Genomic DNA, 57671 nt, shown 5'->3' with positions numbered 1-57671 from the left:
CCGTCTCCCTGCCCATCGCGTCGCTACGCGATCCTGAGCTCATCGGATGTCCGCCAGGACGCGAGCGGGCACAGGTAGCGGATTGCCCGCGGCAGCAGCACGTTTCGCGCCATTGGCCATTTCCCGCTGCATGTTTCGCACGTAGGGTTCGAACTCGATCTGGATGGTGTGCCGCGGCGAATCGTAGTAGCGGTCGGATCTGGCGGCCTCGGCCGCGCGGATGGCCGCATTCATCTCCGTCACCGGCGGTGGCAGGTACTTGCCGGTCAGGTAGGCGGCGACGAACTTGCTCTGCTGCTCGGCGAAGTTCACCAGGGTCGGCAGCGGTTGCGCGAGGCCGAGGAAGAACAGGCTCGGCACTCCAGGTTTCATCATGTGCTGGAACAGTGGGAACCGATTCCTGTTGTCCGGCAACAACTCCGGCTCCCGCAGGAACGGGAAGCTGATGTGATACCCGGTGGCGCAGACGATCACGTCCACCTCCTCGGTGCTGCCGTCGGCAAAGCGCACCCGCGGCCCCTCCAGCGCGGTGATGGCCGGTTTGAACGCGATATCGCCACAGCCCGCGCGATGCAGGAATTCCTCGCTCGCGGAGGGATGGGCCTCGAACGGCCGATGATCCGGCTTGGGGAGACCGTAGAACTCCATGTCCCCGCGGAACTTCCGCACGAATCGCTGCTTGAGCTTGAGCGCAACCTTGCGCGGAATCCACGGCGGCACCGATTGTTTGTCACCGACCTTGCCGTGCACGTACTTCGGCAGCACCCAGACGCCGCGCCGCGCCGAGACGGTCAGTTTCGCGGCGAGGAAGCGCTGCGACAGCTCCGAGGCGATATCGAGACCCGAGTTGCCCATGCCGACGACCACGACTCGCTTGCCGCGCATGTCCACCGGATCGAACGGATCGTTGTAGGCATGGCTGTGCAGCAGCACGCCGTCGAATTCGCCTGGGTAATCCGGCAGATTCGGGTCCCAGTGGTGACCATTGCACACGATGAGCGCGTCGTAGGCGCGGGTCATGCCGTCGCTGCTGGTGACGAGCCAGCTGCCGTCGTGCTGCCGCTCGGCCGCGGTGACCTTGGTGTTGAACAGGATCTTGTCGCGCAACCCGAAGTGGTCGACGTAGTCCTTGAAGTACTGGAACAGCTGCGAGTGGTGCGGGAAGTCCGGCCAGTCGGCGGGGACCGGATAGTCCTCGAAGGCCAAGCGCCACTTGGACGTATCGATGTGCAGCGATTGGTAGCAGGCCGACATGCCGTTGGGATTGCGGAAATACCAGTTGCCGCCGACCTCGTCGGAGGCCTCGAAGCAGTCGAACGGAATGCCGTGGTCCTGTAGGCGTTTGGCGGCGGTGATCCCGGACGGGCCCGCGCCGATCACGCCGACGCGGGGGAGTTCGGTTGGAGTCATGCACGTGTCCTCGTACTCGGCGGGCCGTCACCTGCCTGCGGTGGCGCCGCGGCGCCGACACCGTCCGTAGCCGCGCGGGGCCCGGAGTGACGTAGGCAACAAACTAACACTCGGTAGACATAGTGTCTAGTGAATGACATTCTGTCTAGTGAGCGCGGAAGAGCCCGCGCACCCGACTAGACTTGCTCGGCGAAACTCGCACGTCAGCAGAACTTTCGACCGACACGAGGTGGCCGTTGCCGATCAACCCGAACCCGTCGGGCAGCAGCCTGCGCGACGAACAGAAGCTGCAGACCAGGGCCAGGCTCCTGGCCGGAGCCAAGGAGCTGTTCAGCACCCGCGGCTACGCGGCGGTGCGGGTCGACGACATCGCCGCGGCGGTCGGCTGCAGCCGCGCCACCTTTTATCTGCACTTCACCGGCAAGCTCGAGGTGCTGCGTGCGGTCGCGGAACAAAGCACAGCGCCGAGCGCACTGCGCTTCTACGAGGACTTGGATCGGGTGCTCGACACCAGATCGCGCGCCGAGTTCGTGGCCTGGGTGACCCGCGCCATCGCGTGGTTCCACGAATATCGAGATCTGCTGCCCGCCTGGGACGAGGCCACCGCGCTCGAGCCGGAGTTCCGCGAGATCGCCCGCAACGGCATCCTCGCGCTGCCCAACGCCATGCCTTCCTACCTCGCCCGCTGGCCCGCCGAGCGCACCGACGAGGCGCGGCTGCGAGTGGAACTGCTTGTCGCTCAGCTCGAGCGCTTCTTCACCCGTTGGGCGGTGCAGGGCACCATCCACGTCTCGGCCGAGCGGGCCGCCGAGGTGCTCACCGATATCTGGTTCCCCGCGTTGCAGGCGCCGGTCGACGAGGGCTGAGCGGCCGTGGTTGTGCCGAGGCACAGCTGTAGCTCGTGGTTCGCTGACGCGGCGAGCACGGTGTTCTGCGACTCGATTTCGTAGCAGCCTGCAAATCTGTCGGTGCGGTGCGGCATCATCTGTGCACGCAGCCATCCACGAATATTGCTCGGAGTCACCATGCCGTCGCCCAAAACCAAGCCCAAGCCTTTGTCGGACAGTGAGATTGAGCGGATCGCCACCGATATCGCCGGCGGCCGCCCGCCCATGGTGTGGTTCACCGCCGCCGCGGTGGGCGTGCCGGAAGGACGGTCGGGAAAGGTGATCTCGCTCGGCGACCCGGCCGACGGAGATTTCCTGCAGGTCCGGCCTACCGGATCGAAGGATGTACTGTCCTTTTCTCCGACAGAAGTGACGTTGACCAAGCCGCCACGAGGGGCGGCCGTTTCCACTGCCCAGCCGAAGTCGACAACCAGGAAGGAAACACCCGTGACCCAGCCGTCGACCTTGACGAGCACTGCGACACCAACCCCCAGTTCCGTCACGCCGCCACCGGTCGTCCCGAAACCCGTTGCGAGCACACCGGAATCCGACGAACAGGACAGCGGAGCCACCAAGACGCCCGCCGCGAAGCCTGCGCAGACCGGTGCCGCGGCCAAGCCCGCGAAGGCGGCAGCGCGGCCGAAGGCGAAGACCCCCGAGGTCACGGTGACCCTGACCGGCACTGCCGACGGCGAATGGTCCGTCGACGTGGTCAGCGGCAAGAAGCGTGCCGTGCGCGGCCTGGCCGTGCCGAGTTCCGCTGTGGCGCAGGCGGCGAAGATCCTGCATCCCGAGGTGGCCGATGTGGTGGCAGGCATCCTCGACGCGGCACGGGAAGCGCAGGAGGCCAAGGTGCAGCAGCTGCAGGCCGAGCTCGAGGCGGCCAGGAAGCTGCTCGAAGAGCTGGTCGACTAGGTCAGACCGCGGTGCTGGTGGATCTGGTGCCCGCGCGCCAGGTCCGCCGCCGTGCCTCGCTCGAGGTACGGCGACTGGCTTCGTTCGGGAGGTGCCGGGCGGTCTCGAGTGCGGCGGGCCTGGCACTCTCGCCCTGCACGGTGGGCGCGTCGTCGATCGGCATGGGTCGGGCGCTCGCGCCCTGCGCGGTGCGCGGGCCTTCGACCGGCGCAGGGCGATTCATCCCCTGTGGGTATCGGACGCTGTCGGCCTGCGCATGTCCGGTGCCCGCACCCTGCGCGACCCGGAGACCGTCGCGCTGTGCGTATCCGGCGGTGTTCCCGCGCAGGTATTCGACAGGATCGCCTTGTGCGTATTCGACGCTGTCGACCGGGTATTCGGCAGGGTGGTAGTGCTTGAATTCGGCATTGCCACCCGGTCTGTTTCCGGCATTGTCGCCCGGCATGTTTCGCGTGGAATCGCCCTCGGAGTTGTGCGCGTCGTCGTGGAACGCGTAGCCGAGGGTGTATTCCTTCGCGTAATACATCGCCGAATCCGCCTCGCGGATCAGGTCATAGACGGTGAACTCGGTGCCGCCCGGGCAACCGCAGGCAATCCCGATGCTCGCCGTGATCGGAATTTCGCCCGCGCTCAACTCGAATGGCCGCACGAATGCGCCGAGCAGCCGCTCGGCCAATGCCGCGGCCGTGTTCCGGTCGAGCGGGGAGAGCACGACGAATTCGTCACCGCCGTACCGGGCAACCACATCGTCGCGACGCACCACCCGCCGAATTCGCGAGGCGGCGTTGGCGATCAGCTCGTCGCCGACCGCGTGCCCGTAACTGTCGTTCACCATCTTGAAGCCGTCGAGATCGATGAACAGCAGGCCGAGCGGTTGTTCGCCCCAGCGCTCGGTGTTCTGGTTCAGCGCACGCAGCAGCGCCGAGCGGTTCAACAGCCCGGTGAGCATGTCGTGGTCGGCCTGGTACTGCGCGCGCCGCTCGCTGCGCGAACTGCGCACGATGGCGCGCTCGCTGCGCACCAGGACGCCGATGAGCAGCAGCGCGAACAGTGACGACACCACAACACGATCGAGCATGCCGAGCGAGGAACCGACCACAGGAACCAGCGACGCCACGATCAACGCGACCGCGATCAGGCTGGCGCGCTGGCGCGAGCGATGCGGGTGGATCCGCCGCGGTGTGCCGAGACCGGCCATGGTCGGGTGCAGCGCCGCGACGCCGACGGTCGCGTAGGCGGCGAGCATCGGAGCGATCAGTATCTGACGGCCGATCATCGCGGTGCCCGTCGCCGCCTCCATGCTGTAGGCGAGATCGACGACCAGCACCAACGCCAGCCCGAAATGCAGCAGCCGCAGCGAGGTCTCCGCGCGGGTCGAGGTGGCCATCGAATGCGCGACCAGCGTCAACAGCAGCGTGTCGAGCACCGGATAGGCGGCCGCGACCAGCGTGTCCAGCGTGCTGCCTGGCAGTCGCAGGATCGGCGAGATCAGGAACGTCCAACAGGCCAGTAGTGCACTCAGCCCGATCAGTCCGGAGTCGAGCAGCAGGTCGTAGTTGCCGCGAACCTGGCGCGGCCGCAACCAGTTCAGCGCGGCCAGGCCGACGCCGAAGTAGCCGAGCAGGATGAGCGCGTCGTCGATCCGCACCGTGGGATCGACGATGCTGTGCAGCCCGGTCCCGGTCGCGCAGAGCACGGCCGACACCGAAAGCAGATACCAGGGCACCGGATGCGGCGGCCGATGGACGCGCAGGCCGATGCCGATCATGACGAGCGTGCCCGCGAGCACCGCCGCCATCATCGACAGCGACAGCACCGGGGAATCGGCGGTGGTGTGCACCGCGATCGCGACCGCGCTTCCCCCCAGAAGCAGTGCGTACCAGCGTGTCTTGAAGCTATGTCGCTGGAATGCCGACGGTACTTCGCTGACTGTCATCAGCCCCCCTTGGTCGCTCCATCCCCTGTGAACCTGAACCGGGCCGCGCAGTAGGTTTATGTCTTTCCGTCACTGCGCCGTTAACGATCGGACTTCTACGATCGTCGTGCCTCGGACACCGGCTCGAATGCTGTCGGTGACCGAGAACCGAGTGGTGCATGAGCCGACGTCCCGACTGACCGCAGCGCGCTCGACAACCAAACCTGGACAACTGATTTGATCATGGCACGTCGTACGGTCCCTTGTCGTGCACTTGGCACAACGAGGGGGAAATAATGCCCGCCCAGAAAAGCCCGGCCCATTCGCGGACCGGCACTGCATCATCGAAATCCATGGTGCCTCGCAAACCCGAATCGCGCACCCTCGGCACCGGAAAGCAGTGCTCCTGCGGCGTGTCTCGTAACGTGTGGCGAGCCAGGAAGAGACAACCGACAGCGAGGTGCCAGTGCAGACGTGGGTAGCGCCGGGGCGGGCCAACATCATCGGCGAGCACACCGACTACAACGACGGTTTCGTGTTGCCGATCGCGTTGCCGCTGGTGGTCGCGTGCGCGGCGACCCGACGCACAGACGGCATGGTGCGCGTGGTCTCGCGGCAGCGCAAGGACGAGACCGTGCTCGTCCCGGTGGCCGAGCTTGCCGCCGAGCGCGACCGGGTGCCCGGCTGGTCGCGGTACCCGCTCGGCGTTGTCGCCGAGTTCGTGCGGCGGGGCCATCCGATCGCGGGCGTCGATATCGCGCTCGACGGCGCCGTGCCGATCGGCGCCGGGCTGTCGTCCTCGGCGGCCCTGTCCTGTTCGGTGGCGATCGCACTGCGGGATCTGTTCGCGCCGGACGTCACCGATCGCGAGCTGATCGACCTGGCCAGGGCGGCGGAAAACGGCTATGTGGGCGCGCCGACCGGATTGCTGGACCAGTCGGCCTCGATCCTCTGCACGGCAGGGCACGCCCTGTTCCTCGACGTGCGCCGCTTCGCCGCCGCGGCCGCAACGGATGCCGTTGCCCACGAACAGATTCCGTTCGATCTCGAGCGATTCGGGTTGGCGCTGTTGGTGATCGACACCGGCCAACCGCACCAACTGGTCGACGGCGGGTACGCCGAGCGCCGCGCCCAATGTGAAGCTGCCGCCGTTGAACTCGGCGTGCCCGCGCTGCGCGATGTCGACACGGTGGCGGCGGTCGAGCGAATCGCCGACGCGGTGTTGCGTCGCCGGGCTCGACACGTCGTCACCGAGAACGCCCGCGTCCTCGAGGTTGCCGAGAAATTGCGATCGGGGGAGGATCCGCGCTCGATCGGACCGATCCTCACCGAGGGGCACGCCTCGCTGCGCGACGATTTCGAGGTATCCACCGCCGCGCTGGACACCGCCGTGGTCGCCGCGAACGAGGCCGGTGCGTACGGCGCGCGGATGGTCGGCGGCGGATTCGGCGGCAGCGCCATCGCACTCATCGAGCGCGCACAGACCGACGCCGTGGTGGACGCGGTGCGGAAGCGGTTCGCCCGCTCGGGCTTTGCCGAGCCGCGCACCTTCGTCGTCGCCCCGGCCGCAGGCGCGCACCGCGCCGACTGAGCGAGGCGTCCGGTTTTTGTGCCCGATTGTGGCCCGCCGGTGCGGCACAATCACGCAGAGTAGGTGTCGGCCGACACCATTCGGCCGGCGACGGGTGAGTCGCTTGCGCCATGCAGTACCCGTAGACGCACGATCTCGTACCACGAACGATCTCGCTCGACGCCCGGTTTCACCGCAAGGAGGGACACTGTGCCGCCAGCCGATTCATCTGTTCTGACGTCCGTGCTCGCCGAGCCGCCATCGACCTATCTCGAGGCGTCCGAGACGCTGCGGCTCGATGCGGCTCCGGTCGACTTCGCTCTGGTCGCCTTGTATTTCGTCTTCGTCATCGGCATAGGCCTTTTGGCCAGACAGCGCGTCTCGTCCAGCATCGACTTCTTCCTCTCCGGGCGATCGCTGCCCGCCTGGGTGACCGGCCTCGCCTTCATCTCCGCGAACCTCGGCGCCGTCGAGATCATGGGCATGTCGGCCAACGGCGCCCAGTACGGCTTCCCCACCTTCCATTACTTCTGGATCGGCGCGGTCCCGGCCATGCTGTTCCTCGGTGTGGTGATGATGCCGTTCTACTACGGCTCGAAGGTGCGCAGCGTGCCCGAGTTCATGCGCAGGCGCTTCGGCACCGGCGCCCATCTGGTGAATGCGCTGAGCTTCGCGATCGCGCAGGTGCTGATCGCGGGCGTCAACCTGTATCTGCTCGGCACCATCCTGAATGTGCTGCTCGGCTGGCCGCTGTGGCTGTCGGTGGTGATCGCCGCGGTGATCGTGCTCTCCTACATCACCCTCGGCGGCCTGTCGGCCGCGATCTACAACGAGGTGCTGCAGTTCTTCGTCATCGTCGCCGCGCTGTTGCCGCTCACGCTGGTCGGCCTGCACAAGGTCGGCGGCTGGGATGGGCTGCGGGACAAGGTGACCGCCTCGCCGGGCGGTGCGGCGCAGCTGGAGTCGTGGCCGGGCAACGCGCTCAGCGGATTCAGCAGCAACTTCCTCTCGGTGATCGGCATCGTCTTCGGTCTCGGGTTCGTGCTGTCGTTCGGCTACTGGACGACCAACTTCGTCGAGGTGCAGCGCGCACTGGCGACGCACTCGATTTCGGCCGCGCGGCGGACGCCGATCATCGGCGCCTACCCGAAGATGTTCATCCCCTTGATCGTGGTGATTCCCGGCATGATCAGCGCGGTGCTCGTCCCGCAGATGAGCGAGTACAAGGCGGCCAAGACGGCGAATCCGGACTTCAGCGGCGACACCACCTATAACCAGGCGTTGCTGTATCTGATGAAGGACGTGCTGCCGAACGGCCTGCTCGGCGTCGGTCTCGCCGGCCTGCTCGCGGCCTTCATGGCGGGTATGGCGGCCAACATCTCCGCGTTCAACACCGTGTTCAGCTACGACCTGTGGCAGCAGTACGTGCGCAAGGATCGCCCGGACGGCTACTACCTGAACATCGGCAGGCTGGCCACCGTCGGCGCGACGGTGGCGGCGATCTTCACCTCGTTCATCGCGTCGAGCTTCAGCAACATGATGGACTACCTGCAGACGCTGTTCAGCTTCTTCAACGCGCCGTTGTTCGCCACCTTCATCCTCGGCATGTTCTGGAAACGGATGACGCCGACCGCGGGCTGGATGGGTCTGGTCTGCGGAACCGGTTCGGCCATCGTGGTTTTCCTCCTGCACGAGACCAAGGTGTTCGAATTATCCGGCCAGGGCGCGAGTTTCGTGGCCGCAGGCGCCGCCTTCGTGGTGGACATCGTGGTCAGCGTGCTGGTCACCCAGGTGACCCAGCCGAAACCGGTCGCCGAGCTCGTCGGCCTCGTCTACTCGGAAACCCCGAAAGACGTGCGTACCGACCCCGAACAGGACTCGCTGCCCTGGTACCAGCGGCCGGTGCTGCTCGCGGGCATCGCCCTGGTCCTGGTCATTGCCCTCAACATCGTTGTCGGATAAGGAGCCGCAATGCTTTTCGACATCCGCACCATCGTCGGCGCCCTCCTCGGCAGCTACGGCGTCATCCTGATCGTCACCGGGCTGGTGCACGACACCGCCGCCGAGGAGGCCAAGACCGGCGGCATCAACGTCAACCTGTGGGCGGGCATCGGCATGGGGGTGGTCGCGCTGCTCTTCATCGCCTGGGTAGTGCTGCGCCCCATCGCCGTCCCTGAGAAGTCGCCTGCGGCGGAGCTCGAGGATGGCCCCGCCGCAGAATCCTGACTCCGCGACAACCGCACATCCGACGACCGTGCCGCGCAGTTCACTGCGCGGCACGGTCGTGCGTGACGGTCTTCACAAGGCGCGATCTGTGGGTATGGCGGCGGGAAATCCGGTTGTTGGAACAAGGTCACACGCCGTAGTGTCACTGCGGTTTTGACCCCTACAAGATCAGAAATGGAGTACAGACACGCCATGAAACCAGTGACTGAACGCGACATCAGGTCGTCGTTCATCAACTGTTCCAAGACCGAAGCCAAGAAGCTGCCGATGCCACGGGAGCTCGACGAGCGGCCATGGGACGATCTCGACTTTCTCGGGTGGAGCGATCCGTCGCTGCCCGGTCGGTGCTACCTGGTGGTCCCGAACGGTGACGACGAGCTCATCGGAGTGGCGATGCGCTACGAAACCGGTGGTTCGGGCCGAGCGCAGATGTGCTCGATCTGCCTGACCACGCACACCGGCCACGGTGTTTCGCTGCTGACCGCGGCCAAGGCGGGTCCGTCCGGGCGCAAGGGCAACACGATCGGCACCTACATGTGCACCGATCTGCTCTGTCCGCTCTACGCACGCGGCAAGAAGACTCCGGCGCTGGGCAACCGGTACCGGGAGAATCTGAATCCCGAGCAGAAGGTCGAACGGATGCTCGCCAATATGCAGGCGTTCATCGCCAGGCTGTACTGAGCTTACTCAGCACTGAGCCAGGACAGCCGTAACCAGAAATAGGTCCGCCTGGACCGCTACAGCGAAAATGGAGGTAGATGCTATGCGCCGACACTTGACACTCGGCTCGCCGGACCCGCACCCCGAGTTCTGCGGCAGCGCAACAACACTCGGGGTGCATGGGGTTCCTCTCCGGTCGAGACGGCCCGGCCGCGACGCCAGCCGGACCGCCTCATCCGGAGAGGAACTCCCACCCACTAAGCCGCGCGCAGCTTTGCGGTGACGCCGATCAGCACATCGATGACCACGAAGGCGAGCAGGCTCAGCCCGACCAGCGGGACGAACCAGCCGATCAGCGCGGCAACGAGCACCGCGGGCACCGCCAACCACAGCGGGGCCCTGCGCAATGCGCCGCGTCGTGGTGCTCGGCCCAACGCGAACCCGCGAGCGCCGCGCGTCGGACGCCTGCGCCACCACATGAGGTAGCCGCGCACGAGTACGGTGATCAGCCCGACCATGACCGCGAGCAGCAGTAATTGGTTGAGCAACCCGAACAGCAGACCCATGTGGAACTGGATGCCCCAGTTGGTGAACTTGGCCATCAGCGGCCAGTCGGCGTACGCCAACCGGTCGGTGACCGCGCCGCTGGTGCCGTCGACCGCGACCGCATCAACGGTGAAGGTGCCGGGCATCCGCCGTTCCTTCACCGCGAACGCCTGATTCGGCTTGGTCGGCATGGTGATCTCGGCGGCCTGGGCCACACCGTTGGCTCGAGCCACCTCGAAGACCTGGTCGACCTCGGCGATCCGGTCGGCCGGGTTCGCGGCCGGTGTCTGCGCGTGCCCGCCGTGGTGGTCACCGCCCGAATCATGAACGGGCGCAGCGGCTCCCGGCAGTGCCGTGGTGACCGCGGGGGTGGTCCAGCTGAGCTGCTTGCGCAGCTCGGTGATGTTCTCGCCCGCATAGGTGGACCAGGTCATGCCGGTTGCGGAAATCAACAGGATGATCGGGAGCACCCACATGCCGACCGATCCGTGCCAGTTCACCGCGCGGCCCCTGCCGTGCTGCGAACGATCCGGGGCGAACAGCCAGCGTGCCGAATTCCGGTTCCGGCGGGTGCGGACCCGGCGCCACCACAGGACGAGACCGGCCAGTGCGACGACCCACAGCCACGACGCGGCGAGCTCGCTGTACAGGCGGCCCGGCTCGCCGAGATGCAGATCGCGATGCAGGCGATCGATCCAGGTGCGCAGCGGCAGCGCACCTGAGCTGCCGTACACCACCGAATCACCCACCGGCTGCGCCGTATACGGGTTGACGAACACCGCGCGCCGTTCGGATTCGCCGAGGGACGGGTCGGCGAACAGCACCCGGGTGGTGTCCTCGGCGCCCGGCGCGGGCGCGACCGCGTTCAACGTCAGGTTCGGCTGTGTCGCGACCGCGGCGTTGACCTGCTCGGACAACGGCTTCGCCGGTCCGCTCGGCTCGACGTGGAGTAGGTCGCGGGACACGAGGGATTCGAGAGTCGGGGAGATCGCGTAGAGGGCGCCGGTCACCGCGGCGACAAGAATGAACGGCGCGACGAAAATGCCCGCATAGAAATGCAAACGCATCGCCAAGGCGTACAGCCCATTTCGGGCCGCTGGTTTGGATGTGCCTGCCGGGGTTTCCGATGCGGTCGGCTCGTCTTCGGGTAATTCGTCTTCGGGGGAAATAGTTGCTGTTGTACTCACGGTCATTCATTTCTGCGGGTCGGGAACCCGGTGCGGGGTGGCCGGGCGTCCTCGAGATGCGGGGCTGGATCGCGGTATCCGCTGGGCGGCAGCGCTTGCCGAGTGCGCGGCGACTTGTGCGTCGGCGATGCGACGGGGGAGCACGCCATTCGGGTGCGGTCTACTGAGACCAGTCCGATGACGTGCTGGGTATCGCTCGCCGCGCAGACGATGCGCACGCCGGTGCACGTTCGGCTACCGGGTGAGGGGTGAAATCAACTACCGACGGCGACGGGTGGCGCGCGAGTGCGCAGCGATTCGGTCGCGAAGAGCCGCAGGATGACGCGGTCGCGGTGGGTGGTGCGCAGCGGAGCGGGGTCCGCGAAGAGAGGTGGGGCGTTGCGAGCGGGCAACACTCGCGCGAGCACGGCGGTGCCTGCCCGATATGCGACTTCCACGCCGCGGATCAGCACGGCCGCGGCGAGCGCGGCGAGCACGTGCGCGAGGATCATGGCCGGACTCAGCTGAGCGTCGCCGTGATGCAGATGCCCCGAGCTGAATCCCATGGTGAGGTGGCCGAGCAGCTGCCCGGCGATGAGCGCGGTGACCAGTCCGACCGTGGTGTCGCGCAGCGGCGCGAGCCCGGCCACCAAGGCGCCGATCACCGCCGACGCGCTCGCCAGCAGGACGAGCGTCGTCCCGTCGGGTGCCACACCGCCGGACGCCCAGCCGTGTGCCGCAACGGAAATGGTTCCCGAGATCGCGCCCGCCGAACCACCGCGCAGCCGCGCGACGGCGCCGCGGTATCCCGCGACAGACCGGCCGAACTCGATACTCACGCGCTGATAGTAGCCGACGTATTACCGGCCACCGCCCGGCCGACCAATAGCAGACCAACAGCAAGGGAACCGTTTTTCGCGCCGATCACATGCCGATCACGGCGGCGGTCCCGCTGATTTCCGCACGCCGATTATCGAATCGTCGGTGCGCGAAATCAGCGGGCGTCGTGCCTCAGTTGGCGTCGATCTCCATCTCGATCAGCGGCTTGCGCAGCAGCTTGCCGGTCGCGTTGCGCGGCAACTCGTCGAGGAACACCACCTCGCGCGGCACCTTGTAGCGGGCCAGGTTCGCCTTGACGTAGTCCTTGATCTCCTGCGGGTCCCGCTTGGACTCCGGGGCCGGTACGACGAACGCCCGCAACCGCTTTCCGAACTCGCGGTCGTCGACGCCGATCACCGCGGCCTCGAAGATGTCGTCGCGGCCTGCGATCAGGTTCTCCACCTCGAGCGGGAAGACGTTCTCGCCACCGGAGACGATCATGTCGTCGTCGCGGCCGTCGATGTACAGCAGGCCTTCGGCGTCGAAGTGCCCGACGTCACCGCTGGACATCATGCCGTCGACGACCTCCTTGGTGCGGCCGTCGGTGTAGCCGGTGAACGCGAAGCCGTTGTCGACGAAGATGGTTCCGGTGACATTCGGCTCGGTGATCGGCTTGCGGTTCTCGTCGAGCAGCACGATCCGGATGCCGACCGGCGCCTTGCCCGCGGTGGTCGGCGCCTTGCGCAGGTCCTCCGGGGTGGCGACGGTCATCACGGCGCACTCGGTGGAGCCGTACAGGTTGTAGAGGCTGTCGCCGAAGTAGTCGAGGGTGCGGGTGACGACGTCCGGCGCGATCGCCGAACCCGCCGCGAAGATCACCTTGATGCTGCGCGGGTCGTACTTGGCGAGCACCGCGTCGTCCAGGTCGAGGATGCGCTGCAGCATGGTCGGCACCACCACCAGCGAATCAGCCTGGTACTTCACGATATTCGCCAGCGTCAGCTCCGGATCGAAGCGGCGCTGCTGGAAGATCACCCGGTTGCCGAGGGCAAGGCCGATGGTGAACTGCGAAAGCCCGGTGCCGTGGAAGATCGGCGCCGCCATGATCATGGTGCCGTTGTGCGGCAGCGGCACCCGGTCGACGAACTGGGCCGAGGCGAACGGGCTCACCCGGTCGCGCGGCGCGCCCTTCGGCGTTCCGGTGGTGCCGCTGGTCAGGATGACCATGCCGCCCGGCTTCGCGGGCGCGGGCAGCGCGGCGGTGGACTGACCTGCGCTCAGCGACTCGATGGTCGGAATCGAGGGGTCGGCGTTGTCCTTGGCGTCCACCCAGGTCAGCACCCGGGGGATCTCAGCAGGAATGGCGCTCATCAGGTCGAGGAACTCGCTGTCGTGCAGCACCGCCTTCACCTGCTCACGCGCGGCGACGTCGGCGAACTGCGGCTTCGCGAACCCGGTGTTCATCAGCACCGTGCGGATGCCGAGCTTGCCCGCGGCGAGCAGGCTCAGCACCATGCCGCGGTGATCGCGCGCCAGCACCGCGACCACGTCGCCGGGCTGCAGGCCCTGCGCGGCAAGGCCGCGGGCCAGGGCGTTCGACTGCTCGTTGAGCTGGCCGAAGGTCAACTCTCCCTGCTCGTCGACGATCGCACCCGCGTCGGGCCGCGTTTGCGCCGCGTGCATGACGACACCGGCGAACGGGCCGAACTTGAGCACGTTGAACGCCGATCGCGCGGCATGGTCGAGGCGGAGCGGATTGAACAGATGCCGCTTGACCATGACGTTCACGCCGAGGGCGAGAACGCCCGCTTTGCGAGCCGTGCCACTCAGCGCGGGGAAGGAGACAACCATTCGACAACAACCTTCCGGCGGTCGCACCCGGGGAGCCGGGTGGTGCGGACCGCTACTTCGGGATCCAGTGCTGTTGGCAACAATAGCAAGCATCTGTAACCCGATGTGTCATGTATCTCAACGTCCGCTACCGATGGGTAACCAGCGGGTGCCAACCGACCATTTCAGGCGCTGATCCCCGTCTCGACAAGCCCGCGCAGCGACCGCAGATCTCGGACCAGCCCACGACGCAGCAGCCAGCCGGGCAGCAGGACGACAACGCGGTCGCTGCCCTGCGGATCCAGCCGCGTCTCCAGCCGGACGGTGCAGCAACCTGGACCCGCAGGGGTGACTGTTCGAGACCCCGTCGCCGGGACACCACTGGTGGTACGCCAGCGAAAACTCGTGCCCGGTTCGACAGCGATCACCTCGCCGTCATTGCGGTAGGTGCGCCCGGCGAATCGCAGTACCTCCGCGGTGCGGGTGCCGGTGGCGACCAGGCCGGCCGGCGTCGGGTTCATGGTGTCGACACCCCGGCGCCACCGTGGATCGTTGCCGTAGTCCGCCAACAGCGCCCACACCTCGTCGGCCGGACGTTCGATGGTGGCCTCGGCGAGTAGCTGTGTCTCGGTCATCGGTTCGCCTCGAGCGCGGCGAGCATCGCGGGGGTGTCGATGTAGGCCTGAAAGCCGACGACCCGGCCCGACCGCAGCTGCCAGATGTGGACTGCCTCGACATCGAAGGCCGTGCCCTGCTTGGTCGTGCCGACCGTGCGCCCCACCTGCACGATGGCGTCTCCGGCGACGAACATGCGTTCCGGCACGACCTTGCTGTCGATGTGCGCGAGCAGGGTCGAGAAGAACTCGACCGCGCCCGGATGTCCGCGGTGGTGTCCGCCCCACGGCAGCTGCGCCGTCTGGCGGATCTCGATATCGGGATCGAACACGCGATTGATCACGGTGAAGTCGCGCGCTTCGAACGCGTCTGCACCCTCGCCTTCGTCGACGTGACGATGACGAGAGTGCAACTGCGCGAACAACTTCAGGCCACGCTGGACGGGGTGCTGCTGAACAGCAGGATCCGCAGGGTTTCCTGACGGTCAGGCCGGGACGTCGTATTCGACCAGCACGCGCCGCAGCAGCTTGCCGGTCGGGTTGCGCGGCAGGTCGTCGAGGAAGATCACCTCGCGCGGCACCTTGTAGCGGGCCAGGTTGTTCTTGACGAAGGCCTTGATCTCCTCGCCGTCGGGCTGGTGGCCGGGTTCGGGCACCACGAACGCGCGCAGGCGCTTGCCGAACTCGGCATCGTCGACCCCGACCACCGCCGCGTCGTAGATGTCCTCGCGCTCCAGCAGCAGGTTCTCCACCTCCTGCGGGAAGACGTTCTCGCCGCCGGAGACGATCATGTCGTCGTCGCGGCCGTCCACCATCAGCAGACCGTGCTCGTCGAAGTGGCCGACATCGCCGCTGGACATGTAGCCGTCGATGATCTGCTTGTGCCGTCCGTCGGTGTAACCCTCGAACGGGGTGCCGCTGCGGATGAAGATGCGCGCGGTGGTGCCGGTCGCGGTCACCTGCTTGTCGTTGTCGTCGTAAAGCCGCACCTCACAGGTGATCGGCGCGCGCCCGACGGTGCCGGGGGCCAGCGCAAGATCCTTCGGCCCGGCGACGGTGGCGACGGAACATTCGGTCGAGCCGTAGAGGTTGTGCAGGACCGGTCCGAACACCTGGGTGGCCTTGACGCAGAGCTCAGGGGACAGCGCGGAGCCCGCGAGCAGGATGCACTTCAGCGAGGAGGTGTCGTACTTGGCGCGGATATCCGGATCCAGCTCGGTCATCCGGTGCAGCATGGTCGGGACCGCCACCAGCATCTCCGCCTTGTGCTCGGCGATCATCTGCAGCGTCGCCTCGGCGTCGAATCGCCTGCGCACCACCACCTTGTTGCCCATGGCCATGCCGACGAGCCAGGTGCCGAAGCCAGTGCTGTGGAAGATCGGCGAGACGATCACCTGAGCACCCTTGCTCGGGAACGGGATTCGGTCCAGGAACTGCGCGGTGGCCAACGGCGACACCTTGACCCTGGTGGCGCCCTTCGGTAGGCCGGTGGTGCCGCTGGTGAGGATGATGAAGCCGCCGGGCTTGCTCGGCGGCGCCAGCTCGTCGGTGCTGTTCGCGGCGACAAGATCATCGAGAGTCGTTGCCCCCGAAGGCAATTCGACATCGTCGTCGACCCAGGTGAGATAACGGGGCAAGTCGTCGGGCAGTGCGTCGAGCAGGCCGAGGAATTCGCTGTCATGCAGCATCGCTTTGACGTTCTCGCGCTGGCAGACCTCGGCGAACTGCGGCTTGGCGAAGCCGGTGTTCATCAGCGCGACCCGCACGCCGAGTTTGCTCGCGGCGACCATCGCGAGGATCAAGCCGCGGTGATCGCGGGCGAGCACGCCGACGACGGTGCCCTCGGTGATTCCGGCTGCCTGCAGTCCGCGCGCGATCGCGGTCGACTGCTTGTCCAGCTCGCCGTAGGTCAGTTCGCCGCGCTCGTCAGCGAGCCCGGGGGAGTTGGGTGCAATGCGAGCGGAATGCCGGATCAGCGTGGCCTGCGGGCCGTAGATCTGCGATTCCTTCATCGTGCGAAGGGTTTCCAGTGGCTTGCGCGGGTCGGATACCCCGCGAGATCGAAGCACTCCGAGCGCCTTGACAGCCTCTAGCGCGTGCGCCACCTTCATGTCGAACACCTCCACCAGGAACTCGCTTCGGCACTGCGACCAAGCGATATCGAACGGCACTTCTGGGAGCACAACGGTAGCAGCGCAGTGTCCAGGATCACACAACGGCGATATTCTCTTCGCACGCCGCGACCGCCGCACTGCTCGTCGATGGCGGGCGCGCGACGATGATTCGTGCGCGCCGGGCCGATCGGCATTTGACACGGCCGCGCCGACGGCGTTCGATACCGGTAGGGGGTAGTCGAACACCAGAATGGAGGCTGAATCAATGGAGATCTTCAGGCTTGTTCGCTCGACTTCGGTACCGGCCGACTGCGACTGCGGTCCGAGCTGTCAGTGCGGTTGCCAGTCCGGTGAGCCGTGCACCTGCTGCGGCGGACACAGCTAGCCGCAGTTCGTTGCCGATCGGGTCAGCGTCGTGCGCTGGCCAGCGCGATCAGTAGCGGCACCACCCGGCCCGCGGGCACTTCGAAACGCCCGCGGCCGGCGGTGTGTAGCCAGCCGACAGCGGCCAGCTGCCGTAGATGGTGATAGACCTGGCCCGAGGTGCCGACACCCTCGAGGCCGACGAGTTCGGCCGCGGTCCTGCGGCCGCCCATGATCTCCCGCAGTAGCCGCAGCCGCACCGGATTGCCTAGTGCGGCAAGGCATTCCGCCGTCTCGAACCAGTCGTCCTCGATGAGGTCGCCGGTCGTGAAGCTGGCCTGCCAGCCGTAGTGTTCGTCGGTGGGCAGCCGCACCGAGCCGGCGAACAGCACGCCGCCGTTCGGCTCGTCGTCCGCGACGAACTCATCCTGCAGGCGGGTCACCGCCCACCGGTCGCCGGTCTGCGCCGTCGACTCTTTCCCGTTTCCGTTCGCGTCGGCCGCGATATCGCTGAGCCGCCGTTCGAGTTCCGCAACCCGCTCTTCCAGACTCACGCCCCAAAAGCTACGGAACTACGTAATTCCGGACAAGAGGGCAATCGGCTGTCTGCCGATGTCACAACGGCCCCCGAAGCCGGGGGCCGTTGTGGCGGTTGGTCAGTTGTAGACGGCGCCGAACGAGGGTTGCGAGATCGTGCCGCGCTGGTACTGGAAGCCGTCCGGGTTCGCGTCGCTCACCGGAACCGACCAGCGGTGCCACAGGCTGCCGTAGACGGCGGCGACGATGAGGCCGCCGCCGGTGTCGAGCGGGCGAGTCCGGATTGTGGTGTCTACCGGAATGTCTTGATGCTCGAAGAGCACTTCGGTGCCGCTGCGGCCGTTGGACAGATTGATCCACAGCACTTCGAGTTTGGCGCCTGCTTGATTGGGGGCAATGGTGCCGGGTCCGCCGAAGAATCCGAAACGGAATCCGTCGACGCCGAGGGCGATGCCGGAGCCGTAGACGCCGGGCCCGTCGCCGCGGCCGATATCGGACTGGGCCGGAATCTGGAACGGTTGTGCGGGCAGGGCCACCAGGGCGGCCTGGTTCAGCTGGCCGGAGGCCATCAGGCGGTCTACCGCCTGCTCAGCCGCGGGATTTCCGGCGGCTGCCGTGCGTAGCTGCTGCACAGCGGCAGCCCAATCGACGGTGGCGGGGTCGGCGCCTGCATTTCCGGCGAATACGCCCGCTACGACCGCCGATGCGGCGAAGACGGTGGCGAGGCGATGCGTCAAACTCGGTCGTTCCATAACCTGATCTCCTTGCGGTAGGTCTCTGGTACAGCTCGAGAGAATTCGATCCTCAATTTGTCGGTGGACAAATGCGGGGTGTTACGAGTGCCCGCGATTGCCGACGCTGTCCACTATCCCGGTTGGGTGTGTCTGTGCGTCGCTGCACACGCCATGAAGCGGCCAGTCGGGTCGGATGAAAGTGTGCCAAGAACTGGAATGTTCCTGTTGGAACGTTCGTATTGGAACGTTCCAAAAAGTGAAATAGATGTATTCGCTGGAGATTGCAAGCGCGGACGAAAGTTGTTGGTGGGTCAGGGTATTGTGAGCGCACTTCCTTCCGAGGGGCGATGGACACGGTCCAAACATCGCGCCCAGGAAGGAGGTGGTGGGGAATGGCCAAACACCGTCGGAAAAAGTGGGAGGCCCCGGTCGACTACGGCATGCACTTGACAGTCGCTGCCGTTGTCGCCGGGGCGCTCGTACTGGTCCGCTGGTTGCGGGCTAAGTAACCCATCAGGTGGGGCGTCGCCACCAACGGCGTCCCACCGCCCAGCATCACTCGCGTGACCACCCAATAGTACGTGACATCGACCGCCGAAGGTACCCAACCCGCACAGAACCGGAGCCCGTAGCGAGTCTCGGCTTCCCGACGGCGTGCAGCTCGCATCGGGTCCGTGCGGTGCCAGGTGCTGGGCTGATGCCCGCACCGCTGTCGTGCGTTGTGCGGTGGCACAAGGCTTTCCGTGACTGTCGGTCACGCGAATTCCTGCGTCGACGCTGAATCGACCTCACACTTAACGCTTCTCAAGCCCTCCTTAGATCACTAGGAGATCACGGCCGACGACTCTATGGTTGCTCGTGAATTGATCGAGGCGAATTCCGGTGGTTATCGAAGACGGGGAAGCGTGCGCACTGTGCTGGCCCGGTTCACTTCTGCGGCTGCGTTTTTCGTCGATCAATAAGTACCTGATGAAGTGACAACGGAATGGATTTGAATATGCGTGTGTTCGGACGGCGGCGCTATCTCGCTGCCGCCCTGGTGGTCGGCTCCGCCGTTGCGATCGGCTGGACGACGGCCATCAGCCCGGTAATCGCCGCCCCGAGGTCCGATGGGCTCGACGATGCGATCGAAACCACGATTACGGAGAAGCGCGAACTCGGTGTCACCGAAGCGGACGCCGCACCGGTCGTCGAGCGGTTGCGTAGCGACGGCGACTGGGTGTTCGGCGGGGCGACCGTTCCGTTGGACGAAGAGGAACCGTCGGAAGAGGAGAAGCAGCCGGACGACGAGGTACCGGAGGACCATGCGGAGCCGGGCAAGGAGCAGCCGGGTGACCAGCAGCCTGGCGACACGGAAGCACCTGATGGCGAAGACTTGCCTGGCGACGAGGAAGCGCCGGACAGCGAGGATGCCCCCGACGGCGAAGAAGCGCCGACCGACGAGGACTCGGGTGACGAGTGGTCCGACGACGACTGGTCCAGCGACGGAGATTGGTTGCGCGGCAAGGGGACTCCGGGCGGCAAGGCCCTGTCGCGGGGTGAGAAGACCGAAAAGACGCCACACGGCAAAGAATCGCCGGTGTCGACCCTGTACGTGGCAAAGCGCATCGGCGGCAAGAAGTGGCAGGTCGCGCTGCAAGGCACCGAAGAGTTCCGTGGCCTGGTTCAGCAGGCGCCCGAATCGGTGGTGAGCAGGGGCGAGAAGGAAACTCTCACCGCGCCGCCCGCACCGACTCGTCAGGCAGGCAGCGGGCTTTCGCTGCCGTGGAAGCAGGGCGAAGCCTGGTTCATGGGCGGCGGCCCGCACGGCAATTCCGGTAGCAGCAGGCCGTTCAACTCGGTGGACTTCAACGGCGGCGACGGCCGAGTGCTGTCGGCAGGCGCGGGTCGGGTCTACAAGACCTGCGTGCGCAACGGCAGCGCCGAAGTGAAGGTGGTGCATCCCAACGGCTACACCACCTCGTACTACCACATGACGAACCTGATCAACGTCAAGGACGGCACCGAGATCGCGGCAGGAACGTACCTCGGCCACATCGGCACGCAGCTGCCCTGCGGCGGCAGCGCGAGCGGTGCGCACGTCCACATGGCGCTGTTCAAGGGCAGCGTGCAGGTGCCGGTGAACGGAGTCAACATCGGCGGCTGGACCTTCCGGGAAGGCGGCAACCCCTACGGTGGTTACGCCGAACGCAACGGTCAGCGCGTCGGCGTCGGCGGTCGCCTGGTCAACCACGGCAGCGGCGACGCCCCCAACCCCGACCCGGGACCGAAGCCGGACCCGAAACCGGATCCCAAGCCAACGCCGAAGCCGGACCCGAAACCGACGCCGAAGCCGGATCCCAAGCCGGACCCGAAGCCCACGCCCAAGCCGGACCCGAAACCGGACCCGACCCTGGCCAGCGGTACCGTCCGCCCCCATCCCGACCGGCGCCGCGGTGTCAATCTTCGCTCCGGACCGAGCCGCCAGACCTCGATCGTCGGCCAGGTCCGTGACGGCGACACCGTCAAGATCGTGTGCACTGTGCGCGGCGAATGGGTCCGCGGCTGGGGTTCGACCCCCGTCTGGAACAAGCTCGACAACGGCAAGTGGATCAGCGACGCCTACCTCGACACCGGCTCCGACGACCCGGTAGCCCCCAACTGCCCCCGATAGCTTCAGCGGTAGTCAACGACGACAACCGAAACCAGAGAACCGGTGCGACGCCCAAGCGGCTCGCACCGGTTTTCATTTGCGCCCTTGACCATTTCAGCTGAAACGCAAACCGGTGCATCGAATCGACCGATGTTGCCTGCGTGCTACTGCGGTCGTGGGCGGCGTGCTTGGAACTGTGGCCGATGCGCGGAGAGCTCGTTGGCGATGCTCAGCAGCGCCAGGATCTCGGCGACCTTCAGCTGATGGTCGATGCTGAGGTCGGCGTCCCTACCGCCAGGCCAAGCAACGTGCCCCAGGCGTGTGTACGCGGCGTCCCAGAGGTTCTTCTCACGACCCTCGGTCATCACCGAACTCCCGTCACCGATTGGTCTTTCGAGGATAAGTCGCGTGTCCGTCCGGCGACGCGCAAAGAGAAATCCGGTGCGAGTCAAGAACTGGACTCACACCGGATTTCTCTTGGGGGACTTGCTACTTCAGCTCGGCGCTGGTCTTGCCGAGCACCCGGCGGGCCACGATGAGCTGCTGGATCTGCTGGGTGCCTTCGAAGATGTCGAGGATCTTCGAGTCGCGGCCCCACTTTTCGAGCAGGGTGCGCTGGGAGTAGCCGATGGCGCCTGCGAGTTCGACGGCCTTGAGGGAGACGTCGGTGCCGGTGCGGCCGGCCTTCGCCTTGGACATGGAGGCCTCGAGCGAGTTCGGCTTCTTGTTGTCGGCCATCCACGCGGCGCGCAGCGACAACAGGTAGGCGGACTCGTAATCGGCTTCCATGCGCAGGAATTCGGCGGCCGCGGCGTGCTGGTTGTTCGGCGGGATGTCGTAGGAGATCTCGACACCGGCGTCGGTCAGGATGGCACGCAGCTCCTCGAGTGCGGCGCGGGCAACGCCGACCGCCATCGCGGCAACGAGGGGCCGGGTGTTGTCGAAGGTCTGCATGACCCCGGCAAAACCCTTCTCCACGTTGACTTCCGGGCTGCCGAGGATGTTGTCCTTCGGAATCCGGCAGTCCTGCAGCAGCAGCACGGCGGTATCGGAGGCCTTGATGCCGAGCTTGTGCTCGAGCCGCGCCACCGAAAGACCGGGAGCGTCACGCGGCACGACGAACGACTTGATCGCCGCGCGGCCGAGGCTCTTGTCGACCGACGCCCACACCACGATGTGGGTGGACCGCTGGCCTGCGGTCACGAAGATCTTCTCGCCGTTGAGAACCCACTCGTCGCCGTCGAGCACGGCGGTGGTGGTGACGGCGGCCGAGTCGGAACCGAACGACGGCTCGGTGATCGCCATCGAGGCCCACACCTTGCCGAACCGCTTCAGCTGCTCGTCGGTGGCGACGGCCGCGATGGCCGCGTTGCCGAGACCCTGGTAGGGGATCGAGAGCATCAGGCCGACGTCGCCCCAGGAGGTCTCGAGGGCATTCAGCAGCGCGGACATGTTGCCGCCGTTGGTGTTTCCGAGCAGTTCGGTGGCGTGTGCGTCGGACTCGCTGTCGTCTTCACGACCGCCTGCCGCACCGCCGATCTTTTGGGTGCCGGAGTCGGCGAGCCCTTCGACCATGGCGGCCATGGTGTCCAGCTCGACGGGGTATTCGTGCTCGGCGAGGTCGTACTTGCGCGAGATCGGACGGAAGATCTCGGTGGCGACCTGGTGGGCCTGGTTGGCGCTGGCCCGCAGCTTCTTGGGGAGTTCGAGGTTGATCATGGTGGAGGTCTCCTGAAGTAAGGAACGGGCCGACTAGATGAGCACGACACCTTCGGCGACGCCGATGGCCCGCAGATCGCGGTACCAGCGCTCGACCGGGTGTTCCTTGGTGAAGCCGTGGCCGCCGAGCAGCTGCACGCCGTCGAGGCCGATCTGCATGCCCTTGTCCGTGGCCAGCTTGCGGGCCAGCGACGCCTCACGGGCGAAGGAGAGGCCCTGCTCCGCGCGCGAGGCGCCACGCAGGGTGACCAGCCGCAGGCCGTCGAGCTCGATCGCGATGTTGGCGACCATGAAGGCGACCGCCTGGCGGTGGGAGATCGGCTCGCCGAACGCTTCCCGCTCGTTCACGTACGGAATCACGTAGTCCAGCACCGACTGTCCGGTGCCGACCGCCAGCGAGGCCCACCCGAGCCTGGCCAGACGCACCGCGTCGGCGTAGTCCTCGGCGCGCTGCTTGCTGTCGCCGTCGCCGAGGATCGCGTCGGTGCCGACGGCGACGTTGTCCAGCAGCAGGCGGCCGAGGCCTGCGGCCCGCAGACCCATGCTCGGGTCGGCCTCGACCACCAGGCCGGGTGCGTCCGACGGGACGATGAAAAGCGCTGGGCGGCCGTCGAGTTCGGCGGCGATCAGGAACAGCTCGGCGTCCGCGGCGGCGGGCACCAGGCTCTTGACGCCGGAGATCCGGTAGCCGCTCGGCGAGCGAACGGCCTTGGTCTGCAACGCGAACGGGTCGAACAGGGCGCGCGGCTCGCTGATCACCACGGAGGCCTGCGGCACGTTCTCGCCGGTGAAGGCGGGCAGGTAGGTCTTCTGCTGTGCGTCGGTGCCCCACTGGGACAGCGCGACCGCGACACCGCTCGGTGCGAGGATCGGCAGCGCCAGACCCATGTCGCCGTGCGCGAGCGCCTCGGCAACGAGGGAATTGGTGACCGCACCGCGCTCGGAGGCCGCGCCTTCGAGCTCTTCGGGGACGTTGATCAGGGTGATGCCGAGCTCGGCGGCGCGCTCGAGCAGGTCGCGCGGCGCTTTGGCCGCGGCGTCGGCGTCGTAGGCAGCCGGGCGCAGGATCTCGGCGGCGAATTCCTTCACCGTCTCGACGATCATCTGCTGCTCGTCGGTGGGGGTGAGGTCGAAGAAGTCCTTGGTCTTGGCCTCGTTGGGGGCGAGCCGCTTCGGCTGGCCGTTGCCGGTGACCTTGGCGAAGGCGCGGGTGGCCGCGCCGAGCGTGCGGAAGCCGGTCTTGGTGCCCTCGTAGGTGACGCGCTCGATCGGCTTGCGCAGGTTGTACTTCTCGGCGAGTTCCGACCCGGTGAGGGTCGTCATCACCCGCATCGCCGCGCCCATCCAGTCCCGTTTGGGGTGGTTCAGGCCGACCGCGGACGTGTCTGGACGTCGCTTCGTTGCGCTGTCTCGAGTGCTCATCATCACCTGTTTTCTCGGGTGGGTGGGGTGAGGTCTTGTCCCAGCTATCTTACTCCTGAGTAAGACTATCTTACTGCAGAGTAAGAACCGCGTCGAGCTGCCGCTGATGTCGCCCTCACCGCCGTTTTTGTGCCAGGCTGTGCCCGTGCCAATTGTTGCGGCGATCTTTGCCGTTGTCCTCGCAGTATGTACAACCCGATACGGATATCACCGGGATGAGCTGTATTTTCTGGCCGCGGGCAGGCACCTCGACTGGGGGTACCCGGATCAACCGCCGCTCACGCCGCTGCTTGCCAAGCTGATGAGCGCAATCGATCCCGATTCGTTATTCCTGCTGCGGCTCCCCGCGCTGGTCGCGGCCACCGTCGTCGTGGTCTGTGCGGGGCTGATGGCGCGCGAGTTCGGCGGCGGGCGCGCGGCGCAGGCGCTGGCGGCCGCCACGGTGGCGAGTGCCGCGATGGTCATGGGGATGGGCCACATGCTGAGCACCGCCGTAGTGGAGCTGGCTGTGTGGTCGGTGGTGTCGCTGCTTGTCTTGACGTTGGTGCGGCAGATGGGCGCTGTTGATCCGCCTAGCGAAGCTGTCGATGCCGCCCCGGCTGATGCTGCATCCGGAGAGCGGCAAGCAAGCCATGAGACGGCGTGGTTGAGCGGTCCGCGGTGGTGGGTGCTGATCGGGGTGGTGGTCGGCGTCGGCCTGCAGAACAAGCTGCTGCTGATCTTCCTGGTGCTCGCGCTACTGATCGGCCTGCTGCTGCTCGGTCCGCGGAAGCTGTTCGCCACCAAATACTTTCCGATCGCCGTCGGGACAGCGGCACTGATCTGGGCGCCGAATCTGGTGTGGCAGGCACGCAACGGCTGGCCGCAGTGGGAGATGAGCCAGGAGATCGCGGGTGGATCCTCCGGCACCTCGGATTCGCCGATCATGTTCGTGCTCTTGCAATTCGGGCTGATGGGCGCAGTGCTGGTGCCGCTGTGGGCGTTCGGACTGTGGCGGCTGGCGCGTGATCTACGCTATCGAGCCTTCGCGGCGGCCTATGTGCTGCTGTTCGTGGTCTTCCTCGTCACCGGCGGCAAGGCCTACTACCTCGGGGCGATGTATCCGATACTGCTTGCCGCCGGCTCGGTTCCGCTGGCGACCTGGTTGGGTCAGCGACGAATTCGCTGGGCGGCAGTGAGTTTCGTGGTTGCGGTGAACGCGGTCGTCGGTGCGCTGCTGTTCCTGCCGATCCTGCCGGTCTCGACCATGAAGGACTCTCCGGTCCTCGCGGTCAACTACGACGCGGGCGAAACGATCGGCTGGCCGGACTTCGTCCGTCAGATCGGGGATGTGCGCGCTCGACTCGGCGCGAATGTCGCTGTCCTCACTGCCAACTACGGCGAGGCCGGGGCGATCGAACGGTTCGGTGCACCCTTCGACTTGCCGAAACCCCAGTCCGGCCACAACGCGTACTGGTGGTGGGGTCCGCCGAGCGACACCGTCACCGAGTACCTCACCGTCGGCATGGACCGCGACTATCTGGCTCGTTTCTTCACCGACATCCAGCCCGCAGGTCACCTCGACAACGGGCTCGATCTCGACAACGACGAACAGGGCGAACCTCTCTTCGTCTGCCGCAACCCGCGCGGCCCATGGTCGGAGCTCTGGCCGCAGGCCAAACACCTCGGCTGATCCACCAGTGGCACACCACTGAGAGGTCTTCTCGCGATTTGCCGCAGCCATGTGCCACTCGTGGGCCTGAATTGCGGGGAAGGCCCCGCAGAGTGACGAAAGCGGGAAGACGACGCGGGCCGGACCAGTGGGTGCTGATCCGGCCCGGGTTGCGTTGTGCCGCTTGCTATTCGCGCACGTAGTAGCGCAGCGTTCCGTATGCGGTGAGGGCGGCGAAGACGATGCCGACGGGCGCGATCACCAACGCGACCATCGCGATGTCGTCGCCGGTGATGCGCGGAAAGACCTTGCTGGCGAACAGATCTCCGAGCGCTCGGTCGATCACCAGCGGCCGTGCGATGAGCAACCCGACTACGGCGACGAGCGAACCGGCCAGCGCGGCGACCACCGCCTCCAAGAGGAACGGCAACTGGGTGTACCAGCGCGTCGCGCCGACCAACCGCATGATGCCGACCTCGGTGCGGCGGGTGAACGCCGCGATCTGCACCATGTTCGCGATCAACAGCAGCGCGGCGAACGCCTGCAGGATGGCAAGACCGAACGCGGCGTTACGCAGCCCGTCGAACAGGCTGACCAGCCGGTCGACGATGTCCTTGTCGTTGCGCACCATGCCGACACCTGGTCGCTGATAGAACTTTTCGTAGATCTGCGGATACAGCGCCGCGTCCTTCATCTTCACCCGCAGCGACGCGGGCAGCGGCGTCTCGCTGACGTACTTGGCCAGCTCGGGCTGGTCCTTGAACGTCTTCTCCTTGGCCTCGCGGATGGCGTCGTCGCGGCTGAGGTACTGGACGGATTCGACATCTCTGGTCGACTTCAGGTCCGCCATCAGCGTCTTACACGGATCGCGCGAACAGTCGGGGTCGTTGGCGGAGACATCCTCGGTGAGGTAGAGCCGCACCTCGAGCCGGTCCAGGAAGTACTGCTCGGTCTTGTCGGCGATCCGCACCGCGAGCAGACCGCCACCGAGCATGGTGAGCGAGACCGCGACGGTCAGGATCATCGCGATGGTCATCGTGACGTTGCGGCGCAGGCCCGCGAAGACCTCGCTGAACAGGAAGCTCGCGCGCATCAGCGATCCACCCCGTACACACCCGTCGCCTCGTCGCGCACCAAGCGGCCGCGGTCGAGTTCGATGACTCGCCTGCGCATGGCGTCGACGATGTGGTTGTCGTGCGTGGCCATCAGCACCGTGGTGCCGATCCGGTTGATCCGCTCCAGCAGCATCATGATGTCGCCGCTGGTGTCGGGGTCGAGATTGCCGGTCGGTTCGTCGGCAAGCAGTACGAGCGGCCGGTTCACGAACGCGCGGGCGATGGCAACCCGCTGCTGTTCACCGCCGGACAGCTCGGACGGTAGTCGGTCGGCTTTGCCTGCGAGCCCGACCATGTCGAGCACCTCGGGCACGGTGCGGTCGATGAACTGGCGCCGCTTGCCGATCACCTCCAGCGCGAACGCGACGTTCTGGTGCACCGTCTTCTGCTGCAGCAGCCGGAAGTCCTGGAACACACAGCCCATCCGCTGGCGTAGCTTCGGCACCTTGCGCCCCGGTAGCCGGTCCACGCGGAAGTCGGCGACCTGGATCTGCCCGGCGGTGGGGCTCTCCTCTTTGAGCAGCAGCCGCATGAAGGTCGACTTACCCGAGCCGGACGGTCCGATGATGAAGACGAACTCGCCCTTGCCCACATCGACGGTGATGTTGTCCAGCGCGGGTCTCGTCGAGGTCTTGTACGACTTGGTGACGTTCCGCATGGTGATCACGGGGAGCCAGTGTAGCCAGCAATCCCGCGTTCACCGCGTTGCTGATCGTCGGGGCGCGGCAAGTCCGGTGCATTCGATCCAGCGAGTGCACCGGACGGTAGGTCGACGGAGTCAGCCAGGGGGCGAACGTCGGGACGTCACGCTGAAGGAGTCCGCGGTGCGGGTGAGCTCGGCGTGACGACCGGTCGACGGTGGGTGCGCTCAGCGCGGCGGAGTTGCCGGAAGTACCGCTGCGGGAACGGTGTTCGGGCCGGGGTCGGTCACTGCCATGACCGGATGGTCCGGTTTGACGAACAGGTACAGCACGAAGGTGGCGACCCAGGTCGCCATCAAGATCGCGGTGGAGCGGCTCGGTCGCACGGATTCCGAGCGAAGCGCTCGCGCGGATTCCTTCAGAAGCGAGATGGTGCTACGTGGTCTCACTGATTCCCTCCCGGCGCAACGCTGCGGCTACCCGCACCCGCAGTTCGCGGCCGACTTCGAATTGTTTGCCTGGCAGTGTGCGGGCAACCATTCGGATGTTCATCTGGTCAACGGTCAGGTCTTCGACGCCCATCACAGAGGGCTCATCGAGGAGCAACGGTTTCAGCCGTGGATCCTCGTATGCCTTCGTGCCGACCTCGTGCAGGATCTCGTTGACCCTGGTGATGTCGGCGGTCGCGGCTACCGGGACGTCGATCGCGGCCCGCGCCCAATCCTTCGACAGATTCATGACTTTCACGATCTGACCGTTGGGCACGATGATCACTTCACCGTCCGAATTGCGCAGTGTGGTGATCCGCAACGTGACGTCCTCGACCGTACCCTCGGCCATCTCCGCGGAGCCAGTCACCGCGATGCGAACTACGTCACCGAAGCCGTACTGCCGCTCGGTGATCAGGAAGAACCCGGCCAGAATGTCCTGAACGATGCGCTGCGCGCCGAAACCGAGCGCGGCGCCGAGCACCGCGGCAGGCGCGACAAGGCCGGTGATCGCGAAACCGAGCCGCTGCAGCACCTCGATGCCGACCAGCACATAAATGATGGTCAAGATCACCCAGGTGACCACCTGCGCCAGCGCATGCCGGTGCTTGGCCGCCTCGGTGCGCACCAGCGCGTCGCCGCCGCGGAAGCCCTCGTCGATCTTGCGGGTGATGCGGTCCCTGAGGAACGTGGCAAAGCGGCTGAACAGCACCGCACCGAGAATGTAGAGCACGATCTCGAGGCCGTTGGAACGTAGCCAGGTCGTCGTCTCCGAGGTCGACGCGAGTGACATGGTCAACATCTCGACTGAACTACCTACTGGACGCACGCCAGACAGGTTACCGCCGGATCTCCCCGCCTTCCGCGCAAGCCGCCCCGTCCGTGGGCAGTTGCGCGCGCCGCAACGGCGATCAGCTCACCTGCTCCGGTGCTACGCGTCTTGGGCTTGGCGCATGCGCCAGCGGATACCCGATTCGATGAACCCGTCGATGTCGCCGTCCAGCACCGCCGACGGGTTGTTGACCTCATAGTTGGTGCGCAGATCCTTCACCATCTGGTACGGGTGCAGCACGTAGGAGCGCATCTGGTTACCCCACGACGCGCCCTCGTTGGTCTTGAGGGCGTCCATCTCGGCGCGTTCCTCCTGGCGCTTGCGCTCCAGCAGCTTGGCCTGCAACACGCGCATGGCCGAAATCTTGTTCTGCAGTTGGGATTTCTCGTTCTGACAGGTGACGACGATGCCGGTCGGGATGTGCGTCAGGCGCACCGCGGAGTCGGTGGTGTTGACGCTCTGGCCGCCGGGACCCGACGAGCGGTACACGTCCACCCTGATATCGCCGTCGGGGATCTCGATGTGGTCGGTGGTCTCGACCACCGGCAACACCTCGACCTCGGCGAAGGAAGTCTGGCGGCGGCCCTGGTTGTCGAACGGGCTGATCCGCACCAGGCGGTGCGTGCCCATCTCCACCGAAAGGGTGCCGTAGGCATAGGGCGCCTTCACCGCGAAGGTGGCGCTCTTGATGCCCGCCTCTTCGGCGTAGGACGTGTCGTAGACCTCGACGGCGTACTTGTGCCGGTCGGCCCAGCGGATGTACATGCGCATCAGCATCTCGGCCCAGTCGGCGGCGTCCACACCACCGGCGCCGGAGCGAATGTTGACCAGCGCGTCGCGCTTGTCGTACTCGCCCGAGAGCAGGGTGCGGACCTCCATGGCCTCCACATCCGCGCGCAGCGAGGCCCGTTCGCCGTCGGCGTCGGCGAGCGCGGAGACCCGGGATTCGCCCTCTTCGTCCTCGGCGAGTTCGTACAGCACCGGCATGTCGTCGAGGCGCTCGCGCAGCTTCTCGACGCGGCCGAGCTCGCTCTGCGCGTGCGACAGCTCGCTGGTCACCTGCTGAGCGTGCTCCTGGTCGTTCCACAGATCGGGATCTGCGGCTTGGTGCTCGAGCTCGTTGATGCGTCGGCGCAGCTCCTCGATGTCGAGGACCGATTCGACCGTCTTGAGGGTGGCGTCGAGTTCGGCGAGATCAGCGGAAACGTCAGGATGCACGATGCTCAAGCCTACTGGTACCGGGACGCCGGGAGCGCAGCCAGTCCGGCTCACCGTGTATTCGGGTCTTGCCGATTCGCTGCGCGAGAGTCGCGTTCAGGTCCAGCGCCGGTGTAGGTGTGCCCGCGGAGCCGAAGGATCGGGCGCCGGGCGGTGTGTTTTGCCAGCGCATGGGGTGCCGAAGGCGGTGCGCACGAACTGATGTTTGGCCAGCCGCCGCTCCGGTCGCCTCGATCGCTGAGTGGGAACTGGTGGCGACATCGCGAGAAGCCACCGCCACCAGTTCCCACTCGGCGGCGGTATGCCCGCCCAGTGGGGCAACGAGCGTCGAGAAGCGTGGCCGTGCGTGCCGAGGTGGGTTCGCAGTGTGCTTGCCGCGGAACCGAGGTCGGACTGGTTGAGCGCATCCGTTGTTGCATGGGTGCCGGTGGAATACGGTCCTGGCGGTCGGCATGCGCTGCGGAGGCGAACGTGAAACGTGCGCTGCCGGTGGGTGTTTCGTCCGGCGACGGCGGTCTATACCGCGCGGAGAGCGCCCGGGCGACGGCCGGTCAGGGTGTCCATGGCGGCTGCGGTGGGTTCGTCGGCAGGCAGATGGATGATCAGATGCTGGTCGTCGTCGGCGGAGAGATCGAGGATTTCGTAGGCCAAGCGCAGGTGGCCTGCCTCGGGATGGGTGAAGCGGGTGATGCCGGTGGCGGTGGGGAGGCTCGGCACGGTGTCGACCCGGTCGGTGAATTCGGGGCCTGCGGTGATGGTGAGCTCGTCGGCGAGCGCGGCGATGTGCACGTCTTTGCGGAACGGGCCTTGCTTGAGCGTGGCGACCAGGTGGTCGGCCTGGTGCGACCAATCCGGATAGGCGGTGCGGGCGCGGGCATCGGTGAACACGTGCCTGGCCAGGTTCGCCGGGGTGCTGTCGAAGAGGCCGGTCGGTGCCATCAGCCGGTGGTAGCCGTCGGTGTGGGCCAGCACCTCGGTGAGCCTGTTCACGATCACCGCGGGCGCCGGTTCCAGCTGGTCGAGGATCGCGCGGACCGCAGGGCGCACCTCCCTGGGCGGCACGGCATCGCCCATGCAGGTGAAACCGCTGTCGACCGATTTGGTGAGGCGGTGCAGGTGGATTCGTTCACTCGGAGCCAGGCGCAGTGCGTCGGCGAGCGCGGACAGCACCTGCGGGGACGGGCGGCGGTCGCGGCCCTGTTCGAGACGGGTCACGTACTCGACGCTCACGCCTGCCAAGGTCGCCAATTCCGCACGGCGCAGGCCAGGGGTCCGGCGGCGCGCACCGGTGGGCAGCCCCACCTGGGCCGGGGTGACCGCCTCGCGCCGCGTGCGGAGGAACAGGCCCAGCTCGTTGTCGCTCACCTTTCGAACGTAACAAGGGCGAGCCCGCCGAGGGTGTCCCTGCCACTACCACTCTCACGGCGGCCTTCCTAGCCGTCGCGGCGGGCAGCAGATTGGGAGTCGCGGCGACCGAGGGTGGTCGCCGGATCTGTGGAGGAGGAAACAATGTCGGCATTGAAACTCGCGGTGGTCATCGGCAGCGTCCGGGAGGGACGTTTCGGACCGGTTGTCGCGGAATGGTTCACCGAGCACGCCAGGAATCACGGTGCGTTCGAGGTGGACGTCATCGATCTGGCCGATGCGGATATCCCCCTGGCATTGCCCGCCGTTTCGCCCGCGTTCGAGCCGAATCCCGAGCGGCCTGCCGGGATGATGGACCTCACTCGGCGGCTGTCCGAGGCCGATGCGTTCGTGATTGTCACGCCGGACTACAACCGCAGCATCCCCGCCGCGTTGAAGGCGGCGATCGACTGGCATTACACCCAATGGGACAGCAAGGCAATCGGATTCGTCGGGTACAGCGGGCTGAGCGGTGGGTTGCTCGCGATCGAGCACCTGCGGCAGATCTTCAACGAACTCAACGCACACACCGTCCGCAACTACGTCTCCTTCCCGCGCTTCTACCTACTGTTCGACGAGGAAGGCAAACTGCGCGAACCCGATGAGCCCGCAGCCGCCGCACAAGCCCTCCTCGACCAGCTGCACTGGTGGGCCGACGCATTGACCACGGCCCGAGCTGTCTCGGTGGCATGAAGCCACAGACCCTTTTGACGGTGCACAGACTCTGTAACTGCTGTGAACCGTGCGGAAGGTCTGTGGGCAGGACCCGATAGGGTGCGGGGCGTGGCTGAGCACTCCTCTGATCTCGAACTTGCGCTGCGGTTGGCCGATGAGGCCGATGCGATCACCAGGGCGCGGTTCGGCGCGCTCGATCTGCGGGTGGACGCGAAGCCGGATCTGACGCCGGTCTCGGATGCCGACCTGGCGGTGGAGAAGGCGATCCGGCAGGTGCTGTCCGAGCAGCGGCCTGACGATTCGGTGCTGGGGGAGGAGTTCGGCGGTGACGCCGAGTTCACCGGGCGGCAGTGGGTGATCGATCCGATCGACGGCACCAAGAACTTCGTGCGCCGGGTGCCGATCTGGGCAACGTTGATCTCCTTGCTCGAAGACGGCGTGCCGGTGGTCGGCGTGGTGAGCGCGCCAGCGCTGTCCCGGCGTTGGTGGGCTGCCGCCGGATCGGGTGCCTGGACGAGCTTCGATGCCGAAGCGCCGAAATCGATCTCGGTGTCCGCCGTCGGTGAACTGTCCGCCGCGAGCCTCGCCTTCTCCAGCCTCTCCGGCTGGCGGGCGCGCGGGTTGCGCGAGAACTTCCTCGCCCTCACCGACGACGTCTGGCGCGTCCGCGGTTACGGCGACTTCTTCACCTACTGCCTGCTCGCCGAGGGCGCGGTCGACATCGCCACCGAACCCGAAGTCTCCCTGTGGGACCTGGCCGCACTGGACATCCTCGTTCGCGAAGCAGGCGGTCGCTTCACCTCCCTCGCCGGCGCCGACGGCCCGCACGGCGGCGACGCCATCGCCACCAACGGCCTGCTCCACGACGAAGTCCTCACCCGCCTGCGCCACTGATCCGCTCGCTCGGCCTCTGATCGGCACCGCTCAGCGGAGCGGTCGACGACAGCATCACTAGCCGAAGCACCTCGGTCATGTCCCGCTCACCACCGAAAGCCTGCGCGTCCGGGACATGACTGTGGCAACACGCCGTTGATCGCTCGCTGGTGTCCCGTTCGATCGCTGACTTCTGCGGCTGGGGGGCATGGTTGCGGGCGTAGTGGATTAGTCCGTCAGTGACTTCTCCATCAGGACGACGTGGGTGGTGCCGTGAAACTGGGGTGGCAGGGGCGTTTCGCGGAGTTCGGTGAAACCCTGTGCCGCGTAATACTTTCGGAGCACTTGGTTGTCGGCGGCGGTGTCGAGGCGTTGCACGGTGATGCCGTTGGCCAAGGTGTAGTCGGCGCAGAACTGGATGATGCGTCCGCCGAGGTCGCGTCCGCGCTGCTCCGGCGCGACCATCAGTCCGTGGATGTAGCCCGCTTCGGTGTCGTCGTCCGCGCCCCAGAACTCCGGGTCTCGCCAGATGACGCGGACCGCCGCGATCAACGCGCCCAAGTCATCACGCCAGACGAACCATTCGCCGCGCGCCGCCTCCTCGGCGACCACTGCGCTGGGATACTCGCCGGGCACCCACTGTCCGATGCCGTTGTCGACCATCCACTGGGCCAGCCGATTACGCAGGTGCGCGATGTCCTCGGCATCGTCAGGACTAGCCACGATCATGGGAGCCGATTCCGGCATGGTTGTTCCTCTCCCGGAGGGTCCGCCCGTTGCGGAACCCGCCGCGGTGCGCGACATGGAGCCGACCCTGGCCAAAGCCAGGTCTGCCCCGACATTACCGACGTGTGTGCTGAATTCGTTTGTGCCGCTCGAACGGTCGGCCGAGGCTAACCGGACCCGTGTACCCGAAGAATGCTACGGAGGGTGGGCTCGTCCTGCGGAGCACGGCTTACGACTACTCCGCTCCTGACACTTTGGTGACATGGAACCGCACAAAGATCCAGAGTTGAGTGAGGCAATTGCGCAGGCGGACTCGCCCTCATGGTCAGTCAGGGCTGCGGCAGGCCGGCGATTGGCGACAGCGCCGCAGATCGAAGCGGTCGCCGACGTGCTGCACCGCCTCCTCCTCGATCCCCAGGACACGGCGGTGACCTCGGAGACCGCCGCCGCCCTCTTGGCCCGCGGGGACCTGCCTGGACTACGCGCCGTTCTCACAACCCTCTCGATGGCGACCGACGATGACATCGCTGAGCAGCTCAGCGCGGAACTCGGCAGTGACTCACAGTGGACGGCCGGACACAGCGTCGCTGATCTCATCCGGCGGTGCCAGATGCCGACTTCCGATGCAGATCAAGGGCTTTCGTGACGCGGCGCAGTGATGACTCTCCCTTCTACATTTTCAGCTGCCCTAGGGTGGGCGATACGCCGCCGATCGACCCATCGGGTCCGCAGATGCTTGACGGATCGTTCCGTCGTCAGCGCAGTGCGTATCGCCGCTGACTACCGGCCTGGGGTGGCCGGGGTGAGGTCGACGTCGGCCGGCGGACGCAGTCGGCGCAGCGTTCCGTCCATGCTGGTGACGTACAGCGCCCAACCGTTGCCGTCGGGGGCGATGCGGACCGAGGTGGCGCCGTCGGGTGGGTCGCGCACCGGACCCGCTTTGATCAAGCCGGTGATGATCGCGCAGCCCGCGCCGCTGACGGTGTCGATCTGGTAGATGGCACCGACAACATGGTCGGCGACGAATAATGCTCCGGCGCGGGTTGCTTCCATATCGTCGAGGAGTCCGAACACCTGCGGAACGCCGGAGACGACGGTCTGGGTGGTCGGCGAGTCCAGGGGGATGCGGAAGATCCGTGCCGTCATATTGTCGGCATAGATCGACTTTCCGTCGGCGGCAAGGGCAATGCCGTTGCTCAGCGGCAGATCGGACCAGGTCTTGGTGTATTCACCCGTGGACGGTCGGTAGCGTCCGATGCCGGTCAATGGTCCGTTGACGCCGATCGTGGTGAACAGCAGATCACCGTCCGGAAGCAACAGCAGGCCGTTCGGCCCATTCAGCCCGGTGATCTGGACCGTCACCGCGCCGGTCGCGATCTCGTACCGCTGCAGTGTGCCAGGACCTGCCGTCAGCCCGTCGCCGGTGAGAAAGTAGACGTACGGCCCGGCAACCCGCACACCTGCCGGATTATCGAGACCTGTCACCAGTTTCTCGAATCGGCCGGCGCTGTCGACATGCGCGAGGAACCCGTCGAGGATGCCGGTGACATAGAACCCGCCCGCACCGTCGGAGTCGAGGTTCTCCAGATTGCCGACACCTTCGACCAGCGTCGTTGCCTCCCAACCTGCTGCGCACATGGCAGGGAACGGCTCGGCACTCGCCATCGGCGCGGTGGCGACCAGCCCCGCGAAGACGGCCACCGCCAGCGCTGTAGCTCGAATTCGATTGCTCCCCATCCCTCTTCTCATGCCCGTCAACCTAACAAGCCGCATCATCGGAGCTCTTCGGCGAATCTCGGTGAGCGCGGCGTAGTCCCAGCTCAGAGCATCGGGTGCGGCGAAGGCCGAGTGGTTTGTCCCCATGTGGAGAACTCGCAACCCGACCTGGACCAATACCGATGTCTCGGTGGCGCCGCTCGCGCACGCTCGTAGGATGGGCCGGGTGACTCCCCCCGATGCATTCGCGGCCGTGGCGACCGACACCGATCCCGGTGTGGACGCCGGATCAGTTGCGGCGCAAGAGGTTCTACGCCGAGTCTTCGGCTACGACAGCTTCCGCGGTGACCAGCGCGAGATCGTGGAACACGTGGTCGCGGGCGGTGACGCGCTGGTCCTGATGCCGACCGGCGGCGGCAAGTCACTGTGCTATCAGGTGCCTGCACTGGTGCGGCCCGGCGTCGGGGTGGTGATCTCGCCACTGATCGCCCTGATGCAGAACCAGGTGGATGCGCTCAGCGCACTCGGTGTGCGCGCCGGATTCTTGAACTCGACCCAGTTCCCGGACGAACGCCGCACCGTCGAGGCGCAATTCGTGGCGGGCGAGCTCGACCTGCTGTACCTCGCGCCGGAGCGGCTGCGGATGGAATCGACGGCCCAGCTGTTCGACCGCGGCAAGGTGGGACTGTTCGCCATCGATGAGGCGCACTGTGTTTCGCAGTGGGGCCACGACTTCCGGCCCGACTACCTGGCGCTGTCGGTGCTGCACGAGCGCTGGCCCGAGGTGCCGCGGATCGCGCTGACTGCGACCGCGACCGCGAAGACCAGCGACGAGATCGTCCAACGCCTGGACCTCGGCACCGCCAAGCGCTTCATCGCGAGTTTTGATCGCCCCAATATCCAGTACCGGATCGAGCCGAAGAACAAGCCGGATCGCCAGCTGCTCGAGTTCATCCGCACCGAGCACGCGGGGGACGCGGGCATCGTCTACTGCCTGTCCCGCAACTCGGTCGAGAAGACCGCGGCGTTCCTCACCGAGAACGGCGTCGCCGCCGTGCCGTATCACGCGGGCCTGGACAACCGCACCCGCGCGGAGAACCAGACCCGGTTCCTGCGTGAGGATGGTCTGGTGGTCGTCGCGACGATCGCCTTCGGCATGGGCATCGACAAGCCGGACGTACGTTTCGTCGCCCACCTCGACCTGCCGAAATCGGTGGAGGGCTACTACCAGGAGACCGGCAGGGCCGGACGTGACGGGCAGCCCTCGACCGCATGGATGGTGTACGGCCTCAACGACGTTGTGCAGCAACGCAAGATGATCGATTCGTCCGAGGGTGACGCCGCCCATCGCCGTCAGCTGCAACTGCACCTGGACGCGATGTTGGCGCTGTGCGAGACGGTGACCTGTCGCCGCGTGCAGTTGCTCAACTACTTCGGTCAGTCCGGCGACGCGTGTGGCAACTGCGACACCTGCCTCACCCCACCCGAGTCGTGGGACGGCACCGTCGCCGCACAGAAGCTGTTGTCTGCGGTGCTGCGGCTGAAGCGAGAACGCGGCCAAAGCTTCGGCGCGGGCCACATCGTCGACATCCTGCTCGGCAAGCAGAGCCCCAAGGTGCTGCAGCACGAACATCACGAGCTGAAGGTCTTCGGGATCGGCACCGATCTGCGCGATCTCGAATGGCGCGGCGTGGTACGGCAATTGCTCGCCCTCGGACTGCTCGCGGTGCACGGCGACTACGGGGTGCTCACCCTCACCGAGGCGAGCAACGAGGTGCTCTTCGACGGTCGTCAGGTGCGGCTGCGTCGCGAGCCGGAACGCGCGACCAAGCCAGCGCGTGCCGCCAAGGCGGGCAAGTCGGCGCCCGCGGACATGGCTCCGACGGACGTCCCGGTGTTCGAGCGACTGCGCGGGTGGCGGGCAGCCACTGCGAAGGAACAGGGCGTGCCTGCCTACGTCGTCTTCCACGACGCCACGCTTCGGGAGATCGCTGCCCGTAAACCGACCAGTCTGGCCGAGCTCGGCACGGTGGGCGGTGTCGGTGAGAACAAGCTGGCCAAGTACGGTGCGGGCGTGCTGGAGGTCCTCGCCGAAAAGTGACATTCTGCACCATTCGGTCTGTACGTGGATGACTCCGCTACCTGTCGTAGGTAACCCGAAAGTCATTGTGCGGTACTGGCGTTCGCTCGCCGAACGCAAACGTTACCCATGCGAATAAGCTAATGGGACAGCCTGCGGTAACCATCCGGTTGCCCGCCGTGCTCCTTTTGTTCAGACGGCCTCGCAAAGCTCCGACCATCCGACATCGCAACGAACAATGGAGTTTTCGCTCATGCCCCCTGTCTCGCCGCGTTCCATGCCCCGCCGGTTCCGCGCGGGCGCCATTGTGGGCGCCGCTGTTCTCGTCGGTACCCTGGCCGCCTGCGGCTCCGCCGACTCAACGAAGCAGAGCAACGGCGATCTCATCAGCCCCAAAGCCCAAGGCACGCTGAGCGACAACGGCGGCGCCCGCCGGACCACCGGCGACCGGACCGAAGCGCTGCGCGCCTCGCTCAACGGCAACCAGGCCAAGAACGTCATCCTGCTGATCGGTGACGGCATGGGCGACTCCGAGATCACGGTGGCGCGCAACGTCGCCGAGGGCGCGGGCGGCTACTTCAAGGGCATCGACGCCCTGCCGCTCACCGGCTCCTACACGCACTACTCGCTGGACAAGAAGACCGGAAAGCCGGACTACGTCACCGAGTCCGCGGCCAGCGCCAGCGCATGGGCGACCGGCACCAAGACCTACAACGGCGCCATCAGCGTCGACCTCAAGGGCGCGCCGCAGGCCAACCTGACGGAGATCGCGAAGGCCAACGGCAAGGCCACCGGCAACGTCTCCACCGCCGAAATCCAGGACGCCACCCCGGCAGTGCAGGCCGCGCACGTCACCGAGCGCAAGTGCTACGGCCCGGAGGAGACCCTGGCCAAGTGCCCGACCAACGCGCTGGAGAACGGCGGACTCGGCTCCATCAGTGAGCAGCTGCTCAACACCCGCGCCGACGTCACCCTCGGTGGCGGTTCGAAGAGCTTCGAGCAGAAGGCGACTGCGGGCAAGTGGCAGGGCCAGACGCTGAGCGAGCAGGCCAAGGCCCGCGGCTACAACCTGGTCTCGGACAAGGCAGGCCTGGACGCCGTCACCAAGGCCGACCAGGACGCGCCGGTGCTCGGCCTGTTCTCGCCCGGCAACATGCCGATCCGCTGGGCAGGCGAGACCGCCGTGCCGAACGGCCTGAACGCGCCCGCACAGACCTGCAAGCCCAACCCGGACCGCGCCGCCACCCTGCCCGACCTGGCGACCATGACCCGCAAGGCGATCGACCTGCTCAAGGAGCGCAAGGACGGCTTCTTCCTCCAGGTCGAGGGCGCCTCGATCGACAAGCAGGACCACGCCGCCAACCCGTGCGGCCAGGTCGGTGAGACCGTCGACCTCGACGAGGCCGTGCAGGCCGCGCTCGAATTCGCCAAGAAGGACGGCAACACGCTGGTCATCGTCACCGCCGACCACGCGCACAGCAGCCAGATCGTCCCACTGGAGACCAAGTCGCCCGCGCTGACCAGCAAGGTCGTCACCAAGGACGGCGCCGAGATCGGCATCTCCTACGGCACCGCCGACGCGGGTGGCTCGCAGGAGCACACCGGCACCCAGCTGCGCGTCGCCGCCTACGGCCCGCGCGCCGCGAACGTGGTCGGCCTGACCGACCAGACGGACATGTTCTTCACCATTTCCGACGCACTCGGACTCGACCGCACCAAGAAGCCGGTCCAGGCCGCGAAGTAAGACGACCACCAACATCGCTGCCCCGCCCCGGCATGACCATTGCTCGCCCGATAGGCGAAGATGGTCGTCGGGCGGGGCAGCGGCGTATGGAGGATCGTATGCGTGACAACAGCTTTGGCCGCAGGGGATTCCTGGCCGGTGCGGCGGGCGTCGCGGCAGGTGCGTCGCTGGTCGGCCTGTCGCCCGCGGAAGCGGTGCCGGTCGCGCCGGGCGTCACCAAGTTCGGCTTCCCCACCGACCGCGCGCTGCGGGTGCTGGTGACCGGCGACGCGGGCACCGGTCTGCGCGCGCAATGGGCGGTGGCCGAGGCGATGCGCACCTTCCACCGAAGCGAACCGGTGTCGCTGGCCGTCGGCCTCGGCGACAACATCTACGAGAGCGGACCGAACAGCGGCACCGATCCGCAATTCGCCGACAAATTCGAAAACCCCAATACCGGACTGGATTTCCCGTGGCTGATGGTCCTCGGCAACCACGACACCAGCTCCGTGCTCGGCGGTGACGGCGGCTGGCTGCTGCGCGGCAACCACGAGGTCGAGTACCACGCGAACTCACCGCGCTGGTGGATGCCGAGCCGCTACTACTCCGTTCGAGTCCCCGAGCAGCAGCCCGTCGTCGAGTTCTTCGTCCTCGACCTCAACCCGCTCGCCGCCTACATTCCGCCGATCCTCTCACCCTACTGGGCGGTCGACGGGCAGTTCATGAACGAGCAGCGCGCCTGGCTGGACCGTGCCATCGCCGAATCCACCGCCACCTGGAAGATCGCCTGCACGCATCACCCCTACCTCAACAACGGCCCACACGGCGACGCGGGCCGCTACGAAAACCTGCCCATCGAACCGATCAACGGCGTCCACGTAAAGCGGTTCGTCGAAGACCATGTGCTCGGCAAGTGCCAGTTCCTGCTGTCCGGACACGACCATTCGCTGCAGGTGTTCGAGCCGACCGTCGAATCCAAAGGCACCCGCCAGATCGTGTCCGGCGCCGCCGCCAAAACCGTTGGCGCCGAGCCTGCCATCACTCCCCGCGGCAAACACAACGCCCTGTTCGAGAACTATCACCAGCTCGGTTTCATGGTGCTCGACCTGACCGCGACCACCGTCGATGTGCGCGTGCACACCGTCGACGTCGCGACCGGCGCCGCCACCGAAGCATTCACCCGACGTCTCGTCTGAATACCAACTACGTTGCGCCGCGTGTGAATTGCGGCGCCAGGCCACCCCGGCCCACTACGGTGCAGCATATGGCTCCCGGTGATGGCCCCGATGACGTCTCCACCAGCTCGCCAGGCGGTGAACCCCCGGACGCGCAACCCAGCTCCTTCCGCGGAGTCGACCCGGCGGTCGAAGGTGTCTGGCTTCATCACCGCCCACCCGCCCGTTCCGGCCTGCCCCGCTTCTCCACGATCCTGCTGGCCCTCGCCTTCGTAGGGCTGCTAGTCCTCTGGCTCTTCGTGCACTAGAGCGGCCCGCGTCACAAGTATTGCGTGCACCCGCCCCGCCGGCTTCGCTGTCGCCGTCCCCGCTGGGCCCTACCAGGGAATAATCCGGTTGCCGCGTCACTTAAGGTTGATCGTTATGAAGGAGAAGGGGCGCAAGGTCATCGCGACCAACCGCCGGGCGCGGCACAACTACACGATCCTGGACACCTACGAGGCCGGGGTCGTGCTGGTCGGTACCGAGGTCAAGAGCCTGCGGGAAGGCAAGGCCTCACTCGTGGACGCCTTCGCGACGGTCGACAACGGCGAGGTGTGGTTGCGTGGACTGCACATCCCCGAGTTCAGCCACGGCACCTGGACCAACCATTCGCCGCGCCGCGTCCGGAAGTTGTTGCTGCACAAGCGCGAGATCGACCGGCTGGTCGGCAAGTCGCGCGAAGGGAACCAGACGCTGGTGCCGCTGTCGATGTACTTCTCCGACGGCAAAGTCAAGGTCGAGCTCGCGCTCGCCAAAGGCAAGCAGGACTACGACAAGCGCCAGGACCTGGCCAAGCGCACCGCTGAGCGCGAGGTCACCCGCGAGCTAGGGCGGCGGATCAAAGGCATGCGGTGACCGCCGTCCTGCTCGCGATCGTGGCCGCCATCGGCTACGGCGTGAGCGACTTCTACGGCGGAGTGGCGTCGCGGCGCGTGACCGCGCTGCGGGTCGTCATCTACTCCTACCCGTTTTCGGTCGTGCTGGTGCTGCTGCTCCTGCCGTTCATCGAAGGGACGCCGGACGCCGCATCGATCGGGTGGGGGTTGGCGGCAGGCGTTGCCAGCGGTGTCGCCGTGTGGTGGTTCTATGCCGCGCTCGCCAGCGGGCCGATGGCGGTGGTGTCGCCGCTGACCGCGGTGTTGGTCGCGGGAATACCTGTGCTGCTCGGTCTGGTGATCGGGGAGCGGCCCGGCCCGCTTGCGTACGCGGGGATCGTGTTCGCGCTGATCGCGGTGCTGCTGGTCAGTCGCGAATCGCCGGACGACGTCACCGAGGAGATCACCGGTGGGCGCGAGTTGCGGTTCACCAAGAAGGTGGCGCTGCTCACCATCGGATCCGGAGTCGCGTTCGGACTCATGTTCGTGTTCCTGCATGCGACCGCCGCCTCGGCCGGACTGTGGCCGTTGCTTGCCCAGCGGGCCGCCGCCACCGGGGTCGTGTGGATCACCGCCCTGTCGAGAGGACAGTTCAAGCGGCTGCGCGGCGAACCCTTGCGGTTGGCGTTCTACATCAGCGTGCTCGACGTGATCGGCAACGCGGCGCTGCTGTACGCGTTCCACGGATCGATGCTGTCGCTGGTCAGCGTCATCGGCTCGCTGTATCCGGCGGCCACCGTCCTGCTGGCGATGGTGCTGCTCGGCGAGCGCGTCGGACGGCAACAACAAGTCGGCATGGTGCTCGCCCTGCTCGCGGTCGGCCTGATCGCCGCAGCCTGACTGCGCCTGCCCACACACGCGGCGACACCGCCGAATAATGGGAAGAACCGCCCTCTCGGCGGTGTTAACATGAACAGCCCGGCAAGGTGTCGGGACGTACGGGGCTGAACGGTTTCGACTGCGTACGTAGATCTAGGGGAAGCGTGTCGGTGCAGGCAAGAGACCACCGTAAGCGTCATTGCAACCAATTAAGCGCCGATTCCAATCAGCGCGAGTACGCCCTCGCTGCCTAAGTAGCCAGGTCGTCTCTGTCAGTCCGGGTTCGTCCCTCGACCCGGGTACTGGCATCAGCTAGAGGGAATTACCGTCCGAGCCGGTCGCGGGTTCGGATGGGACATCAAACAGCGACTGGGATCGTCATCTGAGCTTGTTCGCGAGACTCGGAGATCCAAGCAGAGACACAGCGAACTGCACACGGAGAAGCCCTGGAGAAACGGCGGAGGACCCGGGTTCGATTCCCGGCAGCTCCACTTCACGGGAACCCGCAGGTCAACGACCTGCGGGTTTTCGCCTTTCCGGCGACTGGATCGATTCGCATGGTGATGGTGCTTGTACCTGCGGATTTGCGCGGCCCGCGGTTCGATTCCCGCCATGTCCCTGATGCTGCATCGAACCCCGACCGGCATAAGGATTAGTTATAATCGTTCGGTGCGATGGAGCATCCTGCTACTTGAGCCAGTCAATGACTGGTTCCTCGACCTGGTGAAGAACGAGCCGATGATCGCCGACAAGATTGAGGAAGCGTTGGACGAACTGGCCGAGCGTGGACCGGAGCTGGGAAGACCGTTGGTCGATCGGATCCAGTCCAGCAAGGCACTGCACAACCTCAAAGAGCTTCGCCCTCGAACCCCGGCGGGTTCCGAGATCAGGATGCTGTTCGTATTCGACCCGATGCGGGAAGCAATCGTCTTGGTTGCCGGAGACAAGTCCGGCCAGTGGAATCGCTGGTACCGAGATGCGATCCCGCTCGCCGAACAGCGCTATAAGGACTACAGAGCAACGAAGGATGAGTCATGAAGGGTGTGTCTTGGGAAGAGGCCAAGCGTCGAGCTCGCGAAATCGACCCGACATGGGATTCCCCTGACCGCGTCGCAGCGCGAGATGAGAGCCGCGAGCTGATGCGTGCGGAGCAGCGCGGACACCAGCTCGCCGAACTCCGCAAGCAGTGCGGGGCGACGCAGGCCCAGGTCGCCGAGCTGATGGGAGTTTCACAGGCCAGGGTTTCGCAGATCGAGCACGGCAAGATCACGTCCATGGACTTGGTTCGTGACTACATCGTCGCGCTAGGAGGAACCCTGGATGTTGTTGCCCACGTGGGTGATTGGAGCGTCAAAGTCGCTTAGCCAGTACCGACGCCGTGCCCCGGACGGACTGATCCAGTCACAGCCCGGTGGAACTGTCGGCTGGTCCCTGCTGCGTCGTGCAGATCAGCGAATGGTTGCTGAGCTAGTCGCCTTCTACTCCTTCGATTCCACCACGTGCCGAGCCAGAACCCGACTGCACCAACAGGTATGAGGCTGAGGATCCAGATCCCGGCGAGCACGATTCAATCCCAGAGTTCCGCGCAGGGGAGCAGTGGAAGATCGTCGCGCAGTGCATCATCCACAGTTACGACGAATTCTGGTGACACTTGTGCCAGTTCATCGGCAACGTTCCTGGCCTGCTGACGCCTGTTAGTCCAGCTTCAGCTCGCCTGACTCGATTCGGATGTGGCGCAATCGCCTTGGCGGCGGTGGGATTGCCACGGCGATCACTCGCGCTCCAGGCTTCCGACTGCATGTCTTATCACGCTGACGAATCCGATGATCACGCCGAAGGTCAGCCGACGACGCAGCCCACCGTCAAAAGACAAGGTTCCGCATGGCACGCACTCCCGTTCCGTTGATTCGACCGGATGACCGAATTGCCTGGTAACGAGGTTGAATACGGAACCGGATTCGATCCATACCCGGACCCGTCGGGCGATATACGTCCGGCGCATATTTGCCAACCACCCCAGGATCTAGGCTCGGAGCGTCCCAGATCTCGGCGTATCAAAATCAGCTCAGCACAACGAGAGGAGAAGTCTATGAGTAGCAAGCAGCCGTCTCCGAGCAGTGCCGCGACCGACACAGTTCAAGAGGCAAAATTACAGCGGCACAAAGTAACTGGTGATGTCCACCTGGCCCTGCGTCGAGGCGACACCGTACTCTACGGCCAGCGTCAGAACACCGGCTTCGAGGATGGTGAGTGGCACCTTCCTTCCGGCCATCTGGAAGCTGACGAGTCCGTCGTAACAGCCCTCATCCGCGAGGCAGACGAAGAGATCGGCGTGACGATCAAGCCCGACGATGTGCAGTTCAGTGACATCATGCACAACTCGTCTTCCGGTGGGCGCGTGGCGTTTTTCTTCACCGTGACTGAGTGGCAGGGCGAGCCAACCAACCGCGAGCCCGAAAAGTGCAGTGGGCTGGAGTGGTTCGCGCTCGATGCGTTGCCGGATCACATGATCGGCTACTGCCGCGTGGCGATGAAGCATGTCGCGGACGGAACCTCGTTCTCGGTATACGGCTGGTAGAACGATGACGCTCCAGTCCGGCCCGGTGGTGTGCGTCAGCTACCTGGCATTGGCGGAGCTGTGGACGGTGCCTCGGTTCCCACTGGCGAACCGTCGGGCGGAGATTCAAAGCGTTACCTGGTCGATCGCAGCTGATGGTCCAATGACAGCGGCGGCGGTTGCATCCTTGGGAGCGCCGCCGTTACTAATTTCCAACGACATTGGCGATGACGAACACGGTCTGCGGGTTCCTCGGTGGCTGGACGATCGTCACGTCGAAGGCTCGATCGTGATGAGTCCAGAGATCAGCACGCCGCGGATCGTCGTGGCTGCCGACGGCAACGCTACCCGCACGTGGTTCGCCCATCTGCCCGGCGTGGTCGCGAGTTTGGAGAGTGCTGATCTGTCACCGCAGGCCAGTGCTTCGTTTATCTACGTAGATGGGCTACCAGCTCATCGAACCTCAGCCATGCGTGATCGAGGCCGGCCACGCCTTGAAGGTGCCGATACTCCTCAATCTCGGTGGCTCCGAACTATCGGGGGCGATGGCAACTGTGGTCCGTCGATGCTCGAATCTGGTGATTCAGACCAATGTTGACGACGCCGAACATGCCGAGGCACCAGCGGTTGCCAGGTCCCTGTTGGCTCGGACTGGCGCACATTGGGTTGTGGTGACAGCAGGCGCTGCTGGCGCCGTCGCCGTCAGCTCGTTTGACGAAGTAGCGATGTCGGCCTTCCCAGTTGATGTGTGGCATACGCACAGTGCGGGCGCGGCATTTTCCGGTGGCCTGCGGTCGGCGAACCAGAGTTAATAGCGGCATCTCTGCTCAAGGTGTGATCCGAGCTGGGCGCAAGAAATCTTGCAAGCCGTACATCGCGCGGCGCTATTGCGCGTTGGAGAAAGACTCATGAAGTCTCATATGGATGCGTCGCTCGTCGATTATTTCAGCTCGGTTTTGCAGAAGCCAGCGAACCGTTGCAATAATTGCGCGGATCTCAACGAGATCTAATACGTACGCCCTATGAAATGCGCGGGCAATGTCAGAAAGTCCGATCTTGCAGAACACAAGCGTCAATTCTCTGAAGGACAGAGCGGGGTCAGTCAATGCAAAGTAGTATTTGTTTCGACGACGATGGTAGACCCTTGTAAATGTCGGGTCTGCTAGATCACGAGCCATGTGGTTTATGTAGATATTCTTCAGAAGGCCAGTTCGAGATCCAATCCATCGAGCCCGGCGGCAAAAATCAACTTCCTCGTGATACATCCAGTATTTTTCATTTAATCCGAACAGGAGCCAGTATATTTCTGCGCGACAAAAGAATGCACTGCCTTGGACGTAGGGGACATCTCGAACCGTTGGAGTCTCTCTCGGCGCTTCTCGCAGCCTTCGTATGTACTGTGAGGCATATACGGTGCCTTCAAATCGTAGAATGGACCGTGTCCAAGTGTTGAGTTGGGTTAGCGTGCGATCATGATAATCGCACTGCATGGGTCCAACAATGCCATATTCGATGTTCTCGTCGAGAAACTGCTGTAGCGCACCTACGACTGTTGGCCCGACGATAGTGTCTGGATTCAAAAGGAATAAATACTGATAGTGCCCGATGCTGTCAGCCAGGCGAGCGCCTACGTTATTGGCTGCCGCGAATCCTATGTTTGTCGTACTCTTCTCGACAATTACCGACTTAAACGAGCGAGCTATCTCTACTGTATTATCAGACGAGTCATTGTCGACTACGATTACCGTCACGTTTGTAGCGGATTGCAAAATTGATTCTAGGCAATTGCCGATCATATTCTGATCGTTATATGTGACAATAATGACCGCTATATTGTTTTTCATTGTACTCTGCGCCAACTTTCCTGCTGAGCGTTCCTGTCGGGATGTAACCGCACGGCATCTTCGGCGCACTGCCACGTTCTATTTGTGGATCATCGCAATCTCTTCAGAGCTGCCTCGCACTCTTCGGCCTGTTGTTCATCCTTGCGCTCAAGGAAGATCAGCTTTGCGTCGGACAGAAGCTCTATAGCCGGTTCTGGCTGCCCGTCGAGAGCTAAGAGCTTTGCACGGACGACTTGTGCGAGTGCATCCCAGTATTGCTCCTTCAGCCGAAGGAGCAATGGGGTCGATTCTTCGTACAGCCGACTTGTCAACTCGTACAGGTCTAGGTCCGCGAGAATCGAAGCTAGTCGGAGTCTCGTCACAGCTGCCCACTTGCGATCGCCTAGTTGTTCCATCCGATCGATAGCGTCGAGAACTGACGAAAGATGTTCCTGATCCTGTCTACTCTTTATCATGATCATAACGAGATTTGCTTCGGCGTATGCCGACCACCGCACATCGCCCAAGGACTCGAATCCGAGCACCGCCTTTTCCAGTGCGCTCTGTGCGCGATCGGGATGTCCATACTTGGCTAGCACCTCGCCCATTATGAACTGTGCGTGTGACTGCCATCGACGACTATTGAGATCATGCCACATCTCTGTGGCGATCTCGATGTTCGTTAATGCTAAAACTTCATTGTTGGAATACGATTGAGTAATCGCGAGGTCTATCAGCGTGTACGCGATTCCGATCGGATCTCCAATTTGTTCAAAGATATATAGAGATCGCTCAATTGATTTCCGTGATTCTGGCCAGAGATCAGCTGTTCGGTAAATGTTTGTTAACATTTGAAGGCAGTAGGCCTCGCTGCGTTGGTTATTGATTATCCGTGCGGCACGCGCGGCGGTTTCAACATGCCAGCGCCAATCAGTCCAAAGGCCTCGGATGATAAAATAGGTAGGTATCATCGGCCCTAAATTAACAATAATGTTGTACAGTCCTACTTTCTCGGAGGCTTGCATCAACGCAGTCAAGCATTCGCGTTCTGAGTCGAACCAATCCTCGCTCAGCTGGATAATTTCTGGCCCAGGTGTCATTGGTATATCTAAAGCCTCTGCAGCCGTGTCTTTGTCTGCGAATTGGCGAGGCCTGCCTGGTTCGAGGACCTCAAGGAGCCCAACACCTCGTGCGATGAAATTCGATGCAATCGCGGCGAGGTCGGAAGCCCATTCCGCAGGATTTGTTATGGACTGCGAAAATTCTCGGGTAAGATCATGAAATGAATAGCGTATCTCTCTGACTTCGCCTGCTTGATCGAGCATCTCAACTCGATCAAGCAGGCATAGATCGAGCAACTCCTCTATCCCCGCTCTGCGGTCAGGTACTTGATCTGTATTTATGTCAGAGACCCATGCTGGAAAACTAGGCCAGTCGATTATGCCTAGACTGTGAAGTGCTCGTTTTCCACTATCTGTCAAGCTGTCATAGGAGTCTTGAAATACAGTATTCGGATTCCACATTTCCCCGGGCCGCTTCTGTAGCAATGTCCGGGCCGACACCCTTAAGTGCTCGTCGTATGCCCTGAGGGTTGCGTACTCCGACCTAATGAATCGGCGTGCAGCGAGACGTATGAAGGTGGGAATTGATCCGCAACGATTGACTACTCCTTCACCGAAGTCTTTATTCGGATCGAGCGTTTCAATGCCGGCGGTTCGACAAAACAGCTCCAAACCGTCGGATACCGACAAGCGTTGCAGAAATACTTCGAACGCATCGGAATCATACAATCGTGACCTGCTTGTGACGATGGTGGCAGACATTGTTCCGCCATGTATAAGGGGTTGTACTTGCTCGGTGCTGCGTGCATTATCGAGAATTACCAGGACATTGCGTTGAGCTATTGTTGTACGATAGGTTGACCACAGATGGTCTCGATCGGATGGTAGTTCGGAACGTTGCAGTCCTAGGCGCTCCAGGATATGTATCGCCACATTGAGCGGCTCCTTGGGTCGGCTGTTTTCGGTACCGTCATCTTCGCCACGTAAGTCGACCATGATGGTTCCGTCGGTGAACCGCTCGGTCGCCGCCCAGCCTGCTGCAACAGCTAATGACGTTTTGCCTATGCCGCCGCTTCCGGTGATCTTGACCGGATTCCCTTTGTCAAGTACTTCGAGTATGGAACTGAGCTCGCGATCACGGCCGATTAATGTTTGTGGCCGTGGCAGGTCATTTGGCTTTTGTGTTCTTCTATTATTGTCATCGTCAAGGGTTTGGTGTGCGGGCTGGGATGTTCGGTCGGCCGCATGTATTACGGCGATACCAATGCTTCCTGCCGTAATACTGCCGCCTTCGGCGTATAATTGAGCGACTGAGTTCGTCGCGTCTCTCTCAGATCTGCCGAGCGGAGTCAGGTTTGCTGAGTGCCCGGCACCGGAGGGTTTGTGTGATGCCTGCCTTCGATTGACACGTCGCCCATCTGCCAAGCTGCTGCAGATCCACGTTCGGCGCTGATGTCGACATCTCCCTGGATATGCGTACCGGTTGGCCGCCTCGGTGGGTGTTGCGGTGCTTGCCTGCTGTGTAGCCACAGCGATCCGACGAAACTCAATGACGTCAACCCGGCTACCGCGAGCCACATCCAGAGAGAGTTTCCTTCTTTGGTTGCTAAGTTGATCATGATTGCAATACCAGATGAAACTGCAGCTGTTAGTGCAGTTGGTGCGGCAACCGTTCTGGCGATAGACCCATGGGCCATTTCCGGTCCCTTCCAGCGGATTTCAGCCGCCGTACTTTTGGCGAATAATGCCGATCGACTTACCTGCAGTCTAGACGTTCCGCATGAGATGCAGTGTGTGAACGGGGGTCAGTGGCCGTACTGGTTTGCGTGAAGTGCCGTTCTTTGTCAAGGGGCATTGCGCGGATTGGGATTGATCGGACTTGACGTTGAAGCCGAGCGAGATATGTACTGGGCGGTATTTTTGTTATGCCACTCAGGTGGTCTCGTCCAGATATTGCAAACTTGGCGCTGATCGGATCGTCATCGCCTAAATGAACCACTTATGGGGAATGCCGAGTACTCTGGGTCGCGATTACTGTGAGCCGTGCGATCCATCACCTCGGCCGATCTGTTGTCGCAGCTCAGCCAGGCTGTCAAGTAGGTCGGTCCGGGTAGTGTTCTTCGTCGGTCCGCCCCTCGGTCGGATCACCACGCCGTTCTCGCGCAGCACCTTCGCCACGGTTCGCTTGGCCATGTGATGCTCGACCTTCGGCTGGGCCATCGACGTGCCCGCCGTGTACTTGGTGATGATATCGGCCGTCTCGGATGGACCCAGCTGCTTCTTTCTTCCGCCAGATGTCTTCGGCGGCGATGGCTTTGATCTGTGCGGTCCGCTTACTTCGATGCGCTTGCGCAGCTCAGCGAAGTCTTGGAGAAGGTCGGTCCGGTTCGAGTAAGTTCCCGCCATGTCCACTTCACTCGATGCGAGGCCCATGCCCACGGAGGGCGTGGGCCTTGTCTCGTTTCGTCGTGTTTTGTGGGGGCGCAGCCCCCACGCCCCGCCCGGCGGGCTTCGCCCCCGGACCCCCTCCCTGGTTCGCCGGTCCCAATGCCGTGCCCCCGGACCCCCTCCCTGGTTCGCCAGTCCCGAGGCCGCGCCCCGTAGCTCGCCGGATTCGATCCGGATGTGACGCGGTTTTCGCGTCTCCATCGTTCCCGTTCCGTTGTTGGCCAGTTGCCTGGTAACGAGGGTTGATCGGTGGCCGCGACGGGTCCATGCCGCAACCCGTTGTGTACGTCCGGCGTATATTTCGGTGCCGCCCTGGGGGCTAGGCTCGCCTCGTTCTGCCTGCCTCTCGGGCAAACCCCAGCCCAACTACTGTGGAAAGTAGGGGATTTCACTTCATGACTGACACGGTCACCAAAGCTCATGGCTCAGATACCCGCCGTCACAAGGTCACTGGTGACGTTCATCTTTTGCTATGCCGCGGAAACGAGGTCCTCTTCGGTCGGCGCCATAACACGGGCTTCGAGGATGGGGCCTGGCACTTGCCGTCCGGCCATCTCGAAGCCGACGAATCTGTTATCGCTGCCCTCATTCGTGAAGCCAACGAGGAAATCGGCGTAACAATCAAGCCGGACGATGCCCAGTTCCGCCACGTCATGCACAACTCTTCGTCCGGTGGCCGGATGGCGTTCTTCTTCACTGCGTGGAGCTGGCAGGGCGAGCCGGACAACCGCGAGCCGGGCAAATGTGCTGCCCTGGAATGGTTTTCAGCCGACGCGTTGCCTGATCACATGATCGACTACTGCCGCGTGGCGATGCAGTCCATCGCAGATGGCAATAGCCTCTCGGTTTACGGCTGGTAGCACAATGACGCCTCCGTCCAGATCGGTGGAAGGGTAAACCGATGGCGCGCACCGAGTTCTACGACGACCCTGCTGCACCCGAGCCGAACAGTCTTGTCGTTGCGGCCTCCGCTGTGGTGTGCGACGACCAGGGCCGCGTCTTGCTGCAGCGGCGGGCCGACAGTGGACTGTGGGCATTGCCCGGTGGCGGTATGGAGATGACCGACAGCCTCCCCGGCTGCGCGGTACGAGAGGTCTAGGAGGAAACCGGTCTCGGCATCGAAATCACCGGGCTCATCGGCACTTACACCGATCCGCGCCATACCTCGGCTAGAGATTCGGCGTATGCGTGTCCCGAAGAAGCGCCGCTGGGTCTCAACCAGGTCTGCTTTGTGGGTTGGCGCGAAGATAGGTTGATTGACCGATTCGGGGGTGGTTGGGGGCGCGGATTATCGGCGCATGATTCGAATGCTGCTAAGAGTGCTGGTGGGGTTGGGGTGTGTGGTGGTCGTGTTGTTGGGGAGTCCGGGGGCTGGGGCGCATCCGATGCCGGGGAGCAAGGTTGTGTTGGATGTGCGGGAGACTGCGATCAATGCGGAATTGTTGTTGCCTGCAGGGAATCTCGCGGAGGCTAGTGGGATCGATGTCAATGTGAAGGCGGTGTTGTCGGGGGAGGATGCTGCGGGGGTGGCGGGGTATCTGCGGGAGCATGTGCGGCCGGCGACGGTGGATGGTGTGCCTTGGGCTGTTGAGATCAGTGAGGTGCGGCTGGGGTATGCGGATCAGACGGGTGCTGGTTCGTACAAGGAAGTTGTTGCGCATGCGGTGTTGACTCCGCCGCCGGGCGCTGACATGCGGCGGTTTGTGTTGGGGTACGACGCTGTCGTCCATAAGGTTGTTACGCACGTTGCTATCGTTGCGGTGCGCCAGGATTGGCGAGCGGGGCGAGTCGATGTCGACAATGACGCTCGGCAGATCGGCGTGGTGCGGGTGGATGCGGGGTCCATGACTGTGCCGCCTCTGGCGGTGGATCTGGATGATGCCAGCGCGTGGCGGGGGTTCGTCGGGATGGTGGTGCTCGGTGGGCATCACATTCTCGAGGGCACCGACCATCTCCTGTTTCTGTTTACTCTGCTGCTGCCGGCTGTGTTGATAGCAAAGGCCGGTCGTTGGCATCCGGACAACCGTCCGCGTCGTGCGATTCGGCACATCCTCGCTGTCACAATCGCTTTCACCGTCGGACATTCCGTTGCGCTTGCGGTCAGCGCGCTGAGTCGGTTGGAGATCCCTGCGCGTCCGGTTGAGACGCTCATCGCCGCGACGATCCTGGTTGGCGGCGCGCACGCGATCCGGCCGCTGTTTCCGGGCCGAGAAGCCGTTGTCGCTGGGACATTCGGGCTTGTTCACGGTATGGCGTTCTCGTTCACCCTGGCCGAACTGGAGTTGTCCACCAGCCAACTGGCGCTCAGTCTGCTCGGGTTCAATCTGGGTATCGAGGCCGTTCAGTTGCTGCTTGTCGCGCTCGCCCTGCCGCCACTGCTGGTGCTGGCCACCACCCGGGCTCAGCCGGTCCTTCGCGTCGGCAGCGCACTGCTGGTGATCATCGCCGCGCTGGGCTGGGTGTTCGATCGACTCGGTGTCGTCAACCCGATCGCAAGTGCCGCCGACCAGGCAGGCACGACGATTCTTCCGATCATTACTATCGCGGCTGCTGCCGCCCTCGTGGTGCTGGCCGCCCAGGTGCTGAGACGGCGTTTGCTGACGACGTCGACCGGAACAGCTGGGGTCTCCGGGTAAGAACTGTGAACAACCGCTTGGTTCCGTAATCGAGCGGTACAGCGGACTCTGGCATACTCCCAGCAACACTGTCCGGCGTGCGCTCGCGTGTGGCCGTTGATGTTCGAACTTTTGCGGTAGCTTGCTGGATCCGGTGGACGCGTCGACATGCTGTTGATCTCGAAAGTTGTCGTAGCGCTGTTGCTTTCGGTTGCGCCCAGGGCGCAACTCGGGGTTGGGTGCTGCGGATTGTCGGTGTCCGGCGCCGCTGCGGATGCGAACCGGCTGGTCCGGACAATTGCAGGTCGCCTGCTCAGTTATCCGCCACGTGCCACCTATGCGTCGTTACGATGGTCGGGGAATCGGAGGGAGGCGCGACGCGGTGTCGGAAGTCAAGCGGGTGCCCAAGGGGGTCGACACGACCAAGCCGAACGCTGCGCGTGTATACAATTTCATGCTCGGCGGCAAGGACAACTACGAGATCGACCAGATGTTCGCGGCCAAGGTGCTCGAGGTCGCTCCGGACACCAAGACCCAAGCCTGGTACAGCCGCCGGTTCCTGGTCAAGGCAACCACCATCGCCGCGGAAAATGGGGTGCGGCAGTTCATCGATCTCGGTGCAGGCATCCCGATCTCGCCGAGCCCGCATGAGGTGGCGAAGCAATACGACGACACGGCGCGGGTGGTTTTCGTCGACTACGACCCGGTGGTCATGGTGCACGCCGACGTTTTCGTGTCGGGTCTCTCGGGTGTGACACCACTGCTTGCCGATGCGCGTCGCCCGGACGAGCTCATCGAGATCTTGCGAACGCGGGAACTGATCGACTTCGACGAACCGGTAGCGGTGCTCGCGGTCGGACTGCTGCATTACGTCATGGATGACGAATACCCCGCCGACATCCTCGCGCGGTTCCGCGACGTGATGGCGCCGGGCAGCTACTTCGCCTTCACCCACGCGTCCACCGAGACAGCCGAGGCCTTCATCGCCCGTGCCGAGAAGAACCTCGTCAACAGTACTTCGCAGCTTCGATTCCGTACCCAGGCCGACGTGGCCGCGCTGCTGGACGGTTACGAGATCGTCGAACCCGGGGTGGTCACGGTTCAGCAGTGGCTCGGTGGTGACTTGCCCGACACCACTCTGGCGATCCTCGGTGCGATCGGTCGCAAGTCCTGAGGTTGTCCTGCGGAGGCACTCGATCATGCGGTGGGGATGTGAGGGACTGCGGCGCGGGGGTTTTGGCCTTTGAAGGCGAGGGTGATGATGAAGCCGGCGGCTTCTTCTAGTTGGCGGGCGCGGGTCAAGGGGCCGTAAGGAGCGGGAGTCGAACCGGTATCGCGGATGAGAGTTGCTGTGGTGGTTAGGGATTGGGGGTTGTCGCCGCAGTAGGGGACTGTTACCGGAGGTCTGGTCGGGTCGGTCCATTGGTCGGCGGGGTAGAGGTGGAAGGCCTTTACTACGTGGGAGCCGGGGGCCAGGTGGGCTATGTGCTGGGCGGCGGAGGTGTCGGGTGGGAGGAGGTGGGTGCCGATGCCGTGGTCTATGGCGTTGGTGGGGTCGATGAGGGTTGTGCCGGTGAGGGTTCCGGTGGTGGCATGGGTGGCGCCGAGGATGTCGGGTACGCCGGACCATGCGATGGCCAGGAGGACGGCGTCTACGTCGACGATGGCTTCGGGCACTGTAGTTGCGGTGCCGCCTAGCTGCGCCGCCAGGTTGCGGGCTTTGGTCAATGATCTTCCGGCGATGGTGATTTCGTGTCCGGCACGGGCCCAGGCGGTTCCAAGCGCGTTGGCCATCGTGCCGGTGCCGAGAATTACGATGCGCATAAGTGCTCTCTCATGAAGTCGATGCTGAACGAGAGCTACGGTAGGCACACCGATGCGCACCGGATGGTGCGTGAAGGGTGGGGGACCATGGGGGGATGAGTGGTTTCGCGGGGCAGGAGTTGGCGGCAGACTGCCGGGTCCGGGCGGGAATCGACTTGTTCGCGCACACGTGGGATCCGGTGGTGTTGGCGGCGCTGCGTGACGGGGCGCTGCGGCGGCGTCAGCTGCGGGTCAGCATCGGCGGTGTGAGCGATAAGGCGCTTACCGAGGCGTTGCGGCGGTTGCTGGGGAACGGGCTGGTCGAGCGACGTAGTTATGCGCAGGTTCCGCCTCGTGTCGAATACGAATTGACCGGTCTGGGACAGAGTCTGGTCGACGGGCCGATGAAAGCGCTTGGTGCGTGGGTGCTCGAGCATGGCGACGAGCTCCTTGCGGCGCAGCGCGATATTCCGCAAGAGCTACGCGCGCAGTGATTTTGCGGCGCGATCTCTGAGAGATTCTGTTGCGCAATCACGTTAGTGAGTTTTGTGTGGCTGATCGAGGTCTCGTGACCCGCGCCGGTTGACCGGGCCGCCGCTCGATTTCGGATATGCCGAAGGCCCTGGCCGCACAGGCCGGGCCTTCATAGGAAGTGGGGCAAGGGTTTTCACGCGCGACGGAGCGACGTGAGCGATGCGCCTGCGGTGGCGACTGCCGCGCCGAGAAGCACGACGTCCTTGATCAGGAACCCGCCCGCGGAGCCGAGGTAGGGAAAGCCGTAGCCGGGTTGCCAGACGCCGGGGGTGGTGAGCATGAAGCTGAGGGTGATCAGGAACATGACGACCGCGCCGAGACTGGCGAGGGCGGACAGGCCTGGGACCCACTTCCATGAGGCGATCAGCAGGCCGAGCGCCACCTCGATGACGCCGAGGACCGCGGAGAGTGCGGTCATGCTGAGGAAGTTGTAAAGCCACGACATCAGCGGTGAGTTCTCGATCAAAGGCTGGATGCCTTGGGCCTCGAAGGCGAAGAACTTCATGGCGCCGATCCAGATAAGGACGAGGGCAAGGCCGTAGCGGACGATCGCGCCACCGACGCTCTGCAGGTCGGTCGCTCGATTCTCCAGGGGAGTAAGGGTTTTCGTAGTCATAACGGACTCCAGCTGAGTGATTGCACGGTCCGGATCTCGCAGATCTCGTGACCGTCTAATTGAACACACTGGTTAGCATCTCGCAGTGGCCACTAACCTGTCAAGTGGATACACTGGTCTCATGGCGATGGGTGATGTGGTGTCGGCGCACCGGTTGGTCGAGTTCATCAACACGCGGCACTGCCCGGACGGCGACGACGTGCTGGAAGACGGACGTGGCGCCGCCTGGCTCGCCGACTGGCTCGGTACGCCGGGGGTGCGCATCGGACCCGAAGAACTGGCGCCGTTGCGGGAACTGCGTGAGGGGCTGCGTCAGCTCGCCGCGGCGAACAACGGCGAAGAGCCGGAAACTGACGCGGTGACCGCGGCGGCGAAGATCGTCGATTCGGTGCCGTTGCGGATGCGGCTGGGTGATCAGGAGCAAGCTCCCGACCTTGTCGCGGTCGGCACGGACATCGTCGAGCAAAGCATCGCCGCGGTGGCGCACACCTATCTCGCGGTCCGCGCCGACGGGGTATGGTCGCGCATCAAGTCTTGTGCCGCAGCGGATTGCCGCTGGGCCTATCTGGACATTTCACGCAACGGATCGCGCCGCTGGTGCGACATGGCCAACTGCGGCAACCGCGCCAAGAATCGCGCGTGGCGCAGCAGGTCACAGCTCTGATCGGTGGAAATTCCTACGCCGCAACGATGTTCGGCACGGACACGGCCGAGGCGAACGTATCTCGACGCGAGCGGCGGATAGCTCCCGCTATTTCTGCCACGGAATCTGACGGACGAATGATTCACTGTGCGCGACTTACAAAGCCCGAAACAGTCTGGCGGAGCCGAGGTTACGAGCGCGGGCACACCACGGGCGAGGGGGATCGGCAGGAGCTCTTGCGTGGCAACCACCTACCGCTATAGCCTGCGTCACTGATGGCTGGACATGGATGTCAGGCTGGCGGTTCTCGAATCTCGCCCTCATTCAAGGGAGTGCGTCGCGTGCGAAGCTCGGTTCGGACAATGGCCGCTGTTGCGGCCGCAGCATTGCTGTGCGTCATACCTGGTGTGGCTCAAGCCGACCCCGGTCCAGGGGCAGGTGAATGCTCCTCGTTCTCCTCCCCGGTACCGCAGGGACAACTGGCCTCGACCCTGTGCCTGCCGTCGGCGCCGACCGACACCCTCATGGTGTTGATGTCGGGCTCCAACTACAACGGCACCTACTGGGACTTCCAATATCAGCCGGAGACCTACAATTTCCGGCGCGCGATGAACGCCGCAGGCTTCGCGACGCTGATCGTCGATCGGCTCGGCAACGGCGCGAGCACGCATCCGCCGAGCTTGACCCTGACTGCGACAGCCACCGCACAGGCCCTGCACGAGATCGTGCAGACCGCCCGGCGCGGCATCGCGGGCGCGCAGCCGTTCGGCAAGGTCGTCACCGTCGGCCACTCGCTGACTTCCGGTACCTCCGTCATCGAGGCAACCAGCCACCATGACGTGGATGGTGTTCTGCTGACCGGATATTCGCACGCCTTGAACATCTCCGAGACCCTCGGCGTCATCTCCACCTACTACCAGGCGGCGAACGATCCGGTGTTCGCAGGCCAAAACCTGGACCCCGGCTACCTCACCTCGCGACCGGGCACGCGCATGCACGACTTCCACGGGGAGGGCAACGTCGACCCCGAGGTGCTCGCGATCGATGAGCGGACCAAGGAAACCTTCTCGCTCACCGAATACCCCGACGGCCTGACCTCCACCCTGCCCGGCATGTCCAGCTTCATCACCGCGCCGGTGCTGATCGTCAACGGGGGTTTGGATCGACTGGCTTGCGGCACCAACTATTCGATCTGTCGGGACTCGGCGACGTTGCAGGCTGCGGAGGCACCGTTTTTCGGGCCGTCCGCAAAACTGCAGGCCTTCGTGCTGCCCGGTAGCGGGCACTCGGTAAACTTGGCGCGGAACACGGTCGCCTATCACAGGGCCGTGATCGACTGGATGAACTCGACCGTTCGGCAGTGACCCGGCAATTTCGTCGATCGCCTCGCGCCGCACGCGCGGATCGGCTGAAATAGAACGAGCCGAAGTAACGCAGTG

55 protein-coding genes and 1 other RNA gene (1 of these 56 running past the window's edge) are annotated in these 57671 nt (G+C 64.6%); 29 read left to right on the top strand and 27 right to left on the bottom strand.

What is annotated here, in order from left to right; translation table 11 throughout:
- Both ACGFNJ_RS07635 and ACGFNJ_RS07630 read right to left on the bottom strand, forming a co-directional pair.
- A protein-coding gene (locus ACGFNJ_RS07635) for a serine hydrolase domain-containing protein (protein WP_393444586.1) crosses the window boundary here: on the bottom strand, positions 1-43 show its beginning. 1157 nt of this gene lie to the left of the window's left edge; the window shows 43 of its 1200 coding nt (coding positions 1-43); the start codon lies at positions 41-43; its stop codon lies beyond the left edge, outside the window.
- Positions 40-1410, bottom strand: coding sequence for a flavin-containing monooxygenase (locus ACGFNJ_RS07630; RefSeq protein ID WP_393444583.1), 1371 nt, complete (start codon positions 1408-1410; stop codon positions 40-42). The genes ACGFNJ_RS07635 and ACGFNJ_RS07630 overlap by 4 nt, the downstream gene beginning before the upstream one ends.
- Before the next feature lie 236 nt (positions 1411-1646).
- Here ACGFNJ_RS07630 and ACGFNJ_RS07625 point away from each other — a divergent pair, with 236 nt between their 5' ends.
- Positions 1647-2276 carry a TetR/AcrR family transcriptional regulator gene (locus ACGFNJ_RS07625; RefSeq protein WP_393444580.1) on the top strand — a complete coding sequence of 210 codons (630 nt, stop codon included), beginning with the start codon at positions 1647-1649 and terminating at the stop codon, positions 2274-2276.
- Positions 2277-2435: 159 nt separating this feature from the next.
- Entirely contained in the window at positions 2436-3212 is a 777-nt protein-coding gene (locus ACGFNJ_RS07620; RefSeq protein WP_393444578.1) for a DUF6319 family protein, read from the top strand.
- A 1-nt stretch (position 3213) separates the two neighbouring features.
- Here the strand turns inward: ACGFNJ_RS07620 and ACGFNJ_RS07615 are convergent, their stop codons facing one another.
- Positions 3214-5148: a diguanylate cyclase domain-containing protein gene (locus ACGFNJ_RS07615; protein WP_393444576.1), complete on the bottom strand. Its 1935-nt coding sequence runs from the start codon at positions 5146-5148 to the stop codon at positions 3214-3216.
- Between the two features lie 439 nt (positions 5149-5587).
- Here ACGFNJ_RS07615 and galK point away from each other — a divergent pair, with 439 nt between their 5' ends.
- The 4 genes from galK (at position 5588) to ACGFNJ_RS07595 (ending at position 9604) form a co-directional block, all read left to right on the top strand.
- Positions 5588-6718 (top strand): galactokinase, encoded by a 1131-nt coding sequence (gene galK, locus ACGFNJ_RS07610; protein WP_393444574.1) that lies wholly within the window; start codon positions 5588-5590, stop codon positions 6716-6718.
- Between the two features lie 222 nt (positions 6719-6940).
- Positions 6941-8659, top strand: coding sequence for a sodium:solute symporter family protein (locus ACGFNJ_RS07605; protein WP_393445886.1), 1719 nt, complete (start codon positions 6941-6943; stop codon positions 8657-8659).
- Positions 8660-8668: 9 nt separating this feature from the next.
- Positions 8669-8923, top strand: a complete 255-nt coding sequence (locus ACGFNJ_RS07600) for a hypothetical protein (RefSeq protein WP_393444572.1) — start codon at positions 8669-8671, stop codon at positions 8921-8923.
- 192 nt (positions 8924-9115) lie between these two features.
- Complete coding sequence (locus ACGFNJ_RS07595; protein WP_393444570.1) at positions 9116-9604, top strand: FBP domain-containing protein; 489 nt, start codon at positions 9116-9118, stop codon at positions 9602-9604.
- Positions 9605-9840: 236 nt separating this feature from the next.
- Here ACGFNJ_RS07595 and ACGFNJ_RS07590 read toward each other — a convergent pair whose 3' ends face one another.
- The 8 genes from ACGFNJ_RS07590 to ACGFNJ_RS07555 form a co-directional block, all read right to left on the bottom strand.
- Positions 9841-11316: a PepSY-associated TM helix domain-containing protein gene (locus ACGFNJ_RS07590; RefSeq protein ID WP_393444568.1), complete on the bottom strand. Its 1476-nt coding sequence runs from the start codon at positions 11314-11316 to the stop codon at positions 9841-9843.
- A gap of 254 nt (positions 11317-11570) precedes the next feature.
- Positions 11571-12134, bottom strand: coding sequence for a hypothetical protein (locus tag ACGFNJ_RS07585; protein WP_393444566.1), 564 nt, complete (start codon positions 12132-12134; stop codon positions 11571-11573).
- A 172-nt stretch (positions 12135-12306) separates the two neighbouring features.
- Complete coding sequence (locus tag ACGFNJ_RS07580) at positions 12307-13965, bottom strand: acyl-CoA synthetase (RefSeq protein WP_393444564.1); 1659 nt, start codon at positions 13963-13965, stop codon at positions 12307-12309.
- Positions 13966-14129: 164 nt separating this feature from the next.
- A complete protein-coding gene (locus tag ACGFNJ_RS07575; RefSeq protein ID WP_393444562.1) occupies positions 14130-14579 on the bottom strand; it encodes an SRPBCC family protein in 450 nt (149 codons plus the stop codon).
- The gene (locus ACGFNJ_RS07570; protein ID WP_393444559.1) at positions 14576-14971 is read right to left on the bottom strand and encodes a nuclear transport factor 2 family protein; all 396 of its coding nucleotides are present in this window, start codon (positions 14969-14971) and stop codon (positions 14576-14578) included. Before ACGFNJ_RS07570 ends, ACGFNJ_RS07575 begins: the two co-directional genes overlap by 4 nt.
- A 72-nt stretch (positions 14972-15043) precedes the next feature.
- Positions 15044-16669, bottom strand: a complete 1626-nt coding sequence (locus ACGFNJ_RS07565) for an acyl-CoA synthetase (RefSeq protein WP_393444557.1) — start codon at positions 16667-16669, stop codon at positions 15044-15046.
- Positions 16670-17079: 410 nt separating this feature from the next.
- Complete coding sequence (locus ACGFNJ_RS07560) at positions 17080-17589, bottom strand: helix-turn-helix transcriptional regulator (RefSeq protein WP_069163456.1); 510 nt, start codon at positions 17587-17589, stop codon at positions 17080-17082.
- Positions 17590-17691: 102 nt separating this feature from the next.
- The gene (locus ACGFNJ_RS07555; protein WP_393444555.1) at positions 17692-18324 is read right to left on the bottom strand and encodes a hypothetical protein; all 633 of its coding nucleotides are present in this window, start codon (positions 18322-18324) and stop codon (positions 17692-17694) included.
- A 979-nt stretch (positions 18325-19303) separates the two neighbouring features.
- On the opposite strand from ACGFNJ_RS07555, the gene ACGFNJ_RS07550 reads away from it, so the two are divergent.
- Entirely contained in the window at positions 19304-20959 is a 1656-nt protein-coding gene (locus ACGFNJ_RS07550; RefSeq protein WP_393444553.1) for a peptidoglycan DD-metalloendopeptidase family protein, read from the top strand.
- A 143-nt stretch (positions 20960-21102) separates the two neighbouring features.
- Here the strand turns inward: ACGFNJ_RS07550 and ACGFNJ_RS07545 are convergent, their stop codons facing one another.
- From ACGFNJ_RS07545 to ACGFNJ_RS07535, 3 genes are all read right to left on the bottom strand, one after another.
- The gene (locus tag ACGFNJ_RS07545) at positions 21103-21303 is read right to left on the bottom strand and encodes a hypothetical protein (protein WP_393444551.1); all 201 of its coding nucleotides are present in this window, start codon (positions 21301-21303) and stop codon (positions 21103-21105) included.
- 124 nt (positions 21304-21427) lie between these two features.
- Positions 21428-22657: an acyl-CoA dehydrogenase family protein gene (locus tag ACGFNJ_RS07540; protein ID WP_393444548.1), complete on the bottom strand. Its 1230-nt coding sequence runs from the start codon at positions 22655-22657 to the stop codon at positions 21428-21430.
- Between the two features lie 33 nt (positions 22658-22690).
- Positions 22691-24085: an acyl-CoA dehydrogenase family protein gene (locus ACGFNJ_RS07535; protein ID WP_393444546.1), complete on the bottom strand. Its 1395-nt coding sequence runs from the start codon at positions 24083-24085 to the stop codon at positions 22691-22693.
- Between the two features lie 139 nt (positions 24086-24224).
- On the opposite strand from ACGFNJ_RS07535, the gene ACGFNJ_RS07530 reads away from it, so the two are divergent.
- Positions 24225-25751 carry a glycosyltransferase family 39 protein gene (locus ACGFNJ_RS07530; RefSeq protein WP_393444544.1) on the top strand — a complete coding sequence of 509 codons (1527 nt, stop codon included), beginning with the start codon at positions 24225-24227 and terminating at the stop codon, positions 25749-25751.
- Between the two features lie 166 nt (positions 25752-25917).
- Here ACGFNJ_RS07530 and ftsX read toward each other — a convergent pair whose 3' ends face one another.
- From ftsX to ACGFNJ_RS07500, 6 genes are all read right to left on the bottom strand, one after another.
- Entirely contained in the window at positions 25918-26823 is a 906-nt protein-coding gene (ftsX, locus tag ACGFNJ_RS07525; RefSeq protein WP_069163451.1) for a permease-like cell division protein FtsX, read from the bottom strand.
- Positions 26823-27512 carry a cell division ATP-binding protein FtsE gene (gene ftsE, locus ACGFNJ_RS07520; protein WP_393444542.1) on the bottom strand — a complete coding sequence of 230 codons (690 nt, stop codon included), beginning with the start codon at positions 27510-27512 and terminating at the stop codon, positions 26823-26825. Before ftsE ends, ftsX begins: the two co-directional genes overlap by 1 nt.
- 201 nt (positions 27513-27713) lie before the next feature.
- Positions 27714-27935: a hypothetical protein gene (locus ACGFNJ_RS07515; protein WP_393444540.1), complete on the bottom strand. Its 222-nt coding sequence runs from the start codon at positions 27933-27935 to the stop codon at positions 27714-27716.
- Positions 27922-28767 (bottom strand): mechanosensitive ion channel family protein, encoded by an 846-nt coding sequence (locus tag ACGFNJ_RS07510; protein WP_069163497.1) that lies wholly within the window; start codon positions 28765-28767, stop codon positions 27922-27924. Before ACGFNJ_RS07510 ends, ACGFNJ_RS07515 begins: the two co-directional genes overlap by 14 nt.
- 138 nt (positions 28768-28905) lie before the next feature.
- Entirely contained in the window at positions 28906-30024 is a 1119-nt protein-coding gene (prfB, locus tag ACGFNJ_RS07505) for a peptide chain release factor 2 (protein ID WP_393444538.1), read from the bottom strand.
- A gap of 516 nt (positions 30025-30540) precedes the next feature.
- Positions 30541-31389 carry a helix-turn-helix transcriptional regulator gene (locus tag ACGFNJ_RS07500; RefSeq protein ID WP_393444535.1) on the bottom strand — a complete coding sequence of 283 codons (849 nt, stop codon included), beginning with the start codon at positions 31387-31389 and terminating at the stop codon, positions 30541-30543.
- A 144-nt stretch (positions 31390-31533) separates the two neighbouring features.
- On the opposite strand from ACGFNJ_RS07500, the gene ACGFNJ_RS07495 reads away from it, so the two are divergent.
- Positions 31534-32121, top strand: coding sequence for an NADPH-dependent FMN reductase (locus ACGFNJ_RS07495; RefSeq protein WP_393444533.1), 588 nt, complete (start codon positions 31534-31536; stop codon positions 32119-32121).
- A 90-nt stretch (positions 32122-32211) separates the two neighbouring features.
- Positions 32212-32997 carry a histidinol-phosphatase gene (gene hisN / locus ACGFNJ_RS07490; RefSeq protein ID WP_393444531.1) on the top strand — a complete coding sequence of 262 codons (786 nt, stop codon included), beginning with the start codon at positions 32212-32214 and terminating at the stop codon, positions 32995-32997.
- 207 nt (positions 32998-33204) lie between these two features.
- Here hisN and ACGFNJ_RS07485 read toward each other — a convergent pair whose 3' ends face one another.
- The gene (locus ACGFNJ_RS07485) at positions 33205-33723 is read right to left on the bottom strand and encodes a GNAT family N-acetyltransferase (RefSeq protein ID WP_393444529.1); all 519 of its coding nucleotides are present in this window, start codon (positions 33721-33723) and stop codon (positions 33205-33207) included.
- Between the two features lie 265 nt (positions 33724-33988).
- Between ACGFNJ_RS07485 and ACGFNJ_RS07480 the strand changes: the two genes are divergently transcribed.
- Positions 33989-34348 carry a hypothetical protein gene (locus ACGFNJ_RS07480; protein WP_393444527.1) on the top strand — a complete coding sequence of 120 codons (360 nt, stop codon included), beginning with the start codon at positions 33989-33991 and terminating at the stop codon, positions 34346-34348.
- 134 nt (positions 34349-34482) lie between these two features.
- Here the strand turns inward: ACGFNJ_RS07480 and ACGFNJ_RS07475 are convergent, their stop codons facing one another.
- Positions 34483-35439 (bottom strand): hypothetical protein, encoded by a 957-nt coding sequence (locus ACGFNJ_RS07475; RefSeq protein ID WP_393444525.1) that lies wholly within the window; start codon positions 35437-35439, stop codon positions 34483-34485.
- Between the two features lie 205 nt (positions 35440-35644).
- Here ACGFNJ_RS07475 and recQ point away from each other — a divergent pair, with 205 nt between their 5' ends.
- From recQ to ACGFNJ_RS07420, 11 genes are all read left to right on the top strand, one after another.
- Positions 35645-37519 carry a DNA helicase RecQ gene (gene recQ / locus ACGFNJ_RS07470; protein WP_393444523.1) on the top strand — a complete coding sequence of 625 codons (1875 nt, stop codon included), beginning with the start codon at positions 35645-35647 and terminating at the stop codon, positions 37517-37519.
- 232 nt (positions 37520-37751) lie between these two features.
- Positions 37752-39242 carry an alkaline phosphatase gene (gene phoA, locus ACGFNJ_RS07465; RefSeq protein WP_393444521.1) on the top strand — a complete coding sequence of 497 codons (1491 nt, stop codon included), beginning with the start codon at positions 37752-37754 and terminating at the stop codon, positions 39240-39242.
- A 98-nt stretch (positions 39243-39340) separates the two neighbouring features.
- Positions 39341-40417, top strand: a complete 1077-nt coding sequence (locus ACGFNJ_RS07460) for a metallophosphoesterase (RefSeq protein ID WP_393444519.1) — start codon at positions 39341-39343, stop codon at positions 40415-40417.
- 68 nt (positions 40418-40485) lie between these two features.
- Positions 40486-40704 carry a hypothetical protein gene (locus ACGFNJ_RS07455; RefSeq protein WP_393444516.1) on the top strand — a complete coding sequence of 73 codons (219 nt, stop codon included), beginning with the start codon at positions 40486-40488 and terminating at the stop codon, positions 40702-40704.
- A 115-nt stretch (positions 40705-40819) separates the two neighbouring features.
- Positions 40820-41293, top strand: a complete 474-nt coding sequence (smpB, locus tag ACGFNJ_RS07450) for an SsrA-binding protein SmpB (protein WP_393444514.1) — start codon at positions 40820-40822, stop codon at positions 41291-41293.
- A complete protein-coding gene (locus tag ACGFNJ_RS07445; RefSeq protein ID WP_174567702.1) occupies positions 41290-42153 on the top strand; it encodes a DMT family transporter in 864 nt (287 codons plus the stop codon). The genes smpB and ACGFNJ_RS07445 overlap by 4 nt, the downstream gene beginning before the upstream one ends.
- 100 nt (positions 42154-42253) lie before the next feature.
- Positions 42254-42626, top strand: a transfer-messenger RNA (tmRNA) gene (gene ssrA, locus ACGFNJ_RS07440).
- 175 nt (positions 42627-42801) lie between these two features.
- Positions 42802-43170, top strand: coding sequence for a type II toxin-antitoxin system RelE/ParE family toxin (locus ACGFNJ_RS07435; RefSeq protein WP_393444512.1), 369 nt, complete (start codon positions 42802-42804; stop codon positions 43168-43170).
- Positions 43167-43496, top strand: coding sequence for a helix-turn-helix domain-containing protein (locus ACGFNJ_RS07430; protein ID WP_393444510.1), 330 nt, complete (start codon positions 43167-43169; stop codon positions 43494-43496). Before ACGFNJ_RS07435 ends, ACGFNJ_RS07430 begins: the two co-directional genes overlap by 4 nt.
- Positions 43497-44221: 725 nt before the next feature.
- Complete coding sequence (locus tag ACGFNJ_RS07425; protein WP_393444508.1) at positions 44222-44710, top strand: NUDIX domain-containing protein; 489 nt, start codon at positions 44222-44224, stop codon at positions 44708-44710.
- Positions 44711-45129: 419 nt separating this feature from the next.
- Positions 45130-45501, top strand: a complete 372-nt coding sequence (locus ACGFNJ_RS07420) for a PfkB family carbohydrate kinase (RefSeq protein WP_393444506.1) — start codon at positions 45130-45132, stop codon at positions 45499-45501.
- Positions 45502-45573: 72 nt separating this feature from the next.
- Here ACGFNJ_RS07420 and ACGFNJ_RS07415 read toward each other — a convergent pair whose 3' ends face one another.
- The 3 genes from ACGFNJ_RS07415 to ACGFNJ_RS07405 form a co-directional block, all read right to left on the bottom strand.
- Positions 45574-46533 (bottom strand): glycosyltransferase family 2 protein, encoded by a 960-nt coding sequence (locus tag ACGFNJ_RS07415; RefSeq protein WP_393444504.1) that lies wholly within the window; start codon positions 46531-46533, stop codon positions 45574-45576.
- An 89-nt stretch (positions 46534-46622) separates the two neighbouring features.
- The gene (locus ACGFNJ_RS07410; protein ID WP_393444502.1) at positions 46623-48998 is read right to left on the bottom strand and encodes a hypothetical protein; all 2376 of its coding nucleotides are present in this window, start codon (positions 48996-48998) and stop codon (positions 46623-46625) included.
- Positions 48999-49604: 606 nt separating this feature from the next.
- A complete protein-coding gene (locus ACGFNJ_RS07405; protein ID WP_393444500.1) occupies positions 49605-50012 on the bottom strand; it encodes a hypothetical protein in 408 nt (135 codons plus the stop codon).
- Between the two features lie 404 nt (positions 50013-50416).
- Here ACGFNJ_RS07405 and ACGFNJ_RS07400 point away from each other — a divergent pair, with 404 nt between their 5' ends.
- The 4 genes from ACGFNJ_RS07400 (at position 50417) to ACGFNJ_RS07385 (ending at position 53810) form a co-directional block, all read left to right on the top strand.
- Complete coding sequence (locus tag ACGFNJ_RS07400; protein WP_393444498.1) at positions 50417-50881, top strand: NUDIX domain-containing protein; 465 nt, start codon at positions 50417-50419, stop codon at positions 50879-50881.
- A gap of 41 nt (positions 50882-50922) precedes the next feature.
- On the top strand, positions 50923-51120 hold the full coding sequence (locus ACGFNJ_RS07395; protein ID WP_393444495.1) for an NUDIX domain-containing protein: 198 nt from the start codon (positions 50923-50925) through the stop codon (positions 51118-51120).
- Positions 51121-51319: 199 nt separating this feature from the next.
- On the top strand, positions 51320-52657 hold the full coding sequence (locus ACGFNJ_RS07390; RefSeq protein ID WP_393444493.1) for a HupE/UreJ family protein: 1338 nt from the start codon (positions 51320-51322) through the stop codon (positions 52655-52657).
- A gap of 361 nt (positions 52658-53018) precedes the next feature.
- The gene (locus ACGFNJ_RS07385) at positions 53019-53810 is read left to right on the top strand and encodes an SAM-dependent methyltransferase (protein WP_393444491.1); all 792 of its coding nucleotides are present in this window, start codon (positions 53019-53021) and stop codon (positions 53808-53810) included.
- Between the two features lie 23 nt (positions 53811-53833).
- Here the strand turns inward: ACGFNJ_RS07385 and ACGFNJ_RS07380 are convergent, their stop codons facing one another.
- Entirely contained in the window at positions 53834-54508 is a 675-nt protein-coding gene (locus tag ACGFNJ_RS07380) for an NADPH-dependent F420 reductase (RefSeq protein ID WP_393445884.1), read from the bottom strand.
- 47 nt (positions 54509-54555) lie between these two features.
- Between ACGFNJ_RS07380 and ACGFNJ_RS07375 the strand changes: the two genes are divergently transcribed.
- Positions 54556-54933, top strand: a complete 378-nt coding sequence (locus ACGFNJ_RS07375; protein WP_393444488.1) for a winged helix-turn-helix transcriptional regulator — start codon at positions 54556-54558, stop codon at positions 54931-54933.
- Positions 54934-55106: 173 nt separating this feature from the next.
- Here the strand turns inward: ACGFNJ_RS07375 and ACGFNJ_RS07370 are convergent, their stop codons facing one another.
- Entirely contained in the window at positions 55107-55589 is a 483-nt protein-coding gene (locus ACGFNJ_RS07370; RefSeq protein WP_393444486.1) for a YkgB family protein, read from the bottom strand.
- Positions 55590-55710: 121 nt separating this feature from the next.
- Here ACGFNJ_RS07370 and ACGFNJ_RS07365 point away from each other — a divergent pair, with 121 nt between their 5' ends.
- Entirely contained in the window at positions 55711-56253 is a 543-nt protein-coding gene (locus ACGFNJ_RS07365) for a CGNR zinc finger domain-containing protein (RefSeq protein WP_393444484.1), read from the top strand.
- Positions 56254-56594: 341 nt separating this feature from the next.
- On the top strand, positions 56595-57596 hold the full coding sequence (locus ACGFNJ_RS07360) for an alpha/beta hydrolase (RefSeq protein ID WP_393444482.1): 1002 nt from the start codon (positions 56595-56597) through the stop codon (positions 57594-57596).
- The last annotated feature ends 75 nt before the right edge of the window (positions 57597-57671 follow it).

This window comes from Nocardia sp. NPDC049149 (assembly GCF_043197455.1).
Taxonomy (GTDB): domain Bacteria; phylum Actinomycetota; class Actinomycetes; order Mycobacteriales; family Mycobacteriaceae; genus Nocardia.
This window is presented reverse-complemented; position numbering and strand designations above follow the sequence as displayed.

Bases quoted from the DNA above. Each gene is read 5' to 3' on its own strand.
- ACGFNJ_RS07630 (WP_393444583.1), bottom strand. From the start codon at position 1,410: ATGACTCCAACCGAACTCCCCCGCGTCGGCGTGATCGGCGCGGGCCCG.
- ACGFNJ_RS07620 (WP_393444578.1), top strand. From the start codon at position 2,436: ATGCCGTCGCCCAAAACCAAGCCCAAGCCTTTGTCGGACAGTGAGATT.
- ACGFNJ_RS07615 (WP_393444576.1), bottom strand. From the start codon at position 5,148: ATGACAGTCAGCGAAGTACCGTCGGCATTCCAGCGACATAGCTTCAAG.
- ACGFNJ_RS07600 (WP_393444572.1), top strand. From the start codon at position 8,669: ATGCTTTTCGACATCCGCACCATCGTCGGCGCCCTCCTCGGCAGCTAC.
- ACGFNJ_RS07595 (WP_393444570.1), top strand. From the start codon at position 9,116: ATGAAACCAGTGACTGAACGCGACATCAGGTCGTCGTTCATCAACTGT.
- ACGFNJ_RS07580 (WP_393444564.1), bottom strand. From the start codon at position 13,965: ATGGTTGTCTCCTTCCCCGCGCTGAGTGGCACGGCTCGCAAAGCGGGC.
- ACGFNJ_RS07575 (WP_393444562.1), bottom strand. From the start codon at position 14,579: ATGACCGAGACACAGCTACTCGCCGAGGCCACCATCGAACGTCCGGCC.
- ACGFNJ_RS07565 (WP_393444557.1), bottom strand. From the start codon at position 16,669: ATGAAGGTGGCGCACGCGCTAGAGGCTGTCAAGGCGCTCGGAGTGCTT.
- ACGFNJ_RS07555 (WP_393444555.1), bottom strand. From the start codon at position 18,324: ATGGAACGACCGAGTTTGACGCATCGCCTCGCCACCGTCTTCGCCGCA.
- ACGFNJ_RS07550 (WP_393444553.1), top strand. From the start codon at position 19,304: ATGCGTGTGTTCGGACGGCGGCGCTATCTCGCTGCCGCCCTGGTGGTC.
- ACGFNJ_RS07545 (WP_393444551.1), bottom strand. From the start codon at position 21,303: ATGACCGAGGGTCGTGAGAAGAACCTCTGGGACGCCGCGTACACACGC.
- ACGFNJ_RS07540 (WP_393444548.1), bottom strand. From the start codon at position 22,657: ATGATCAACCTCGAACTCCCCAAGAAGCTGCGGGCCAGCGCCAACCAG.
- ftsX (WP_069163451.1), bottom strand. From the start codon at position 26,823: ATGCGCGCGAGCTTCCTGTTCAGCGAGGTCTTCGCGGGCCTGCGCCGC.
- ACGFNJ_RS07510 (WP_069163497.1), bottom strand. From the start codon at position 28,767: ATGTCACTCGCGTCGACCTCGGAGACGACGACCTGGCTACGTTCCAAC.
- ACGFNJ_RS07495 (WP_393444533.1), top strand. From the start codon at position 31,534: ATGTCGGCATTGAAACTCGCGGTGGTCATCGGCAGCGTCCGGGAGGGA.
- ACGFNJ_RS07485 (WP_393444529.1), bottom strand. From the start codon at position 33,723: ATGCCGGAATCGGCTCCCATGATCGTGGCTAGTCCTGACGATGCCGAG.
- ACGFNJ_RS07475 (WP_393444525.1), bottom strand. From the start codon at position 35,439: ATGGGGAGCAATCGAATTCGAGCTACAGCGCTGGCGGTGGCCGTCTTC.
- phoA (WP_393444521.1), top strand. From the start codon at position 37,752: ATGCCCCCTGTCTCGCCGCGTTCCATGCCCCGCCGGTTCCGCGCGGGC.
- ACGFNJ_RS07460 (WP_393444519.1), top strand. From the start codon at position 39,341: ATGCGTGACAACAGCTTTGGCCGCAGGGGATTCCTGGCCGGTGCGGCG.
- ACGFNJ_RS07455 (WP_393444516.1), top strand. From the start codon at position 40,486: ATGGCTCCCGGTGATGGCCCCGATGACGTCTCCACCAGCTCGCCAGGC.
- smpB (WP_393444514.1), top strand. From the start codon at position 40,820: ATGAAGGAGAAGGGGCGCAAGGTCATCGCGACCAACCGCCGGGCGCGG.
- ACGFNJ_RS07430 (WP_393444510.1), top strand. From the start codon at position 43,167: ATGAAGGGTGTGTCTTGGGAAGAGGCCAAGCGTCGAGCTCGCGAAATC.
- ACGFNJ_RS07425 (WP_393444508.1), top strand. From the start codon at position 44,222: ATGAGTAGCAAGCAGCCGTCTCCGAGCAGTGCCGCGACCGACACAGTT.
- ACGFNJ_RS07420 (WP_393444506.1), top strand. From the start codon at position 45,130: ATGGGCTACCAGCTCATCGAACCTCAGCCATGCGTGATCGAGGCCGGC.
- ACGFNJ_RS07415 (WP_393444504.1), bottom strand. From the start codon at position 46,533: ATGAAAAACAATATAGCGGTCATTATTGTCACATATAACGATCAGAAT.
- ACGFNJ_RS07400 (WP_393444498.1), top strand. From the start codon at position 50,417: ATGACTGACACGGTCACCAAAGCTCATGGCTCAGATACCCGCCGTCAC.
- ACGFNJ_RS07395 (WP_393444495.1), top strand. From the start codon at position 50,923: ATGGCGCGCACCGAGTTCTACGACGACCCTGCTGCACCCGAGCCGAAC.
- ACGFNJ_RS07390 (WP_393444493.1), top strand. From the start codon at position 51,320: ATGATTCGAATGCTGCTAAGAGTGCTGGTGGGGTTGGGGTGTGTGGTG.
- ACGFNJ_RS07375 (WP_393444488.1), top strand. From the start codon at position 54,556: ATGAGTGGTTTCGCGGGGCAGGAGTTGGCGGCAGACTGCCGGGTCCGG.
- ACGFNJ_RS07370 (WP_393444486.1), bottom strand. From the start codon at position 55,589: ATGACTACGAAAACCCTTACTCCCCTGGAGAATCGAGCGACCGACCTG.
- ACGFNJ_RS07365 (WP_393444484.1), top strand. From the start codon at position 55,711: ATGGCGATGGGTGATGTGGTGTCGGCGCACCGGTTGGTCGAGTTCATC.
- ACGFNJ_RS07360 (WP_393444482.1), top strand. From the start codon at position 56,595: ATGGCCGCTGTTGCGGCCGCAGCATTGCTGTGCGTCATACCTGGTGTG.